The 50,609-nt window shown below is 30.5% G+C and carries 45 protein-coding genes, 8 tRNA genes and 1 pseudogene (1 of these 54 only partly in view); 17 read left to right on the plus strand and 37 right to left on the minus strand.

Features of this window, described 5'->3' with window-relative positions; translation table 11 throughout:
* Positions 1-57: the beginning of a chemotaxis protein CheB gene (locus ELQ07_RS03210; RefSeq protein ID WP_002855874.1), read on the minus strand. 498 nt of this gene lie to the left of the window's left edge; 57 of the gene's 555 nt are visible here — the first part of the coding sequence; the start codon lies at positions 55-57; the stop codon falls past the left edge of the window.
* A 164-nt stretch (positions 58-221) separates the two neighbouring features.
* On the opposite strand from ELQ07_RS03210, the gene rpiB reads away from it, so the two are divergent.
* From rpiB to ychF, 6 genes are read left to right on the plus strand one after another with little or no spacing between them, the layout of a single operon-like run.
* Entirely contained in the window at positions 222-659 is a 438-nt protein-coding gene (gene rpiB / locus ELQ07_RS03215; protein WP_134224726.1) for a ribose 5-phosphate isomerase B, read from the plus strand.
* Positions 659-991, plus strand: coding sequence for a membrane protein (locus ELQ07_RS03220; protein WP_002853247.1), 333 nt, complete (start codon positions 659-661; stop codon positions 989-991). The genes rpiB and ELQ07_RS03220 overlap by 1 nt, the downstream gene beginning before the upstream one ends.
* On the plus strand, positions 988-1,536 hold the full coding sequence (gene apt / locus ELQ07_RS03225; protein WP_134224727.1) for an adenine phosphoribosyltransferase: 549 nt from the start codon (positions 988-990) through the stop codon (positions 1,534-1,536). The genes ELQ07_RS03220 and apt overlap by 4 nt, the downstream gene beginning before the upstream one ends.
* 18 nt (positions 1,537-1,554) lie before the next feature.
* Positions 1,555-2,151 carry a DedA family protein gene (locus ELQ07_RS03230; protein ID WP_070317145.1) on the plus strand — a complete coding sequence of 199 codons (597 nt, stop codon included), beginning with the start codon at positions 1,555-1,557 and terminating at the stop codon, positions 2,149-2,151.
* Positions 2,148-3,599: a leucyl aminopeptidase gene (locus ELQ07_RS03235; protein WP_070317144.1), complete on the plus strand. Its 1,452-nt coding sequence runs from the start codon at positions 2,148-2,150 to the stop codon at positions 3,597-3,599. Before ELQ07_RS03230 ends, ELQ07_RS03235 begins: the two co-directional genes overlap by 4 nt.
* Positions 3,596-4,699, plus strand: a complete 1,104-nt coding sequence (ychF, locus tag ELQ07_RS03240; RefSeq protein ID WP_022552294.1) for a redox-regulated ATPase YchF — start codon at positions 3,596-3,598, stop codon at positions 4,697-4,699. Before ELQ07_RS03235 ends, ychF begins: the two co-directional genes overlap by 4 nt.
* A 21-nt stretch (positions 4,700-4,720) precedes the next feature.
* On the opposite strand, the gene argH is transcribed toward ychF, so the two are convergent.
* From argH to ELQ07_RS03265, 5 genes are read right to left on the minus strand one after another with little or no spacing between them, the layout of a single operon-like run.
* Positions 4,721-6,103: an argininosuccinate lyase gene (gene argH, locus ELQ07_RS03245; RefSeq protein WP_134224728.1), complete on the minus strand. Its 1,383-nt coding sequence runs from the start codon at positions 6,101-6,103 to the stop codon at positions 4,721-4,723.
* A 9-nt stretch (positions 6,104-6,112) separates the two neighbouring features.
* Positions 6,113-7,687, minus strand: a complete 1,575-nt coding sequence (pckA, locus tag ELQ07_RS03250; protein WP_134224729.1) for a phosphoenolpyruvate carboxykinase (ATP) — start codon at positions 7,685-7,687, stop codon at positions 6,113-6,115.
* 12 nt (positions 7,688-7,699) lie between these two features.
* A complete protein-coding gene (locus ELQ07_RS03255; RefSeq protein ID WP_070317142.1) occupies positions 7,700-9,499 on the minus strand; it encodes a biotin/lipoyl-containing protein in 1,800 nt (599 codons plus the stop codon).
* 31 nt (positions 9,500-9,530) lie between these two features.
* A complete protein-coding gene (locus ELQ07_RS03260) occupies positions 9,531-10,871 on the minus strand; it encodes a sodium-dependent transporter (RefSeq protein ID WP_002853706.1) in 1,341 nt (446 codons plus the stop codon).
* Between the two features lie 12 nt (positions 10,872-10,883).
* Positions 10,884-12,218, minus strand: a complete 1,335-nt coding sequence (locus tag ELQ07_RS03265) for a sodium-dependent transporter (RefSeq protein WP_134224730.1) — start codon at positions 12,216-12,218, stop codon at positions 10,884-10,886.
* Positions 12,219-12,450: 232 nt separating this feature from the next.
* Between ELQ07_RS03265 and ELQ07_RS03270 the strand changes: the two genes are divergently transcribed.
* The 5 genes from ELQ07_RS03270 to ELQ07_RS03295 all read left to right on the plus strand — a co-directional run bounded on the left by ELQ07_RS03270 (position 12,451) and on the right by ELQ07_RS03295 (position 15,045).
* Entirely contained in the window at positions 12,451-12,789 is a 339-nt protein-coding gene (locus ELQ07_RS03270; protein WP_002853683.1) for a F0F1 ATP synthase subunit C, read from the plus strand.
* 35 nt (positions 12,790-12,824) lie between these two features.
* Positions 12,825-12,910, plus strand: a tRNA-Leu gene (locus ELQ07_RS03275).
* Positions 12,911-13,987: 1,077 nt separating this feature from the next.
* Positions 13,988-14,215: a type II toxin-antitoxin system HicA family toxin gene (locus ELQ07_RS03285; protein WP_002854037.1), complete on the plus strand. Its 228-nt coding sequence runs from the start codon at positions 13,988-13,990 to the stop codon at positions 14,213-14,215.
* Between the two features lie 3 nt (positions 14,216-14,218).
* Positions 14,219-14,578 carry a type II toxin-antitoxin system HicB family antitoxin gene (locus ELQ07_RS03290; protein ID WP_134224732.1) on the plus strand — a complete coding sequence of 120 codons (360 nt, stop codon included), beginning with the start codon at positions 14,219-14,221 and terminating at the stop codon, positions 14,576-14,578.
* A 146-nt stretch (positions 14,579-14,724) separates the two neighbouring features.
* Positions 14,725-15,045, plus strand: a complete 321-nt coding sequence (locus ELQ07_RS03295; RefSeq protein ID WP_134224733.1) for a hypothetical protein — start codon at positions 14,725-14,727, stop codon at positions 15,043-15,045.
* A 26-nt stretch (positions 15,046-15,071) separates the two neighbouring features.
* On the opposite strand, the gene ELQ07_RS03300 is transcribed toward ELQ07_RS03295, so the two are convergent.
* The gene (locus ELQ07_RS03300; protein ID WP_134224734.1) at positions 15,072-17,780 is read right to left on the minus strand and encodes a conjugal transfer protein TraG N-terminal domain-containing protein; all 2,709 of its coding nucleotides are present in this window, start codon (positions 17,778-17,780) and stop codon (positions 15,072-15,074) included.
* A gap of 525 nt (positions 17,781-18,305) precedes the next feature.
* Positions 18,306-18,521, minus strand: a complete 216-nt coding sequence (gene traN / locus ELQ07_RS08320; protein WP_052785419.1) for a conjugal transfer protein TraN — start codon at positions 18,519-18,521, stop codon at positions 18,306-18,308.
* Between the two features lie 569 nt (positions 18,522-19,090).
* On the opposite strand from traN, the pseudogene ELQ07_RS03310 reads away from it, so the two are divergent.
* Positions 19,091-20,001: pseudogene (locus ELQ07_RS03310) on the plus strand (AEC family transporter).
* 7 nt (positions 20,002-20,008) lie between these two features.
* Here the strand turns inward: ELQ07_RS03310 and ELQ07_RS03315 are convergent.
* From ELQ07_RS03315 to secA, 12 genes are all read right to left on the minus strand, one after another.
* Positions 20,009-23,521, minus strand: coding sequence for an acyl-[ACP]--phospholipid O-acyltransferase (locus tag ELQ07_RS03315; protein ID WP_134224736.1), 3,513 nt, complete (start codon positions 23,519-23,521; stop codon positions 20,009-20,011).
* Positions 23,522-23,565: 44 nt separating this feature from the next.
* Positions 23,566-23,946, minus strand: a complete 381-nt coding sequence (locus ELQ07_RS03320) for a hypothetical protein (protein ID WP_002853267.1) — start codon at positions 23,944-23,946, stop codon at positions 23,566-23,568.
* A 66-nt stretch (positions 23,947-24,012) separates the two neighbouring features.
* Positions 24,013-24,089, minus strand: a tRNA-Asp gene (locus ELQ07_RS03325).
* A 51-nt stretch (positions 24,090-24,140) separates the two neighbouring features.
* Positions 24,141-24,216: transfer RNA gene (locus tag ELQ07_RS03330), tRNA-Val, on the minus strand.
* 6 nt (positions 24,217-24,222) lie between these two features.
* Positions 24,223-24,298 (minus strand) — tRNA-Arg (locus ELQ07_RS03335).
* A 19-nt stretch (positions 24,299-24,317) separates the two neighbouring features.
* A tRNA-Lys gene (locus ELQ07_RS03340) sits at positions 24,318-24,393 on the minus strand.
* A 4-nt stretch (positions 24,394-24,397) separates the two neighbouring features.
* Positions 24,398-24,474 (minus strand) — tRNA-Asp (locus ELQ07_RS03345).
* A gap of 51 nt (positions 24,475-24,525) precedes the next feature.
* A tRNA-Val gene (locus tag ELQ07_RS03350) sits at positions 24,526-24,601 on the minus strand.
* A 7-nt stretch (positions 24,602-24,608) separates the two neighbouring features.
* Positions 24,609-24,684: transfer RNA gene (locus tag ELQ07_RS03355), tRNA-Lys, on the minus strand.
* Between the two features lie 61 nt (positions 24,685-24,745).
* Entirely contained in the window at positions 24,746-25,531 is a 786-nt protein-coding gene (locus tag ELQ07_RS03360) for an amino acid ABC transporter permease (RefSeq protein WP_052785416.1), read from the minus strand.
* A 22-nt stretch (positions 25,532-25,553) separates the two neighbouring features.
* Positions 25,554-26,759, minus strand: coding sequence for an ABC transporter permease (locus ELQ07_RS03365; RefSeq protein ID WP_052785415.1), 1,206 nt, complete (start codon positions 26,757-26,759; stop codon positions 25,554-25,556).
* Positions 26,756-29,344: a preprotein translocase subunit SecA gene (secA, locus tag ELQ07_RS03370; RefSeq protein ID WP_002934403.1), complete on the minus strand. Its 2,589-nt coding sequence runs from the start codon at positions 29,342-29,344 to the stop codon at positions 26,756-26,758. Before secA ends, ELQ07_RS03365 begins: the two co-directional genes overlap by 4 nt.
* 100 nt (positions 29,345-29,444) lie before the next feature.
* On the opposite strand from secA, the gene lolA reads away from it, so the two are divergent.
* Positions 29,445-29,954, plus strand: a complete 510-nt coding sequence (lolA, locus tag ELQ07_RS03375; protein ID WP_070316486.1) for a LolA-like outer membrane lipoprotein chaperone — start codon at positions 29,445-29,447, stop codon at positions 29,952-29,954.
* Here the strand turns inward: lolA and ELQ07_RS03380 are convergent.
* Positions 29,951-30,685: a hypothetical protein gene (locus tag ELQ07_RS03380; RefSeq protein WP_070316487.1), complete on the minus strand. Its 735-nt coding sequence runs from the start codon at positions 30,683-30,685 to the stop codon at positions 29,951-29,953. The two genes, lolA and ELQ07_RS03380, sit on opposite strands and share 4 nt — an antisense overlap.
* A gap of 9 nt (positions 30,686-30,694) precedes the next feature.
* Positions 30,695-32,038: an ATP-dependent DNA helicase Pif1 gene (gene pif1 / locus ELQ07_RS03385; RefSeq protein ID WP_070316488.1), complete on the minus strand. Its 1,344-nt coding sequence runs from the start codon at positions 32,036-32,038 to the stop codon at positions 30,695-30,697.
* 48 nt (positions 32,039-32,086) lie between these two features.
* Here pif1 and ELQ07_RS03390 point away from each other — a divergent pair, with 48 nt between their 5' ends.
* Positions 32,087-33,433, plus strand: coding sequence for an SH3 domain-containing C40 family peptidase (locus ELQ07_RS03390; protein ID WP_070316489.1), 1,347 nt, complete (start codon positions 32,087-32,089; stop codon positions 33,431-33,433).
* Between the two features lie 11 nt (positions 33,434-33,444).
* Here the strand turns inward: ELQ07_RS03390 and ELQ07_RS03395 are convergent, their stop codons facing one another.
* The 14 genes from ELQ07_RS03395 to rpmH all read right to left on the minus strand — a co-directional run bounded on the left by ELQ07_RS03395 (position 33,445) and on the right by rpmH (position 47,428).
* Entirely contained in the window at positions 33,445-34,317 is an 873-nt protein-coding gene (locus ELQ07_RS03395; protein WP_070316490.1) for an N-carbamoylputrescine amidohydrolase, read from the minus strand.
* Positions 34,314-35,201, minus strand: a complete 888-nt coding sequence (locus ELQ07_RS03400) for a cation diffusion facilitator family transporter (RefSeq protein WP_002853697.1) — start codon at positions 35,199-35,201, stop codon at positions 34,314-34,316. The genes ELQ07_RS03395 and ELQ07_RS03400 overlap by 4 nt, the downstream gene beginning before the upstream one ends.
* Positions 35,198-36,175: an agmatine deiminase family protein gene (locus ELQ07_RS03405; RefSeq protein ID WP_070316491.1), complete on the minus strand. Its 978-nt coding sequence runs from the start codon at positions 36,173-36,175 to the stop codon at positions 35,198-35,200. Before ELQ07_RS03405 ends, ELQ07_RS03400 begins: the two co-directional genes overlap by 4 nt.
* A 98-nt stretch (positions 36,176-36,273) precedes the next feature.
* Positions 36,274-36,708: an META domain-containing protein gene (locus ELQ07_RS03410; RefSeq protein WP_038817414.1), complete on the minus strand. Its 435-nt coding sequence runs from the start codon at positions 36,706-36,708 to the stop codon at positions 36,274-36,276.
* Between the two features lie 9 nt (positions 36,709-36,717).
* The gene (locus ELQ07_RS03415; RefSeq protein ID WP_070316492.1) at positions 36,718-38,310 is read right to left on the minus strand and encodes a methyl-accepting chemotaxis protein; all 1,593 of its coding nucleotides are present in this window, start codon (positions 38,308-38,310) and stop codon (positions 36,718-36,720) included.
* A 98-nt stretch (positions 38,311-38,408) separates the two neighbouring features.
* Positions 38,409-39,941, minus strand: coding sequence for a bifunctional phosphoribosylaminoimidazolecarboxamide formyltransferase/IMP cyclohydrolase (gene purH / locus ELQ07_RS03420; RefSeq protein WP_070316493.1), 1,533 nt, complete (start codon positions 39,939-39,941; stop codon positions 38,409-38,411).
* Positions 39,942-39,943: 2 nt separating this feature from the next.
* Positions 39,944-40,714 carry a DnaJ family molecular chaperone gene (locus ELQ07_RS03425; RefSeq protein ID WP_002934420.1) on the minus strand — a complete coding sequence of 257 codons (771 nt, stop codon included), beginning with the start codon at positions 40,712-40,714 and terminating at the stop codon, positions 39,944-39,946.
* Positions 40,711-42,897, minus strand: coding sequence for a phosphoribosylformylglycinamidine synthase subunit PurL (gene purL / locus ELQ07_RS03430; protein WP_002934422.1), 2,187 nt, complete (start codon positions 42,895-42,897; stop codon positions 40,711-40,713). Before purL ends, ELQ07_RS03425 begins: the two co-directional genes overlap by 4 nt.
* A 10-nt stretch (positions 42,898-42,907) precedes the next feature.
* A complete protein-coding gene (mnmE, locus tag ELQ07_RS03435) occupies positions 42,908-44,236 on the minus strand; it encodes a tRNA uridine-5-carboxymethylaminomethyl(34) synthesis GTPase MnmE (RefSeq protein ID WP_002866894.1) in 1,329 nt (442 codons plus the stop codon).
* The gene (locus ELQ07_RS03440; protein WP_070316494.1) at positions 44,229-45,047 is read right to left on the minus strand and encodes a Jag N-terminal domain-containing protein; all 819 of its coding nucleotides are present in this window, start codon (positions 45,045-45,047) and stop codon (positions 44,229-44,231) included. The genes mnmE and ELQ07_RS03440 overlap by 8 nt, the downstream gene beginning before the upstream one ends.
* Positions 45,044-46,636, minus strand: coding sequence for a membrane protein insertase YidC (gene yidC / locus ELQ07_RS03445; RefSeq protein ID WP_134224737.1), 1,593 nt, complete (start codon positions 46,634-46,636; stop codon positions 45,044-45,046). Before yidC ends, ELQ07_RS03440 begins: the two co-directional genes overlap by 4 nt.
* A complete protein-coding gene (gene yidD / locus ELQ07_RS03450; RefSeq protein ID WP_002865962.1) occupies positions 46,633-46,974 on the minus strand; it encodes a membrane protein insertion efficiency factor YidD in 342 nt (113 codons plus the stop codon). Before yidD ends, yidC begins: the two co-directional genes overlap by 4 nt.
* Positions 46,971-47,297 carry a ribonuclease P protein component gene (rnpA, locus tag ELQ07_RS03455; RefSeq protein WP_002934425.1) on the minus strand — a complete coding sequence of 109 codons (327 nt, stop codon included), beginning with the start codon at positions 47,295-47,297 and terminating at the stop codon, positions 46,971-46,973. The genes yidD and rnpA overlap by 4 nt, the downstream gene beginning before the upstream one ends.
* Positions 47,294-47,428, minus strand: a complete 135-nt coding sequence (rpmH, locus tag ELQ07_RS03460; protein WP_002776864.1) for a 50S ribosomal protein L34 — start codon at positions 47,426-47,428, stop codon at positions 47,294-47,296. The genes rnpA and rpmH overlap by 4 nt, the downstream gene beginning before the upstream one ends.
* A gap of 130 nt (positions 47,429-47,558) precedes the next feature.
* On the opposite strand from rpmH, the gene ELQ07_RS03465 reads away from it, so the two are divergent.
* From ELQ07_RS03465 to ELQ07_RS03470, 3 genes are read left to right on the plus strand one after another with little or no spacing between them, the layout of a single operon-like run.
* Entirely contained in the window at positions 47,559-48,038 is a 480-nt protein-coding gene (locus ELQ07_RS03465; RefSeq protein WP_070300811.1) for a GNAT family N-acetyltransferase, read from the plus strand.
* The gene (locus tag ELQ07_RS08250; RefSeq protein ID WP_070300812.1) at positions 48,035-48,643 is read left to right on the plus strand and encodes a uracil-DNA glycosylase family protein; all 609 of its coding nucleotides are present in this window, start codon (positions 48,035-48,037) and stop codon (positions 48,641-48,643) included. The genes ELQ07_RS03465 and ELQ07_RS08250 overlap by 4 nt, the downstream gene beginning before the upstream one ends.
* Complete coding sequence (locus ELQ07_RS03470) at positions 48,640-49,830, plus strand: hypothetical protein (protein WP_208359322.1); 1,191 nt, start codon at positions 48,640-48,642, stop codon at positions 49,828-49,830. Before ELQ07_RS08250 ends, ELQ07_RS03470 begins: the two co-directional genes overlap by 4 nt.
* Here ELQ07_RS03470 and ELQ07_RS03475 read toward each other — a convergent pair.
* Positions 49,822-50,196: a thioesterase family protein gene (locus tag ELQ07_RS03475; RefSeq protein ID WP_070300814.1), complete on the minus strand. Its 375-nt coding sequence runs from the start codon at positions 50,194-50,196 to the stop codon at positions 49,822-49,824. The genes ELQ07_RS03470 and ELQ07_RS03475 overlap by 9 nt on opposite strands.
* Positions 50,197-50,609: the final 413 nt, after the last annotated feature.

A 50,609-nucleotide genomic window follows, 5' to 3' on the forward strand; every position in this document is an offset into this window, starting at 1 on the left:
AAGAAATTTAAGCTGATTAGGACCACCTGTTGAAGATCCTATAAGTATGAGCTTCATTTTCTTCTCCCCTTAATTTATTGAAATTTTATTTTTCTTGTCACATAATTCTAACATATATAAAGAAAAATAAAGCTTATTTTAAAAAAAGAAAAGCTGTTTTTATGATTTAATATGATAAGATTAGGTTTTTATCTTATTTTATATAGTAATGTAGGAAACCAATGCTTAGGGAAAAAATTTATATTGCTAGTGATCATGCTGGTTTTGAATTAAAAGAAAAAATTTGCGTATTTTTGAAAGAAAAAAATATAATTTTTAACGATTTAGGAACAAACACTTGCGTAAGCTGCGATTATCCTGATTATGCACATTTACTTGCCGAAAAAATAGACAAACGAAGCTTTGGCATTCTTATTTGTGGAAGCGGAATTGGAATTTCTATTGCAGCAAATCGTCATAAAAACATTCGTTGTGCATTATGCCATGAAAGCTTAAGTGCAGAACTTGCAAGAAGACATAATGATGCCAATGTTTTGGCATTAGGCGGAAGATTAATCGGGATTGAATTGGCTATAGATATTATAGAAAAATTCATTCAAACTCCTTTTGAAGAAGGGAGACATATGCAAAGAATCCAAAAAATTGAGGTAAAAATATAATGTTTACAAACTGGCTTGTTTTAACTATATTGATTTGTGCAACTATCTATCTGATTGTAATGTTGTTTTACTATAAAACTTTACTTAATAAAGAAAAAACATCAAAAGATTTTATCAAAAACAATCTTGATGATACTGAGATTGTTATTAGAAAACTACAAATCCAACTTCAAAGAAGTCTTGGAAATATAGATATACTCACAGAAGAACTTAATAAAATCAAAGCAGACCTTACATCTTTAAGAACTAGAAATTCTCAATATCGTTTAGAAAATGACAAACTAAGACAAAGAATTAAAGAATTAGAAGCAAAAATCGAGGCATTATTATGATAAAACTAACACAAGAAGAACAAAAATACCTGCTTGATAGCATTAGAATTATTCCTGATTTTCCAAAAAAAGGAATTATTTTTAGAGATATTACCACTCTACTAAATAACAAAGAGACTTTAAATTTTCTACTTAAACATTTAAAAGAACGCTACAAAGATTACAATCTAGACTTCATAGCAGGAACAGAAAGCAGAGGATTTATCTTTGCATCTATGATTTGTGCAAAACTTAATCTTCCTTTTGTGCCTATTAGAAAACCTGGGAAACTCCCTTTTGAAACCTTTAGCTGCGAATACGATCTTGAATATGGCAGCGATAAAGTAGAACTTCATAAAGATGCATTTAAAAATATTCAAAATGCAAGAGTTTTACTTGTAGATGATTTAATAGCAACTGGCGGAACAGCTATAGCTTCGTATAAACTCATTCAAAAAGCTGGAGCAAAATGCGTTGAAGCTTGTTTTTTAATGAATCTTAAAGATTTAAATGGAGCAAATAAACTTGAAAAACTTACTTCAGTTTATAGTGTTTTAGAAATTTAAAACTATAGAAAGGTACAAATGGAAGAATTTTTAAAAAATTTACTTTACCAATACAAAGATCTAGCTTATATTATTATTTTTTTATGGTGTATTTTAGAAGGGGAGTTGGCTTTAATTTTAGCAGGTATTTTTGCCCATCAAGGACATGTAAATCTAGGTTTTATTATATTTATAGCAGGACTTGGTGGTTTTGTAGGTGATCAAATTTATTTCTATATAGGAAGATATAATAAACGCTACATACAAAAAAAATTAAAAACTCAAAGGCGTAAATTTGCAGTAGCACACTTACTTTTACAACGTTTTGGTTGGCCTATTATTTTTATACAACGCTATATGTATGGCTTTAGAACCATTATACCTATGAGTATAGGAGTCACACGTTATAGCGCAAAAAAATTTGCTATCATCAATCTTTTTAGCGCTTGGGTTTGGGCATCAATCACTATACTTCTAGCTTGGTATTTTGGAGAACAAATTTGGAAGATGGTGACCTGGGCTGAAGAACATTGGTATTATGCAGCCATTATTATTATAGCTTTTTTATCCCTTTTATTATTTGGTTTTAAACAAATGGAAAAAGCTATACTTAAAGATAAAAGGAAAAAACCATGAAATTTGAATTAAACGATAAAAAACTAGATGCTATAAAAGCAGACTTTGAACTTGTTTTTATACAGGATAAAAATTTAAAAAATTTTAACAAAGAAAAAGATTTTTTTAAACTTAATAATTACAAAGGCGAAGGTGTTTTATTGGACTTAAACAATAAAAAGCTTTATTTAGAGCTTAAAAGTCTTGCTTATGAGGATATAAGATTAAGTCTTTACACAGCATATAAAACTCTTGAGAAACTTAATATTAAAAGCGTAAAACTTCCTAGCATAATAGGAGATTGTGTAGTTAGAAGTTTTGCATCTTTAGTTGAAGGCGTACTTTTTGGAGCTTATAAATTTGACAAATATAAAAGTGAGAAAAAAACAAGTACTTTAGAAAGATTTATTATTTCAAGCGAAGAATTAAATGGTAAGAAATTTAATAAAGATGAAGCTAAGATAGGTTTAGAGCGTGGAGAAATTTTAGCTAATGCCACAAATTTTACTAAAAATATAGTCAATGAAATTCCTGAAATTTACACCCCTTTGAAAATGGCAGAAGATGCACAAAATTTAGCTAAAGAAAATAAAAACATCACTTGTAAAATTTATGATGAAAAATTTTTAGCCAAAGAAAAAATGAATGCCTTTTTAGCAGTAAATCGTGCCTCGGTACACCCACCACGCCTCATTCATCTAAGCTATAAAGCCAAAAATGCAAAAAAACGTGTTGTATTTGTTGGAAAAGGCTTAACTTACGATAGCGGTGGATTAAGCTTAAAACCAGCTGATTTTATGCTTACAATGAAAGCTGATAAAAGCGGTGCAGCAGCAGCAATGGGAATCATAAAAGCCGTAGCTGAACTTGCTTTAGATTTAGAAGTGCATTGTATTTTAGGTGCAACTGAAAATATGATAGGCGGCAATGCTTATAAGCCCGATGATGTGTTAATCAGTCGTGAAGGTGTAAGCATAGAGGTAAGAAATACAGATGCAGAAGGACGCTTGGTTTTAGCTGATTGTCTTTCTTTTGCACAAGATTTAAAACCTGATTTACTTATCGATATGGCAACTCTTACTGGAGCTTGTGTTGTAGGACTTGGTGAATTTACAAGCGCTATTATGGGAAATAATGAAGAATTGCAAAATGATTTTTATCTAAGCTCTAAAAAAAGTGGAGAATATACTACAATCTTACACTTCAACCCTCACTTAAAAGAACTTATAAAATCAAATATTGCCGATGTTAGCAACACTGCCTCTAGTCGCTACGGAGGTGCAATTACCGCAGGGTTATTTTTAGATAAATTTATTCGTAAAGAATATAAAGACAAATGGCTACATCTTGATATAGCAGGACCTGCTTATACAGAAAAATCTTGGGGATATTCTAGTTTTGGCGCAAGTGGAGCTGGAGTTAGAATGTGTGTTAATTATTTAATTCAAATTTTAAGGAAAGCTAAATGAGTTTAAGTGTAGGTATAGTAGGACTTCCAAATGTTGGCAAATCAACGACTTTTAATGCTTTAACTAAAGCACAAAATGCCCAAAGCGCAAACTATCCTTTCTGCACCATAGAGCCTAATAAAGCCATGGTTGAAGTTCCTGATTTAAGACTTAATGAACTTGCCAAAATCGTAAAACCTGAAAAAATTATGCATTCTTTAATAGAATTTGTAGATATCGCTGGACTTGTTAAAGGTGCAAGTAAAGGCGAAGGCTTGGGAAATAAATTTCTTTCAAATATACGCGAAACTGAGGTTATTTTACACATAGTGCGTTGTTTTGATGAAGAAAATATCACCCATGTTGAAGGTGGAGTTGATCCTTTACGTGATGTAGAAATTATCAATACAGAGCTTATTTTAGCAGATATTGAACAACTGAGTAAAAAAATAGAAAAACTCACCAAAGAAGCCAAAGCCAATCAAAAGGGTGCTAAAGAAAGTCTCGAACTTGCAAATTCCTTACTTGATCATTTAAACAAAGGCTTAGCTGCAAGTTCTTACCCTGAAAAAGAAAGTGAAATTTATCAAGCCTTAATCAAAGAATTAAGACTGCTTTCTGCTAAAGAAGTGATTTATGGTGCAAATGTTGATGAAAATGGTATTAGTGAAGATAATGATTATGTAAAAGCTTTAAAAGAATATGCTAAAAAAAATGATCATGAAGTTATCAAGCTTTGTGCAAAAATCGAAGAAGAATTAGTAGGATTAAGTGATGAAGAAAGTCATGAATTTTTAAGTTCTCTAGGAGTTAACGAAAGCGGTCTTGATCAAATCATACGCACTGCTTTTGCTAAGCTTGGACTGATCAGTTATTTTACCGCTGGTGTAGTTGAAGTGCGTTCTTGGACAATCAAAAAAGGTTGGAAAGCACCAAAAGCAGCAAGTGTAATTCACAATGACTTTGAAAAAGGTTTCATAAAAGCTGAAGTTATTTCCTATGAAGATTATATCCAATACAAAGGCGAAAATGGCGCCAAAGAAGCAGGAAAGCTACGCCTTGAAGGAAAAGACTATATCGTTTTAGATGGCGATGTAATGCATTTTAGATTCAATGTTTAGGCAAAATAGCCTAAACAATATTTATAAATTTTGAATAAAACCTTCCAAAATTTGAATTTGCTTTTCTACGCTTGCAATAGAACTTGAGCCTTCACTTTGCTTAGAATTTAAAGAAAATTCAAAATTTAAAAGTTCCATAGCTTTTTCATCAAATACAGGATCTATTTTTGAAAGATCTTTAATTTCACTTATATCAATGCCTTGTGCTTCAGCTTGTGCAACAACATTTCCCACTATAAAATGTGCTTTTCTAAAAGGAATATTTTTTTCACGCACCAAATAATCTGCCAAATCGGTAGCCAACAAATGACCTTTTTTACAAGCATTAAGCATATTTTCTTTATTAATTCGTATTTCTTTTAACATTGCATTTAAGATGATTAAGCTATCTTTAGCCGTTTTTACACTATCAAAAAGTCCTTCTTTATCTTCTTGCATATCTTTATTATAAGCTAAAGGTAAAGCTTTCATTATAGTTAAAAGAGAAATCAAATTTCCATAAACACGCCCTGTTTTTCCACGTATAAGCTCACAAACATCGGGGTTTTTTTTCTGAGGCATAATAGAACTTCCCGTTGAAAAACTATCACTTATAGTTATAAAAGAAAACTCCGAACTTGAGAATAAAATCATTTCTTCACAAAGTCTTGAAGTGTGTGTAAAAATAACTGCTATATCATAAAGTAAATCAAGAGCAAAATCCCTATCACTCACTCCATCCATAGCATTTGGCATAATATCTTTAAATCCTAAAATTTTAGCACTCAACTCACGATTGGTTTTATAGCTTGTTCCTGCACATGCACAAGATCCAAGTGGCAAAAAGTCTGCAAGTTCTAGGCTATTTTGCAAACGCTTAACATCTCGCATTAACATAAAAGCATAAGCTAAAATATAAAAAGAAAAACTCACAGGCTGAGCGTGTTGTAAATGTGTAAAACCTGGCATAATGGTTTTTTTGTGCGCTTTAGCATGTTCGAGCATAGTTTGAATCAATTCTTTTAAAAGTTTTAAAAGTTCTATGTGAGATTTTTTGACAAAAAGTTTAAAATCAGTAGCCACTTGGTCATTTCTACTTCTTGCAGTATGAAGTCTTCCACCAATTTCACTGCCTATAATCTCGCTTAAACGCTTTTCTATAGCCATATGTATATCTTCATCTTTAATATCAAAAACAAATTTACCTTGCTCTATTTCACTTTTAACTTTTTTTAAGCCTTTTATAATAGCATCTAATTCTTCTTTTTTTAAAATACCACAACTTTCAAGCATTGTAGCATGCGCTATAGATCCTTGTATATCTTCATTAAACAAAGTTTTATCTACATTTAAACTCGCATTAAATTCTTTTAAAAGCTCATCGCTTGCACCGCTAAAGCGTCCTGACCACATTTCATTTTTCATTTAAATACCTTAAATTTTTGGTCCAAATTTGCTAAATTCAATACCTTCTTTGACATCTTCATAACGTTTGAAATTTTGCACAAACATATGTGCTAGCTTATCTCTTGTTTCAGCATAGGCATTTTTATCCAACCAAGTATTTATAGGATTTAAAAGCGTGCTTTCTACACCTTCTAAAGCTTTTGGAATAGCTAAATTAAACACTTCAAAATTTTCAAATTCGCATTTTACAATACTTCCATCTAAAATAGCATTAATGCAAGCTCTAGTAGCCTTAATGCTCATTCTTTTACCTACACCGTAACTTCCACCGCTCCAACCCGTATTAACAAGATAAACACTAACTTCATGTTTTTCAATCTTTTCACCAAGCAATCTCGCATAAACCGTTGGATGCAAAGGCATAAAAGGTTCTCCAAAGCAAGCTGAAAAAGTTGCTTGAGGCTCTGTTATACCACGCTCAGTTCCAGCTACTTTTGCTGTATAACCGCTTAAAAAATAATACATAGCCTGCTCTTTACTTAATTTACTCACCGGAGGTAAAATTCCAAAAGCATCTGCACTTAAAAATATAATATTTTTTGGATGCCCTGCTTTTAAGCTAGGCTCATGATTTTCAATATGCTCTATAGGATAAGAAACTCTCGTATTTTCTGTTTTTGAAGCATCGGCATAATCAACACTCTTATCAGCTCTTAAAACTACATTTTCTAAAAGTGCATTTCTTTTAATAGCTCCATAAATTTCAGGCTCATGCTCAGGATCAAGATTGATTGTTTTTGCATAACAACCGCCCTCAAAATTAAATACACCTTCATCATCCCAGCCATGCTCATCATCACCTATGAGTCTTCTTTTTGGATCGGTTGAAAGCGTAGTTTTTCCTGTACCGCTAAGTCCAAAGAAAAGTGCGACATCGTCTTTTTCTCCGACATTTGCGCTACAATGCATAGAAAGTTTATTTTCTAGTGGCAGCCAATAATTCATCATAGAAAAAATACCTTTTTTCATTTCTCCACCATACCAAGTTCCACCAATAACCGCTATATTTTCTTCAACATTAAAGATCACAAAAACCTCTGAATTTAAACCATCTTGTTTGTAATCTTCATTGATACATTTGCAAGCATTATAAACAATAAAATCTGCTTTAAAATTCTCAAGTTCCTCTTGACTTGGGCGAATAAACATATTTTTAACAAAATGCGCTTGCCATGCAATTTCAGTAACAAATCTTACTGCTTTGCGACTTTGCAAAGAAGCACCGCAAAAAGCATCTTGAACATAAATTTTCTTTCCGCTTAATTCTTGCTTTGCTTTAGTTAAAAGTTTATCAAATAATTCTTTTGTAATAGGCTGATTTACCTTTCCCCAAGCTATATATTTACTAGATGGATCTTGTTTTACAAAATATTTATCTTTAGGACTTCTACCTGTAAAAATCCCTGTATCCACACAAAAAGTATCATTATCCGTGCTTAAACCTTCATTATTTGCTTTTTCATGAGCATTTAATTCATCATAACTTAAATTATGAAAAATTTCCTTTATGTTATCTAAACCTAAATTATCAAATTTTTTCATTTTTCCCTCACTTTAATTCTTGTAAATAGCTAATACTTCACCTTCATTAACAGTATCGCCTATTTTAATACAAAGCTCTGAAATAATTCCATCTTTTGGGGCATTAACCTCAATCTCCATTTTCATTGCTTCTAAAACCATGATAGCTTGACCTGATTTTACTTCTTCACCTTCGTTAACATAAATTTTAAAAACATTACCCGAGATACCTGCTAAAACTTCATTTTCAGCATCTACAGAACTTGTTGAATTTGAAGAAATAATATTTTTATTTTCTTCTACTTTTTTTACACTTTTAACATTAACATCTTTATCAAAACCATAACTTACTTCTACATGATATTTGTTACCATTTACAGCTACGGTAAATTTGTTTTCATCTACACTCATAGGTTTTGGCATACTAGCTAATTTGCGTACATTTATCTTTGCCTCTCCTTTTAAAAATGCTATACCTTTTTCTTTACAAGCTGCTGCAATAAATATATTTTCTTCACTCGTTTCTATACCCTCTTTTTCAAGTAAGGTTTTGGTATAAGCTATACTTTTACTCTCATCTTTATCAGCTATATTTATAGCAAGCTCTGTAGTAGGTTCTAAATTAAGTTGTTTTGAAGCAAGTTCAACAATATTTGCATCGGGTGTAACAGGAGTTTTTCCAAAATAACCAAGCACCATTTTTCCATAACCTTCTGCGATTTTTTTCCAAGGCCCAAACATAACATTATTAAATGCTTGTTGAAAATAAAATTGAGAAACTGGAGTAACCGAAGTACCAAATCCACCTTTTTCTACAACTTCTCTCATAGCATGAATGACCTGTGGAAATTTATCTAAAATATTATTATCCCTCATCATTTGTGTATTTGCCGTTAAAGCTCCTCCTGGCATAGGAGAAAAAGGAATAAGTGGATTTACCATAGTAGCTTCAGGGGGTAAAAAATACTCTTTTAAACAATCTTTTAAAACTTCTTCGTATTTTAGAATTTTTTCTTCTTCAAGTCCACCTAAATCATAATCTTTACCTTTTAAGGCATGCATCATGGTTAAAATATCAGGCTGAGAAGTTCCACCACTTACAGGAGCTGCAGCCAAATCGATACCATCAACACCTGCTTCAAGTGCTGCAAGATAGCAGGCTATACTCACCCCTGCGGTTTCATGCGTATGAAGTCTAATATGTGCATCTTGAGGTAAAATTTTTCTAGCCATTTTAATGGTTTCATAAATTTTATTTGGATTAGAAGTTCCACTTGCATCTTTAAAACAAATGCTGTGAAAAGGAATTTCTGCTGCTAAAATTTCTTTCAAAATTTTTTCATAAAAAGGCACATCATGAGCACCTTTGCAATTTGGCGGTAGATCCATTAAGGTAATAGTGATTTCATGTTTTAATCCATGTTTTGCTATACATTCGCCACTAAATTTTAAATTATTTATATCATTAAGAGCATCAAAATTTCTTATCGTTGTGGTACCGTGTTTTGCAAAAAGTTTTGCATGCAAATCAATAAGCTCACTACTTCCAGTATCTAAAGTAACAGTATTAACCCCTCTTGCTAAAGTTTGAAGATTGGCATCTTTTCCTACAATAGCTCTAAATCTATCCATCATGGTAAAAGCATCTTCTTTAAGATAAAAATACAAGCTTTGAAATCTAGCACCACCACCAAATTCAAAATGAGTAATACCCGCTTCTTTTGCTGCTTCTACTGCAGGAAAAAAATCATCCATTAAAACCCTAGCTCCATAAACAGACTGAAAACCATCCCTAAAGCTTGTATCCATTACATCGATGAATTTTTTAGCCATTATTTTTCCTTAAAAAAATATTTTTTCATTATTATACAAAAATTTGATAACACATTACCAAAATTATTGCTATAGGCGATATAAAACGAATAAAAAACAACCAAATTAAGAAAATTTTTCGACTTATAAATTTAGAAAAAATTTTATAAATTTGTTTTTTATTCATAAAAAAACCTACAAATATAGAGCATACTATAGCACCAAGTGGAAGTAAAAAATTTGAAGTTAATTTATCTAATAAAGTAAAAAAATCTTTGCCAAAAAAACTAAACATAGAAAAAAAATTTAAATTTAATGACAAGATACAACAAATTCCAAAAACAAAAACAAATAAACCTATTAAAAATAGAGCTTTAACACGAGAAATTTGATAGTTATTAATCATATAAAAAGTTAAAGGCTCTATCATTGAAACAGCTGAAGTAATACCAGCAAAAAAAAGTGCTAAGAAAAAACAAAATGCAAAAATATAGCCTAAAGCTCCAAGTTGATTAAATAAACTCATCAAGGATACAAAAACAATTCCTGCTCCTTGAGTATGCGGATCGGCTCCAAATTCAAAGATAAAAGTAAAAACAATAAGCCCCATGATAAAAGAAATCAATAAGTTAATCAAAACAATATACACTGAACTTTTTATAAAATTTGTTTTTTTATCCAAGGCTGATGAATATGTAACTATACAACCTATTCCCAAGCATAAGGTAAAAAATGCAAGCCCTAAAGCTTCGGCAATAGAGCTAAATTTAAAATGTGAAAAATCAGGATAAAATAAATAAGAAAAAGCATTTGCAAAACCTTGCTTAAATCCCATGCAATAAAACAACATAAAAACAAGCATTAAAAATAAGCTAGGCATTATAACAACGTTTAATTTTTCAATCCCTTTGATTAAACCTTTAGATACTATTAATAAAGTAAGAAAAAAAGATAAAGTGAAGAAAAAAACAGAACTTGTCAAATTTGTAGTAATTAAATTCTGAAAATTACTTGCTGCTTCATCTAAGGTTTTAGGAAGATAATAAAGACTAACTACAGTATATTTTAAAACCCATCCCATAATAACTAGATAAAAAGAGAGAACAAAAATACCACCTAACATAAAAACGCCGCCATATCGCCATCTATTGCCATATTTTATGGCAAGATTTGAATAAGCATTTGCAAGATCACTTTTACTTAAACGTCCCATAGCCACTTCAGCCAAAAAAATACTAAATCCTATGGTTAAAGTAAAAAACAAATATAAAAGCACAAAAACAAAACCACCATTTTCTGCACTTAAAGTTGGAAATTTCCAAGCGTTACCTAAACCAACGGCTCCACCAGCAACAGCCAATACAAAACCGATTTTTGAAAAATATGTTCTCATTATTTTTCAAACTCACTTTAAAAAAGCGGCTATCATAACTATAACAACAGCCAAAGGGGAAATAAATCTCAAAAACACATACCAAAGTTCAAAAAATATACCCCTCATATAAGGTTTAAATAAAATTTTTAAAGCTTCTTTTTTCATCACAAATCCCACAAAAATAGCTGCCAAAATTCCACCTAAAGGCATAATAACCTTGCTTGAAACACTATCAAGCAAATCAAAAAAACTCATTCCAAAAAATCCAAACTGAGTACTTTTTAAAGAAGATAAAATACACAACATTCCTAAAATATAAACAACAATTCCTATTAAAATCAAAGCTTTTTTACGGCTCATACCAAAAGTATTAATAAGGTAAAAAGCAAAAGGCTCTATCATTGAAACAGCTGAAGTAATACCAGCAAAGATTAAAGAAATAAAAAATGCTGCTCCAAAAATACAACCAATCACTCCAATTTTTTCAAATAAAGTAGCCAAGGAAATAAAAACAAGTCCTGGTCCTTGCTGATTAGGATTGTAACCAAATTCAAAGATAAAAGTGAAAACAACCAAACCCATTAATAGACCAACTAAAAGATTGATAAAAATAATATTTAAAGTACTGGTAATAAAATTAGTTTTATCAGGCAGACTAGCAGAATAAGTAATAATCGTTCCAACACCCAAAGAAAGGCTAAAAAAGGCGAGTCCTAAAGCTTCAAGAACATTTGAAGTGTTGATTTTGGAAAAATCAGGTACAAAAAGAAATTTAACCGCCATCATAAAACCATCTTTACTAATAGCATAAACAAGCATTAAAATAAGTAAAATAAACAATGAAGGCATCATCCAAACATTTAACTTTTCAATCCCATTCTTAACACCTTTAGAAACAATATAAAAAACACATAAAAAAACCAAAGTAAAATAAATAAACTGACTTAAAAAATCCTCGCTTGTAAAAAATCCAAACTGCGCTTTACTTGCTTCTAGATCCATAGGCAAATTTCCAGTGATACTTAAAAACACATATTTAACTATCCAACCAATCACCAAGGTATAAAAAGAAACTATTAAAATCGCCCCTACCATAGTAAAACCAACATAAGACCAAGCTTTTTTATTTGAAGGTGCTAACTTTTCATAGGCATTAACCGGATCTTTTTCACTAATTTTTCCTATGCTAAGCTCAGCTAAAAATATCACAAAACCTACACCCAAAGTAAGAATTATATAAAGCAAGATAAAAGCAGATCCACCACTTTGACCTACTAGTGTTGGAAATTTCCAAGCATTACCCAAGCCCACCGCTGAACCTGCTACCGCTAAAATGAAACCTATTTTTGAAAATTTAGAACTCAATGTTACAACCTTAACTTAAAAATTATTTTAAAATATTATTAAAGCAAAAAAACTTTTAAGCTTTATTGAAAACAATCAAATTTAAATCAAAAATGTGAATTTTTGTAAATTTCAATAAAAATAAAGATACTTTTGGTTATAATTCGGCTTTATTTTTAAGTCTTAAGTAGGGATACGCAAGCCGAACTGATTTAAAAATTGAAAAATATTTTTTTATAGAAAGGTTAAGATAATGAAAAAAGTTCTTTTTTTGTTATTAGCATGTGCAGCAGTAGCTTTTGCAGCTGAAACTAATGCTCCAGTAGAGCAAGAAGCTATTAATGTATGGATTAAAGCATTTTCAGTTCTTGCAGCAGGCTTAGGTCTTGGTGTTGCAGCACTTGGTGGTGCTATCGGTATGGGTAATACTGCAGCGGCAACAATTGCAGGAACAGCTAGAAACCCTGGTCTTGGGCCAAAATTAATGACAACTATGTTTATCGCTTTAGCGATGATTGAAGCACAAGTTATCTATGCTCTTGTTATCGCGCTAATAGCACTTTATGCAAATCCTTTTATAGTTTTACAATAAAACTTATCAAAGCCCTTTTTTGGGCTTTTTTCTATGCGGTTATGGTGGAATTGGTAGACACGCCATCTTGAGGGGGTGGTGCGCTCCGCGTGTGCGAGTTCAAATCTCGCTAACCGCACCATTTATACTGCTAACTACATAAATTAACATAAATATAAAACTTAAACAATATCTATAAAATAGGACTTTAAAACTATCTAAAATCTAAATTAAATTTTTCCGTTAAAATCCATTTTAAAAATTTTTCCCTAACTTTTCTCCTAACTTTTTATTTTTTGTTTTAAAAAGTTAGGAGAAATTAGCTTAAGGAGTTTATTTTAAATGCTTACACAAAAAGACATAATAAAAAAGATAAAAACTATTTTTATAAGAAGTTTTTTGTATTTGATTATAAAGATATCCAAAAATAAGAAAATTAACAAGAGACTAAAAGTATTAAGGTGCATTAATTTGCGGAAAGGAAATTCTATCACACAAATAATCAATAAGATGATAAAATATTTATTCAAAAATACTATAATTAAAGCATATTAGGCATGGCTACTCTTTCGGTTGCAAGAAAGAGACATGATGAGTAAGATCATTGAATTTTTAGTTCTTGTCTTAGAATTAATTAAGGAGATAATCAAGCTCATTTGATATAACCATGTGAAAATTTTATAAAAACCACGCTTAGTCTAAGCTTAATACATTTATACTAAAAAACATTTAACCGAAAGAGACGTGGCTTTCGATTATGAGAAATTCATAGCAAAAATACTTTTACAAAAAAATAGAAAAGATTGGCAAAAAATTAGAAAAGCAAAAAACAAGATTCACTATAATAAAAAATCCGCCTTGAGTTTTCACTCTTGGCGGAAATTTATCAATCAAGACTAACTATGAAACGACATAGTAAGCGTTTTGTGAGATTATACCTAAATTTTAGGTTTTTTAAGCTTAAAGTTGAAGTATTTTTCTAACAAAACCGCAGGGGCAGAAAAGCCCCTTGCCTTTGTTAGTACATGAAACTACAAATTCTTATTCATTTTTCCAAGTCAAATAAAAAAGAAATCCGTTTCAAAACGCAGCTCAATAATCTCAGTCTTAATACTTTCAATTAAACATACAAAGACAACAAGATTAAAAGAATTGCGATCGGTTTATAAGTGATACTTAATAAAAAGTGTGTATAATACATACTCATAAGGATATTATAGTGAGTAAAAAAGATAAAATTATTAAAGATTTAAAAAATAATCCTAACAATGTGCGCTTTGAAACGCTTAAGATTTTATTAGAAAGCGAAGGTTATGAATGTTTTAATAAAGGCGGATCACATTATCAATTCAGAAAAGAAGAATGTGATCTTATTACTATTCCATTTAAACGCCCTATAAAGGCTATATATGTCAAAATGGTTTTAAAAGCTATAACAGGAGAATGAATTATGAAAGACTTAGATTACTATCTTAATCTACCTTATGAAATTATTATAAAAAAACTTGATGAAAAAGATGGCGGAGGATATTTTGCAAGATATAAAGATTTCCCTTATATTATAGGAGATGGTGAAAATGAAATAGAAGCCTTAAAAGATCTCAAAGAAGCATTTAAAGGAGCATTAGAAGTTATGCTTGAAAAAGGTGATTATATTAAAGAACCTATTGATAATGAAGCAAAAATTAGAATTAATATTACCTTGCCTAAAAGCTTAGTAGAGGCAATAGATACAATAAGCGATAATAGAAGCAAATTCTTAGCCGATCTTGCAAATAGTGCTATAAAGTCTTATAAAATTAGCACTTAAAAATTGACATAGTTAAATAAAAAAAGAAATCAGTTTCAAACCACTAAAAAATAGGCATTTTATAGCAAAAATACTTGCAAAAATTTATTAAAATATGGTATAATTTTATTAAAAATATGAATAAGTTATAATTGAAAGGAATAAAGATGGATAAAGCGCACTTAATTGCTTATTTAGTAAGTCTTGCGTTTATTGTAACCGGTTTAATAGTTTGTTGTATTTTATACTTATTCAAAGATAAAATAAATAAGATAACACCTGAAAATATAGAGAATATAAATTCAAATATTAAAGATTTTATTGAAAAAAATATTTGTGGTAGTTCATCAACAATAGATCGCTCATTTACGACAAATTTTGGCGACTACTCATCTATATCAGGCAATGCTAGCTCATCAACAAATTATTTTATAGATCCAACATATAGCTATATGCCAGAAAATATATACCATAATAATCAAGACTAAGCCTAGCTTTTTAACTAGGCTTATTTTCACATATTTCTATTTTGGTTACCAAAATCTATCACTTTGTTAATGTCAGCTTTTCCATCTTTAATATCTTTTTGTATGCCAGCATAATCAATCTTATTATTTCTTTCTTCTATAGCAGTTCCTGCTTTATACTCAGCTGCATTTGCTGCTTTTTGAATTTCACCTGCTAATCCTTCTGATTTAACATCATTAAACGCATTTCTTGTTGCCATAAACCCTTTTTGTCTTGAATTTAAATCATCTATGGCTTTATTATGATCAGTCATAGTGCCTTTTGGATCATAATAATTATGTTTTGTTTGCTCGTGTAATCCATTTGAATTGACATTAGAATCCACTCCTGCATAGTGTGATAATCCTTGCATATCTCCCCTTGCAGCCATATTTTCAACAGCATTCACAGCAGAAGCCACATTTTCTTTACTAACTACGCCACCATAATTTTCATTGATATAGCCTTGAACGATAGATGAGCCACCATCATAACCCACTGAATTATTAAGCGTTTTAGCTTCATTATAGCCATCCATAGAACTTTTAATGCTAGCAGAATTTGTAACATTTCCTGTTTTAAGAAGGTTATTAAATGAAGCACTTGCATCTCTATTTTTGCCAATTTCATTAGAAATACTTTCGCTGAATGTTTTATTAAATGTTTCTCTTTGATCTTTACTTAGATTTTGATACCAAGCTTCAGTTTCCATTGATGAAGTAGATACTCCACCTACACCAAAACCAATATTTCCTCTCATTACATCATCATAAGCTTGTTTTACATCCACACCTGTTGCTTTAAAATAAGCATCAGCTAAAGCATGTTGTGATGCTTTGGTGATAGTATTTCTATCGTTTTCTGATAAGGCTAAGCTATCTCCTTTTCCGCTAGCAACTTCTAAAGCTCTTTGAGATAGGTTAGAATTTTGAATCGCATCACTTAGAGCGTGTGCTCTAGTTTCTAAATTGCTTGCAGTCATACCAGCATTTAAACCTTTAATAGAAGCATTACATATAGAACCATTAGCATTGATTACAGTGGAACTTCCTGTCATATTATCTTTAACTAATTCACCACCATGTTGCATATCTCTTGTTCCCATAAAACTTCTACCACCTACACCAAACGAAGATTGAAGAGTATTATAACCTGCACCCACAGCCCAAACTTCATCTCCTCTAGGAGCAGCAATGCTAGTTTGTGTAGATAAGGCTTGCTGATTTGCAAAGCTTCCAGCAGCTCTTGAAGCACCTGTTAGAGCTTGAGATAATCCAGAAGCAAAAGTTACAAATCCTTGTTCGCTTGCTTTAGCTATAGCATAAGCTAAAACAGGAGTACTCATTACAAGGTAATTCATGAAATTTGATCTATTTGCTACTTCTTTAAAGATAAGCATGTTATCTCCTAAGCTTAAAGCTGCTTTTCCCCTTGTTATTACTTGTGCAACATTCATAAGATTAAAATCATTTATAAAATTAATAATACAAAGTATAGGAGTCCAAAGCACTATCCAAATACATAGAGTAAAAAACATCTTAATATGTGTGTAAGAGCCAAACACAATAGAAAGCAAAGCAACAAGCCAAGACAAACCTATGATGATAGCTGTTAAATAAGCTTTAGCTAAAGGCAAATAAGTTTGTGCCAAGTGTCCTTGTGCTTGCATACTTGCGTAAAATTGCTGATCCGCATAAGCAGTATTTGCAGCCACAGAAGCAGGATTTAAACCTACTGATTTAGCGGTATTAATGATTGCATCTTGAGAAGCAAGCATTATCATGGATTGTTGCAAATAAGATCTAGCACTCACAGCTTGTTCGTTATAGATTTGTGCAGCACCTAAGAACTTTTGCTCATAATTTGCCATATCATTCGCCATACCAAGCAAAGCAGCATGAATTTTCATAGCTTCATCTGTATCTTTTTGAATCATTTCAACGATTTGAGGACTTGCATCAGAACAAGGCACAACACTTTGTTCTTCAATATTATTGTTATTTTTAAACAAAGGAGTGAGCTGAAAGCCATTGCCTATGTTTGTGAAAAGATCTTGCATTAAATTATCAGAGTTTTGAAAAAGATTTCTACCTTGTTGATTAAGCAAGATACCTACTGAAACGCAGTTTCTAAAGTAAAAATCAATATTTTTTTGTAAAGTTGCATCAATAGCCGAAAGCTTTACGCTTGGTAAAGTACTCATCACTTGAAGTGAAAAACCTAAACCTGCGTTAGAAAAATTTGTAGATTGTGGAGTTGAAAAATGTTTTTCCATAGCTTCTAGGATAACCTTCTCAAATTGTGTTATTAATGCAAAGCTTTTTCCTATGCCTATAGGAATTTGAGAAATGAGATAATCTTTACTAGTGACTTCATCATAAATCATAAAGCGGTGATTATTGTCATTTGGTGTTTTTAAAAACATGACCCACACTACAGCAAAAAGTACAAACATTTTTCCAAATTCAAACACAGGGTTTGTTTGTCCATCCATTGCTTTTTTAATACTAAAAAGTAATAATGAAATAGCTAAGGCTGCATTAACGATATAACTTGTTTCAGTGGTTATTCCTTTAACCGCTTGCATGATTTCATTCATTACATCGCCGTAACCCCAAGTATAAATTAGATTTCCATTAGCTATTTCAGTTGCACCAAATAAAAATGAAGGTGCAAAAAACAAAGTGCTAAGGAATAACAAGTAAAATCTTTTCATGGACTATATTAAAGAAGTTAAAGAGTTTGTTTGGTATAATTGCATTAAGGGTTTTGCCACAAGGCTGCAACCCTGTGGCATAATCACACCCTAGAAAAAAAAAGGGGGGGGGGTGAACTATATGACACGACTCATACTTATAATTATACTAATTTGTATAATTACTGTCAAGGCTTATTAGCCTTGCCCCTTTTCTTAAGGGGCGAAACTCCCTTGTGGCTTACCAAACAAACTTTTAACTAAGCTTCTCTCCTTTCTAATAATTTATTTTCTTTTTTTAATTTGCAGGTTTTTTCGTTACATTCTCGATATTGTTTTGAATCTTTTCTTGTATTTTCACAGAATCAGCTTGTATTTTTCCTGTGTCAAAACTTCCTACAATATCAGCAATGAATTCACTTAAATCAATTTCGCTAAAATCTAATTTTTGAAATTCTTCAGGAGTGAAGCCTTTGCATTGCGGACCTTCCGCACTACTCCACCCTTTTTCAAGCTAAGGGCATCCTTGTTCATTGAAAATTCTTCCTAATTTAGAATTGAAGCAACAAAAACTTTTCTTTTTTCAACGCAAATTTTAGTAAAACCTAAACTAACCTTTTTAGAACAATAAATTCCTACTTCATGACATTTTCCTGCATCGTTTAATTTAGCAAGCTTTTTCTCATCTTCTTTACAAGGTACAAATCCTAAAAATACATTATCCTTATCACAACATCCACCACCAAGTAAACCGCCAAACATATCCCAATTTTTACAACGATTATCTTGTCCATTGAATATTTATAGATACTGAACTATTTGAAACCTTATTATTAAGAAATACAAAATCAGTGCAAATGTGAAAAAACCGCTATACAACCTTAAAGAAATTGAAAAAAATAATTTCAAATTCAAATGATGCACAGTGAAAATAAGAAAAGCAATAAGATAAACTTTCAAAATAAATCTGTCTTATTGCGTGAATATTAAAAATAAAAATAACTAAAGTAGATGATCTCCGCCTAAATAAGTTTAAAAATATTCAAAAATTAAAAACAAAAGCTATATTAATTTATTGTTTTTATATCATTCTAAATACAATATATAGTATTTTAATTAAGATTAAACCGCACCATTATTTAAAATTATAATCATTCAACTTAAAATACCAACTATTCAAAATCAAATTTCAACTTACAATTTCTTAAAGTTACAAAAAATAAAAAATATTGGTTTTTTTAAAAAACTTAAAAAATATTAAGATTTTTTTTAAGTATAAAGAATATAATTCTATCCATTTTCAAAAACCATCCCTTAAAAAGGATTACTCAATGTTTGTTTTTATACCATTATTTACAATTTTTTTTTACTTGCAGGCGGATATTTTGCCAAAAGAATTGGCGTTTTAAAGCAAAAACAAGCTAGGACTTTTTTAGATTTTGCTATTATTTTTGCTTTACCTTGTTTGATTTTCGATAAAGCATATCATTTAAATTTTGATTTTTCATTGATTATTTTTATTTTTATTGGATTGTTTAGCTGTATACTAGCAGCTTTTTTTGCTATTCTTATTGGAAAAGTTTTTCATTTTTCTAAAGTAACTTTAGTCAGTATGTTTTTGCTTTCTTGTTTTGGAAATACTATATTTGTGGGTATGCCTATTGTTGCTGGTGTATTTAATGACCCACAATTTAGCGCTGAAGTTATATTTTATGATGCTTTAGCTACAACTTTACCTATATCGCTTTTTGGACCTTTTATACTTTCTTTGGGAAATGGAGAAAAAGTCAGTTTGCTTGCTAATGTTAAAAAAATTCTTAGCTTTCCACCTTTTTTAGCTTTACTTTTTGGTTTTTTGTGTAAATTGATTACTTTACCTGAATTTATTTTCTCTCCTATTCGTTTATTTGGTGCTTCTGCGACCCCTGTTGCACTTTTTGCTATAGGTTTAGGACTTGGTTTTATGGCAATTAAAACCTCTTACAAACCTACAATAGTTGTTATCTTTGCTAAAATGATTTTAGCTCCTTTATTTTTTGTATTTTGTTTGAAAATATTTAATTTAGAATTAAAAGATTCTACCATCGTTGCTATTATAGAAAGCGCAGCTCCTACTATGACTTTAGCAGGAGCTATGGTAATGAAAGCAAAACTAGATAGCAATTTAGCCGTAAGTGCTGTAGCTTTCGGAGTTCTTTTTGCTTTTGTTTCTATGCCAATTTTAATTTGGGCTTTGTTATAAGCTCAAATTATATGGCTAAATTTTTAGCTAATTCTTTAACTTTCTTAAGATCAATTTTTCCTGAACCTAGGAGGGGAATTTTTTCTATTTGAAAATAATATTTAGGTTTAAAAAGTGTAGGTATATTAGAATTTTTTATAGCCTCACATACTCTTTCAAAAATTTCATTATTACATTCTATGAGTAAAACAATTTGTTCTCCTTTTTTCTCATCTTCTAAAGATGTGGCACAAAATTTAACCACTTCAGTGTCTATGAATTTGGCAATTTCTTCTTCTATTGCACCTAAAGAAATCATCTCTCCACCAATTTTTGCAAAGCGAGAATAACGATCGATAATATATAAAAAACCATCTTCATCTAAATGTCCCTTATCTCCCGTGTTGTACCATCTTATGCCATCAATTTCTTTAATAACTTCATCGGTTTTTTCTTTGTCATTAAGATAGCCTACCATAACTTGATGACCGCCTATAAGTATGAGTCCATCTTCATTTGTTTTTAAATTTTCATAATTATTTGGATCAACAATACGTACCGCAGTTCCAGGTAGAGGCATTCCCACACTTCCTTCTTTATTGGCACGATGTATAAGCCAATAATCCGCATCAAAACGATTTGGTAAATTTACACTCGCTACAGGTGTAGTTTCCGTAGCTCCATAACCTTCAAAAACGCTTTTTTTAAACTTCATTTCAAAAGCAGTTCTTACTTCATTTTTTAGTTTTTCAGCACCTGATACAACTATTCTTAAGCTTTCAAACATTAAAGCATCAAGTTTTTTATTTCTTGCATAAATTCCTAAAAAGGTTGAAGTTCCACACATAATAGTGATATTATTTTTAGCAACAGCTTTGGCAACCCCTAAGGCATCAGTTGGATCTGCAAAAGTGATACTTTTAATACCTTCAAGCAAAGGCAAAAATGTAGTTACGGTAAGTCCAAAAGCATGAAAAGGTGGTAAAGACGAGAGAATAACATCATTGTTTCTTGTGCAAAGTACATCAGAAATTTGTGCTATATTGCTTAAAATATTACGGTTATTTAGCATAACACCTTTTGGAGACCCCTCGCTTCCACTGCTAAATAAAATAGCTGCGATGGCAAGATTGTTTTTTGAAGGAGTGAAGATACTTTTGAGTATAAAACTAGGCATTATACTAACTGCTAACATCATGCTAAAAATTTTAGTTTTTTGCATTTTAAAATCTTCTATAATATCTTCAAAATAAATTAAATGTATATTTGTATCGAAATTTAGGTTTATGCCTTTATTTGCTAATTTTTCTAAAAAAGTTTTAGAAGTATAAATTTGTGAAATTTGCGCATTTTTTATAGCTGCTTTTAGAGCTTTTTCTCCAGCCGTGAAATTAAGATTTACTGCAATTTTTTCTGCGATTAAAACAGATAGATTGGTTAAAGAACTTGCAAAAGAAGCAGGTAGTAAAATTCCTATAGCTTCCTCTTTAGGAGCGTAACTTCCACGCTGAGGGTTAATGTTTAATTCTTTGGATTTTCTTTTAATAAAAAAATTAAGAAATAAACTAAGAGTCAACATTTTTCTATAAGAAATATCTCCAGCTAGTGTATCGATAATAGCTATTTGATTTAGATTTTTTTTAGCTGTATCTATCCAAGCTCTTGCTATAGTATGCATAGCTTCGCATTGTGATTTCCAAGCCATAAAAGAAAGTTCAAAAACTTTAGCTTTAACTTCATCTTTTTTAGAATGCAAAGGCATAGCTTTACCAAAAGCTATAGCAATTTTTCTTTTATTTAAAGTGCGGTTTCTTGCTGAAAATTCTTCATCGCTTCTTGAAAAAGCACTACCCCAAAGTCCTCTTATATAAAAAGGAATAATTTTTCCATCATCTTCGCTTAAATATTCACAAGCTAATTCAAATCCTGCTTTAAATTCATTTAATTGTCCATGTCGTGAAAGTGTACCTTCAGGAAATAAGCAAACTAAATTACCTTCTTTGATATGCTTTGCTATCAGTTCTAAACTCGTCTTACTTCCTGTACTTGATACAGGAATAATACCAAATTTATCAAGAAAAATTTTAATATACCATTTAGAATAAATACTTCTTTCCATAACAAAATAAATTTTTCTTGGAATTGCCATTTGTACAACAGCCCAATCAATAAAAGAAATATGATTACCTAAAAGCAAAGCTCCACCTTTTTCTGGTATATTTTCAAAACCTTCTACAAGCAAGCGGTATCGTTGCAAAAAAGCTATGCTTAAAAGTATACGCACTAAAGAAAAGGGAAGTTTTAAAAGTATATAAAAACTTCCTATAAAGGTTACTAAAGTAATAAAATAAAACAAATAAACCACATTGATTTCAAATTTTGCAAATAAAGTTGCTAAGAGTAAAAATCCTAACATGGCAATATTTTGAAAAAAATTATTTCCTGCAAGAATTTGTCCCAATTCATTTTCTTTGGCATGAAATTGGATTAAAGTATTTAAAGGAATGATAAAAAGAGCTCCACAAAATCCAAAAAAGAAAAATAAAAAACTATAACTTAATAAACTTACAAAATAAGGCATTAAAAAAGCCATTAAAAACATACCCAATGCACCAAGTGGAATAAGTCCAAGTTCTATATAATTTTTTGAAAATTTACCAGCTACTAAAGAGCCTAAAATCACTCCTATACCAGAAAAAGCGAGTGAAATTTGCACATAAAAAGTATTTTCTATAAAAAGTTCATTTTTAGCAAAGACAGGAAAGCTAACAAGATAAAGTTGAGATATAGCCCAAAAAAATGAAATTCCTATTATGCAAAGCCAAATAGTTTTATTTTTAAAAACAAGCTTAAGATTATTTATTAGAAGTTTTCCACGGATATAATCTTTTTTATTAAAAACTAAATCTTTATTTGTTTGTTTGAGCTTAGGTAAACGCCACACAAAAAATACTTCGATACAAGAAAATAAAATTAGCACAATTCCTAAAGGTGCTACTTCTTTTAAAATTTCATCTGTTTGATTATATGCAGAACTATAAAGACTTTCAAAACTTAAAGAAAACAAAGCCATTCCTGCTAAGATTGCCATAATGCTTACTGCATTAATTACACCATTACCCATAGCAAGAAAGTCTTTTCCTACGAGTTCTTTAATAAAACCGTATTTACTTGGTGAATAAAGTGCTGCTTGCACTCCCATTATAAAAGTAAAAATAAAAGCCATCCAAAAAGCACCGCTATAGTAACAAATGCAAATTATTAAAGTGAGTATAACATTACAAATTGCTGAAATTTTCATTACAATATTTTTTGGATATTTATCCGCTAAAAAACCCGAAGGAGAAAGCATAAGAATAAAAGGAAGTAAAATCAAAGCATTAACTATAGCATTTAAAAATAACTGCTCACTTCCTTCATAGGCCTTATAAATAGTATTTTGAATAATAATTTTATGTCCTAAATCTACAAAAGCATTGATGAATGCTATAAGTAAAAAAGGAATTAATCCGTAAATTTTCAAAAAAGATTTTTTTTGCATTATTTAAACCTCGTCAATTAGCACTTATTTTATAAAAGAATTTATCAGTTTTTAGGAAAATTATCTATATTATCTTTTAAAATAATTCCATCGATTTTTAATTTATAAAATTTTTTAAAATTCTCTAATTTATCAACAATCATTAAAACCCTACTATCAAAAACATAAAATTCTGCAACCTTGCTAGCAAATTTTGCAAGTTTTTTATCATTACAAAGCAAAAACTTAGCTCCTAAAGCATTGGCTAAAAATATCTCGTCTTTATTTTGAACTAAAATAGCAAATTCAAAATCATTTTGACTTAAATAAGAAATCAATTTTTCATCATAAACAATACAATAAACTTTATTATCTTTAACTTCTTCAACACTTTCAATAAAAGAAAAATCTAAATTTTTTAATAATTTATGTCCAATAATAAGCATTTTTTTCCTTAGTTCTATTTTTTATTATTTTGCAAATTATACTTATAAAATTGTTACCAAGCAAGATGGCGCAGCGGACGGGGCTCGAACCCGCGACCTCCGCCGTGACAGGGCGGCATTCTAACCAGCTGAACTACCGCTGCATCCAAAGTAAAGAAGTAGAGATTATAAAACCTATTTATGATTTTATAAAATGGTGGTCACTATAAGACTCGAACTTATGACATCCACCTTGTAAGGGTGGCGCTCTACCAACTGAGCTAAGCGACCTATGATTGGCGACCCCTAGAGGATTTGAACCTCTGTTTCCACACAGAGAGAGTGTTGTCCTGGGCCACTAGACGAAAGGGTCATAACCCTAACAATAAAAATGGTGTCCCGTGTTGGATTCGAACCAACGGCCCCCTCCTTAAAAGGGAGATGCTCTACCGGCTGAGCTAACGAGACAAGATGGCGCAGCGGACGGGGCTCGAACCCGCGACCTCCGCCGTGACAGGGCGGCATTCTAACCAGCTGAACTACCGCTGCATCCAAAGTAAAGAAGTAGAGATTATAAAACCTATTTATGATTTTATAAAATGGTGGTCACTATAAGACTCGAACTTATGACATCCACCTTGTAAGGGTGGCGCTCTACCAACTGAGCTAAGCGACCTTTATAATGGTGTCCCGTGTTGGATTCGAACCAACGGCCCCCTCCTTAAAAGGGAGATGCTCTACCGGCTGAGCTAACGAGACATTTTCTGAAATAAAAATGTGATTATGCCAAAATTAGCTCTATTTGTCAAGCTTTTTTAAATCATTTTTGGCATTTTCTCTCCAAATAACGAGAAAATATACTTATAGGTAAAGTCAAAACAAGATATGTAATAGCCAAAATTACATAAGCTTCAAGAGTAGCAAAAGTATAAGAATTTATCTCTTGTGCACTTTGGGTTAATTCATTTACAGCAATAACGCTTAATAATGAACTATCTTTAATTAAATTTGCAAATTGTCCACTCAGAGGTGCTAAAATATTTTTTAAAGCTTGGGGAAAAATTACATACGCAAAAACCTGCATCTCTTTTAACCCTAAAGCCCTAGCGCTCTCAAGCTGAGATATAGAAATACTTAAAATTCCAGCTCTAAATATTTCAGCTAAGTAAGCAGCAGAAAAACATGATAAAATAATAACTCCAGCCACATATCGATTATCAAGTCCTAAATTATTTGCAACGATATAATATATCAATAATACCTGCACTAGTAAAGGGGTTCCTCTGATAAGCTCTATGTAAAATGTAGATAAAAATCTTAAAAAAACAATTGAACTTAAAGAAAAAGCACAAAAAACTCCACCCAAAATTATACTCAGTAATAAAGAAAAAAAACTGATTATTAAAGTATTTAAAAAACCTTGAAGAAATTTTTCTTTATAGGTCGCAATTGCACTAAAATCAAAATGATAAGCACTTATACTAAAACTACAATAACAAAACAATATTAAAAATAAAATCAAAAGAATTAAATTAGTGATTATTTTTGACTTTGATAGAGGTTTTAAAGGTTTAAAATTCTTATTTTTTTGAGTAAACAAAGACAATAAAAATCTCCAAAATTACAATTTATTCATTTCTTAAAGTATCTAAAATATTAATTTGAGTTGCTTTTTTTGCAGGATAAAAAGACGATAAAGCTATGATTATTAAAGCACCCACAATGGTTAAAGAAAAATCCATTAAAGACAAATCAAGTGGTAATTTACTGGTTCCATAAACATCAGCAGGTAAAGTTACAATATCAAAATTTCCTAAAAGCCATAAAGCAAAAAATGCAAGCACCACACCCACTATCATACCGCCGCCACCAATAAGCATACCTAAGGCAAAAAAACTCTTTTTTACCTCATTTTTGCTTGCACCTAGAGCAAGTAAAAGTGCTATTTCACTGCGACGATTCATTGCTATCATCAATAAAGAACTTACTATATTTAAACTTGCAACCAAAATAATAAGCATCAACACTATAAAAAGCGCTCTTTTCTCAAGCTCTAAGGCTGAAAAGAAATTTTTATTTTGTTCCCACCAACCTACTACAGCATAATCGTCTTTTAAATAAGATTTAATTTTTTCAACATCCTTAAAAGCATTATCACTATATACATGAACTCCATCATAATTTGGATTTTTAGGCGTTCCAAGTACTTTTTTCAATGCATCAACATCTGTATACATATAAGCTTTATCATAAAATGCAAGCCCTGAAGTAAAACGCGCTTTAACATCAAAACGTTTAGTTTGCGGTACTAAAGAAAATCCACTAGGATTAAGATTTGAAAAAATAAGTGAAAGTTTGTCATTTTTATGCAAACCAAATTCATCAGTAAGTGCTGATCCTACAAGTATATCAAAACCACTTAAATTCTCATCCCTTAAAGCTTTAGCAACCACTTCGTTTATTTTTTTTTCATCATTAAAATTAACGCCAAAAAGCACACCACCTTCAAAACGATTATCTCCCTTTACAACAACTTGAGTGCTTATATAAGGGCTAAATAACAAATTTGGAAATGTTTTTCTTAACTCATCTATAAATTCATCATTTACAGGAGCGTAAAATTTAGGCAAAATAGTAATAGGATAATTCATCACAAAAAAGCGTTTTTCAAATTCTTTATCAAAACCATTCATAATTGCCATAGCTACAAGCAAAACGCAAAGTCCTACACAAACTCCTAAAAAGGCCAAAAGTATAGAAAGATTGATAAAGGGTTGTTCTTTATCAAATCTTAAATATTTAAAAAGTAAATATTTTAAAACGCTTTTATTCAAGCTAAAATTCCTTGCTTAGGACCACTTTTTCCATGGCATTCTTTAAATTTTTTTCCACTTCCGCAAGGACAAGGAGCATTGCGTGGAACTTTTTTAAACTCAGCTTCGCCAAGATTATCTTCGCTTGCGCCCATTTCTACTGAGCTTTGAAGTAGCTTTTCATTTTCTTCATTGGCTTTATTTTCTAAATTTTGCACCTCTTCTTGATTAAATTGCACACTAAAAAGTAGTTTAATACTATCAAATTTAATACGATTAACCAACTCCAAGAAAAGATTATAACTTTCTTTCTTATATTCCACAAGAGGATCTTTTTGATTGTATCCACGAAGCCCTATTCCTGTTTTTAAAATATCCATTTGATACAAATGCTCTCTCCAAGCATTATCCAAAACTTGCAAATATAAAATACGCTCTATATTACGCAATTCTTTAATCTCAAGTCTTGACATCTTTTCGTTATAAGAATTTTCAAGAATTTGACTTAGCTTATCTTGCATTTCAATGACGCTTAAATTCTCAAAATCTTTTTCACTAATCTGAGTTGAACATTCATATAAAATTTTTGCTTTCAAATTTTCAAAATTTACATTAGAACCGCTTTCATCAAGTATATAATCATTCATTACATTTGCACTATATTCAGCGATATTTTGAGAAATTTTAGCTCTAATATCATAGTTTTCATCTAAAAGCTCATTGCGATAACGATAAATAGTTTTTCTTTGTTCATTTGCTACATCATCGTATTCTAACAAATGCTTTCTGCTTTCAAAATGTAAGCTTTCTACTTTTTTTTGCGCATTTTCAACCGCTCTTGTAACGATTCTTGACTCTATGCTTTCGCCCTCTTCTATACCCAAGCGATCCATGATACTTTTGATACGATCCCCGCCAAAAATTCTTAAAAGATTATCTTCTAAACTTAGATAAAAACGACTTATTCCAGGATCGCCCTGCCTTCCTGCACGACCACGAAGTTGATTATCAATACGGCGGCTTTCGTGTCTTTCTGTACCGATGATATAAAGCCCACCCAAAGCCCTAATCTCATCATCGATTTTTATATCCACACCACGACCTGCCATATTTGTAGCGATAGTTACAGCACCTTTTTTACCTGCATCTTGGATAATCAAAGCTTCTTGCTCGTGATTTTTAGCATTTAAAACATGATGAGGGATTTTCTCTTTTACAAGCATATTGTGAAAAACTTCACTGCGCTCTATACTTGCGGTTCCTACAAGTACAGGCTGACCTTTAGCATTGGCTTTTTTAATCTCTTCGATTACGGCTTTAAATTTTTCATTTTGAGTTTTATAGATAAGATCATCTTTATCTTGTCTTTTAATAGGAATATTTGTTGGTATAGAAATAACATCTAAACTATAAATTTGAGAAAATTCAGTCGCTTCTGTTTGTGCAGTTCCTGTCATACCTGCAAGTTTATTGTACATTCTAAAATAATTTTGAAAAGTAATATCTGCTAAAGTTTGGCTTTCTTCTTGAATTTTTACATTTTCTTTGGCTTCTAAAGCTTGATGTAACCCTTCGCTAAAACGACGCCCTTCACTTAAACGCCCTGTAAATTCATCAACGATAATAACTTCATTATTTCTTAAAACATAATGCACATCTTTTTCAAAAAGATTATGCGCCTTTAAAGCTTGATCAAGCTGATGTGCTAAGATAGCATTATCAAGACTGTATAAATTTTCTACACCAAAAAGTTTTTCAGCCTTAGCAATACCTGCTTCCGTGATTAAAATATTACGATTTTTCTCATCTACTACAAAATCACCCTCAGGTTTTGCAGGGGGTAAAACTGCTTCGCCTTTTTGCATTTGCTTGGCTACTTCATTGGCTTTAATATAACCATCTAAAGTGCGATTTGTAGGACCGCTGATGATAAGCGGAGTTCTTGCCTCATCAATTAAAATACTATCTACTTCATCTACAATAACAAAATTATGCTCTCTTTGAACTTTTTCAACTTTTGAAAATTTCATATTATCACGCAAATAATCAAAACCAAACTCATTATTGGTTCCATAAGTAATATCGCAATCATAAGCTTGCTTGTGCTCTATGTCGCTGTTTTGAGAAGAAAGAATCACGCCTACACTAAAACCTAAAAAGTTATAAATCGCACTCATTTGCTCAGCGTCTCTTTTGGCTAGATAATCATTTACTGTAACGACATGTACGCCTTTTCCACTCATGGCATTTAAAACAACAGGCAAGGTCGCTACAAGGGTTTTACCCTCCCCTGTTTTCATTTCTGCAATTTTTCCATCGTGCAAAACCATACCACCGATTAACTGCACATCAAAATGACGCATATTTAAAGTTCTCTTACCTGTCTCTCTGACTATAGCAAAAACATCATTTAAGATATCATTTTCGTTTTTTTCTCCGCTTAAAATTTGCTCTTTAAATTTTGCAAATTCGGCTTTTAATTCATCATCGCTTAAATTTTGATATTTGCCTTCTAAAGCATTGATTTGTGCTACGCGCTTGAAGTATTTTTTAACTTCACGATCATTTTTTGTTCCAAAAACGGCTTTTAAGGTATTTAAAAACATTTTTAAACCTTTATAAATTTTTCAAACGATCATTATAACGATTATTTAATTAAAATTAGCTAGAATGATATAAAAAATATAATTTTTTTAAGGAAAATAAATGAAAAAAACATTCTTGATATTTTTTATTTTTATAGGACAACTTTTTGCCCTTGATCTTAATTTTAATACCTTTTCAAGCAATTTTACCCAAATAGTAAAATCCAAAAACTCTACACTTTCTTATTCTGGACATTTTATACTGAGTAAAGATCAAGCATATTGGAGTTATGATACTCCTAGTAAAAAAGAGATTTATATCAACAAAAATCAAGTAACCATAGTAGAGCACGATCTAGAACAAGTCATTTTCTCTCATCTTGATAGTATTCCAAATCTTAATGAAATTTTCAAAAAAGCAAGCCTTATAGACAAAGATAAACTTGTAGCAAAATATGATAATATAAATTATACAATTAAACTCAATCAAGAGCAAATTCAAAGCATATCCTATAAAGATGAATTTGAAAATGATGTTATAATCAATCTAAACAATCAAATTAAAAATCCAAAAATCAACTCCGATATTTTCAAGGTAAAAATTCCGCAAAATTATGATATAGTTCGCTAATTTTGCGTTGAATTTTCATCAAGCTTTATATCATAGCCTGTTTGTGGCAAATGATAAGGCTTGCTTGCATTATTTTCTTTGAATATTTGTGGAGGATTGGCGATTAAATCTCTTTTAATTTTTTCTTCTATATCTGGAGTCATTTTAGGTGTATTTAAATTATCCATATTGATTTCTCCATTGTCATTTTTATTTTCTTCATCTGAATCTTTGAAAAGCTGTTCAACTTGCTTGGCTTCTAAATTTGGAACACTAGAAGTTGGGATCTTTTCAACACCAGGAACTTGAGTTTTAGGAACTTCTAAGTTTTTAAGTGCTTTTTTTACCTCGCTGCCCATACCTTTCTCTTTAGCCTCAGTGCTTTCTAAAAAGCGTTTAAACTCCTCTAAATCAAATTTTTCCACTCCGCTTAAAGATATGATATATATATCATCTAATTTAATCTTATACTTCTTATCTAAAAATTTTTCTAAAGTTTTTTTAAAATTATTTTTTCCAATTTCTGTAAAAATATCTTCATAAAAAAACCCTGAAATTACTGTATTTACAGCATCAATTAACTTATTTTCATTTTCTTTTAAATTATTCCCATCAAATTCCAAAGAAATTTCAACTTTTTTAAGAACATTTGCTCCACTTTTAGAATACAAATCTGTTCTTATTTTATCTATTTCAAGATTTTGAGCATTTAAACTCAAAACCAAAAAAACACTTAAAAATATTTTTTTCATTTAATGCCTTTAAATGATTTGTTCTTGTATTTCGAGATCTAAAAAATTATGTTTTTTATAAAATTCAATCACATTAGAATCTATTTTTAAAATATTAGCAAAATAAAATCCAAAATTTATCTTTTTTGTAGAATAAATTTTTAAAGTATTTGGGTTTGTAGCGCGAGAAAGAGCGACATAAAGCTGTCCATTTTCAAAAATATGATCAATATCACACACTAATTTTTCAATACTCATACCTTGCGATTTGTGTATAGTGATAGCATAAGCTAATTTAATAGGAAACTGTGTAACACTTGCAAGAATATTAACAACAAAATCTTTACCTGATTGTTCAAGTTCTTCCATGAAAAAAGTATAAGGTTCAAGTAAAATTTTCATCCCATTATTTTTAATAATACTAATATAAATTTTCTCCTCTTCATAAAGAATATCTTCTATAATGCCTTGCTCACCATTATAATAATTCTTATCCCAATTATTTACACAAAAAATAATACGAGCACCTATTTTAATATTTAATTCTTCCAATATATTTAAGCTTCCAACCCAAGAATCAAGTTCTTCATCTTTTATTCTCTTATCTTCTTTTTTAACCTGAGCCTTAAAGCATACAAGTGGGGTCTCAAGTTTGCTTAATTTTTCTTGATTGATATTGTTTACTTTTTTATTGATACCACAAAGTAAAGTATAATCATCTTCTAAATTTTCTAATTCTTTATAATCAATTTGCAAAGATTCAAAAAAGCTTAAAATTTTTTCATCTAAAAAACCTTGTCTAATCAAAGATAAATAGTTATAAAATTCTATATTTTGTGTTCTTTTAGGTTGAGAAAGTTTAATATTCTTAAAATTTAAATCCTGCCAAAAAAATGAAGAAAAAGCATAATAAGAATGATTAAATAAAGTTTCTTTTTTTTCTTTAATTACGGGAGGCAGTTGAAAAAAATCTCCTACAACTAAAATTTTTCCATTAAATTGAGAATTTTTAAGTCTAAAGCCTATCATTTCAAAAACACTTGCGCTAACCATGGAAATTTCATCGATAATAATAAGCTCAATCGTTTTTAAAAGCTCTTTAAGTTTTGTTAATTTTTCTTTTTGTTTTTGATTGCGATCCAATGCGCTTAATTTCATCATATCATCACAATACCCTAAACAAAAAAAGCTGTGTAAGGTAACGCCGCCTATATTAAACGCCGATAGAGCACTAGAACCAAGAGCTATGGCTAATTTTTTTTGTTTTCTATAAGATTTGATAAGCTCATTTGTCAAAAAGCTTTTACCAACTCCAGCACCGCCACTTAAAAAAACATTATCATAAGCTAAAATTTTTTCTAGTTTATCAAGCATTATATTTCCTTGGCTTTAATTATAACTATTTTTTCTAAAAGGTTGATTATGAAATCTTGTTTATATTTTACTTTTATAGTGCTATTTTTAACAGCTTGTTCAACAAAAAATTTAACTTCACTCCATCATGAAAATTTAGAACAAAAAAATAAAAATCAACATTATGCAAAACTTGAATACGAACAAAATGTAAGCATTTTGCCACAATTTACTTACGATATTAATTTTGATGCAAAACGATATAAAAAATATTTCTTTAATCCTTGGCATGATTCATTTAAAAATTACAAAGGACAAAATATTTTTTGGTCCTTTCCCTTATATTTAAATTCAAAAAATACTTATTATTTTTTCAATAAACAAATTATTCCACTTTCATGGTTTAAAAACGTTACAAATAACGCAAATATCCAAGAATTTGGCAAACTTAATCAAAAAGCTTTAATTATCCAAAATACAATCATTAAAAATCTTCCAACCCAAAGAACTATCTTAAAAAATCCTTTTTTTGAAAATGAAGGAATTCCTTTTGACTATGCAAGCGATGGCATTTTAAATGCTGGAACCCCTGTCTTAATTTCACATTTTAGCAAAGATAAGCGTTATGCTTTTGTTTTAGGTGAAGCTGGATTTGGATTTGTTGAAAGTAAAAATTTGGAATTTTTCTCAAACGATAGAGCGAAAATCTATGAAAATCTCAACTTTATCACACCACTAAAAGAAAAATTTCCTATCTATAGCGAGGATGGTAAATTTTTCTTTGAAAGTAGAATTGGTGCTATTTATCCTTACTACAAAGAAGATAAAAACTATTTTTATGGAAAAATAGGTTCTAAAAAATATAAAATTTCTAAAAAAGATGTATCTAAATTTCCTTTACAATTCAATGATAAAAATTTAAAAAATCAACTTTCACAAGTTTTAAATTTGCCTTATGGCTGGGGCGGTTATAATTTTGAAAGAGATTGTTCTTTACTAACTCGTGATATCTTTTCAGCTTTTGGACTTTATCTACCAAGAAATTCAGCTGCACAAAAAAATTCTTTTAATCATTTTGATATAAGCACTCTTAGTAATTCTCAAAAAAAAGATTTTTTAAACCGCTTTGGGAAAGCTTATCTTAGTTTACTTTATTTACCTGGACATATTATGCTTTATGCAGGACAAATTACAGATAATAATATTGCCATACATAATATATGGGGCTTAAGAAAAGATGCAACCCAAAGACTTCTCATAAGTTCTAGTGTCATCACTTCTTTAGAAATAGGAAAAAATGAAATTTTAGAAGATAATTTGCTTTTATCAAGACTTAAAGAAATAAGTTTTATAAATTTAAACGAACAAGAAAAAGAGCAAATAAAAAGCTATCTTGAAAATATACAAAACAAGTAAGATTTATTGATTTAATCAATAAATCTTTTAGTTAAATCTGCAAAATATTCTATGCGTCTATCTCGCAAAAAAGGCCACCAACGACGTACATTTTCACTTCTTTTTTTATCTATTTCTATGATTTTTACACATTCGTTTTGAGAATCTAAAAGACAAAGTTCTTCACCTTGAGGGCCAAAAACAAAAGAATTTCCCCAAAATCTAATGCCCTCTTCTACCCCACTTACATCTTTTTCAAAACCTACCCTATTGATAGCTACTACATATAAGCCATTAGCTATAGCATGTCCTTTTTGTACGCCAAGCCAAGCATTGAGTTGTCTTTGTTTTTCTTCATCTTTATCCTTATCAAACCAACCAATTGCCGTGGGATAAATAAGAATCTCAGCTCCTTTTAAAGCCATAATTCTTGCTGCTTCAGGATACCACTGATCCCAACAAATAAGCACTCCAAGCTTGCCTAAACTTGTATTTATAGGTTCAAAACCCAAATCTCCAGGAGTAAAATAAAATTTTTCATAAAAACAAGGATCATCGGGTATGTGCATTTTGCGATATTTGCCTGCTATAGAACCATCTTTTTCAAAAACCACTGCAGTATTATGATAAAGTCCGGCGCTTCGTTTTTCAAATAATGAAGTAATAAGCACTATTTGATTTTTTCTAGCTATATTTGCCCAAAATTTCACATCTTTTTCATAATCATTAGCATAATCAAAAAAATCCACATTTTCACTTTGACAAAAATACTCACTTTGATGAAGTTCTCCCAAACAAACAAGCTCAGCTCCTTGTTTAGAGGCTTCTTCTATAAATTCGCAAGTTTTTTTTATAGTTTGTTCTTTATTTGAATGAAATTTTTGTTGTATTAAAGCAATTTTCATTGTCTTTGCCTTTCTTGTTCTGCATCATCATAAGGATCTAAATGAATTTGTATATCCCATTTTTCATTTTCAAACATCTTACGCACACCTTCTTCTATTTCATCTGAAATTTTATGCGCATTTAAAAGCGAAATTATAGGGCAAAAAACCAAATGTACGCTTAAATAATTACAACTTGGAGTTTTACGCGTCTTTAATTCATGATAGGAAATTATTTCAGGATTATTAGAAATCAAAGTACAAATTTTATCCACTTGTTCCTTAGGTAAAGCCTCATCCATTAAAAAAGCTAAAGCTTTTTTAATGATTTTAAAAGCAGAAAATGCCGTATAAAGACTGATCACTATTCCAAAAATAGCATCAATAATATGTAAATTTGTAAAATAAATCAAAACCAAAGCCCCTAAAGTACAAGCATTGGTTAGACAATCTGTTTTGTAATGCAAAGCATCACTTTCTATAATCAAACTTTTGGTTTTTTTAGCTACATAATTTAAAAAAAGTACAAGAAAAAAAGTCATAATTAAAGCAAAAATCATCACATAGATACTTGAATTTAAATCTTTAATTTCTTCTTTATAATAAATCTTTAAAATACTCTCATAAAAAATAAAAATCCCCACGCCAACTATAAAAACACCTTCTAACAAACCCATTAAAGCTTCAATTTTAGAAAAACCAAAATTATAATTTTCATTCGCCTTTTGTGAGCTTTTTTTAAGAGCTAAAAAATTAAAAGCAGAAATAGCAAAATCCATTAAAGAATCAATCGCACTTGAAAGCACCGCAACAGAACCACTTGTTAAGCCTACTATAAATTTAACCAAGGCTAAAACAATAGCACATAAACTTGCTACAAGAGTTGCTTTTTTTTGCAAACTCATCTTAAACCTTTGAAACGATTTTGACAAGAACAATGCAAAGAACCGTTTTGTCGTAAAAACACTCTTGCATCTACTCCTATAATTTTATGACTAGGTAAAGCTTTAGAAAGTCTTTTAGCTATGATTTCATCATTTTTATCCTTATAAAAAGGCACAATTAAAGCATTATTTACAAAAACAAAATTCGCATAAGTTGCGCCCAATCTTCTTCCTTTATAGTATAAAGGCTTAGGTATAGGAAGTTCTACTAAATCAAAGCCTGTTTTTTTAAGCTCTTCTTTCATTTTTTGCAAAGGCAAATAATGCTCATCCTCTTCATCTTCACAAATACAATGTGCTATGGTATTTTTATCTATAAATCTTGCTAAGGTATCGATATGATGATCCGTATCATCACCTTTTATGAAACCATTTTCTAACCAAATAATTTGTTTTAAACCAAAAATTTCTTTTAATTTTATATCAATTTGGGTTTTGTTTAGATGAGAATTTCTATTTTCATTTAAAAGACAATGAGAGCTTGTAAGCATCACACCCTCTCCATTAAAGTCAATACTTCCTCCTTCTAAAATAAAATCAACCTTTTTAAGCTCCTCTTTAAATTTTTCTTTAAAAAGCTTAGAATTTACAGCATTATCAAGCTCACTTTGAAATTTATTTCCCCAAGCATTAAAAGTAAAATCAAGAGCCTTTAAATGACCATTTTCTACTATATCTATAGCTCCAAAATCGCGTATCCAAGTATCATTGGTATCACATTTAAAATACTCTACATTTTTTATATCTTTAAAATTTTCAAAATCACTCTGTTTAGGAGCTATAAGTAAAACTTTTTGAAATTCACTCACTGCTTTTACAAATTCTTTATAACTTTGTAAAATTTCCTCTAAGTAGGGATTCCAATCGCTTTTTTCATGAGGTAAAGAAAGCATGAGGTATTCTTGCTCACTCCATTCAGGAATTGATTTTATCATTTAACTACCTTTTTTGATAATAAAATTATAATTGTATCATTTTTTAGACTTTTGTCAAATTTAAGAAGATTACCTCGATATTTCGAGGCTTTAGGGTATTATTTAAAAAAGATTTTCATTTCATCATTGCTTAAAACAAGTTTTCCATTTTCATTTGAAATTTTAAAAGTTCCTTTGAAATTTGAAAGGAAAGAATTTTCAAAATCCATTACATCCATTGGGTGACAAAGCATTTGAGTTGAAGCGACGCGATCACCTTCGATTTGTAAAGTATCCGCCTTAGTTTGGTAAGAACCAAAAAAACGATTGCATCCTGAATAACCATAAAATTTATTATTTTCAAAACTGATATTTGGACTTTCCTCTGCGTTTTTTGGATCAAAAGTTTTACCATTAACTATAATTTTTTCTATTTTGAAAAGCTGATTTTGCGCAAGTTCATTATTACCTTTAGAAGTAGATGAAGTAACAGAAGTACTAGCACAACCTGCAAAAAAAGTTGCAGCTAAAGCAATTTGAAGCGTTTTTTTCATTTTATTCCTTTAAATTTGAAATTGGTTAAGTTCGCTTTCGAGATTATGACACACTATTTTTAACTCATCTGCAACTTGAAGTAGAATTTTAGAAATTTCTTCATTCTTTTCACTTACTTCAACATTTTCTTGCATACGAGAAAGTAAATTTTGTATATTCTCTTGGGAAATTTTTATTTTTTCAGTACATTGAGTTACCAAAGCCCTAGCATCTTCGTTACATAATTTAACCTCATTAGCATCATTAACCAATAAAGTGGTGTCATCATTTAAAGCTTGTACACTTTGAGCATTTTTCTTTAATTCTGCGCTAACCTCATTAATACTTTGCAAAAGCTCTTTTGTAATTTGAGCTACATTTCCCAAAAATTCTTCACTGTTCTGAGCCAACTGCCTAACATCCTCAGCAATTACAGAAAAACCTCGTCCAAAGACACCAGCCCTAGCTGCTTCTATGCCAGCATTTAGGGATAGTAAATTGGTTTTATCTGCGATCTCATCCATCATTTGAGTTGCTTTTTGTATATTGCCTGCTTGATTGACCATGTTTTCAACTTTTTTAGCCAATTCATTTTCATTTTGGGATACTGTTGATACTTTATTAGCAACATTAAACAAAGATTTAAGCATTTGTTCTAATAATAAAAAGGATTTTTCATTGGCACTATTTGCCTTATTTGACAAACTAGCAAGTTCTCCAAGTTCATTGCCAACATTTGCACCAAGTTTAAAACTTTGATCTATTTGCTTATGACTTTGTGAACTGATATCACTTAAAGAAATAGCATTTGAATTTAAAAGATTGCTTTGTTTTTCTACATTTTTTGAATTATGACTTGCACCGCTAACTGCCTTGTGAGTTTTTTCGATAAATTGATTGATATATCCACAAGCTAAAGCAATTTCATCTTGACCTTTAACTGAAATACGAGCTTTTAAATTGCCACTTCCTTGAGCTAATTCTTTAGCATGATTTAAAAGCTCTAAAACAGGCTTTCCAACAACAACTTTAAGCATTAAAAGAACCACACAAAGGGTAAAAATCAAAGCAATAGTAAATATTATAATATAAGATTGACTGGTTTTACTTATATCTTTTTGAACACCTTCTAAAGAATGCGATATATCCATAACCCCTATCACACTCCCTACATTAGCATTTGCATGACAAGCAACACAACTTTCATCTGCAATCAAAGGGCGTATCAATCTTAAATGCACAACACCATTTACATTTTCTTCTAAAGCTTGAATTTTAGGATTTGAAAATTGTTCTATAATACACTTATCATTTGAAATTTGAGGGGCTTTCATCTCAAAAAGATCTATAGTATCTTTTGAAGGATAAATTTTAATATCACTAATACCCTCTATACTTTTTGCATCTTCAATGGCTTCTTTAATTTTTTCAGGATCTCCTAAATTCATAGCCATTCTCATTGTTTGAAAAACAGAAGTACTTACGGTATCTAAATTTGCCCTGCTCATTTTATTGGCAGTATTTGTAAAATCCAAATTTAAAATCACTTGCATTACAATAAAACTTATAAGCAACACCACAAAAATTGCAGCAGAAACCTTAAATCCTATAGTTTTAAACATCATAGTTTCCTAAAAATAAAATTTTTCGGAAATATTTTACACATAATTTATTTAATTTTTATTGAATTATGTGTAAAAAACATAACATTCCATTAAACTTAATGTAAGAAATGTCTTACTCCTGTAAAATAAAGCGCCATACCATACTCATCGGCTGCTTTTACCACTTCATCATCTCTTATACTTCCGCCTGGTTCTACTATAGCCTTAACCCCTACTTTACTTGCTTCATCTATGCTATCTCTAAAAGGAAAAAAGGCTTCACTTGCCAAAACGCAACCTTGCAAATCAAGCCCCATTTCTTTAGCTTTAGCGATTGCTGCCTTTGCTGCATCGATTCTACTTGTCATACCCATACCTATAGCCACCATAGCACCATTTTTTACATAAACAACATTGTTTGATTTGGTAAATGCTGCTATTTTCATAGCGATTTCAAGATCTTTTAATTCTTCCTTGTTTGCCTCTCTTTGACTCATAAGCTTGGCATTTTTAAGTTCATCTTCGCCCACTTCATCGCTATTTTGATACACAAAACCCCCATCAATATGTTTAAAATCATATTTATCAAAACTGCGGATTAAAAACGGACTTTCTTGAGTGAAAATTTTAATGCGTTTTTTACCTTCAAACACAGCTAAAGCTTTTTCGTCTACATTGGCTGCGATGATTACTTCTACATAAATTTCATTGATTTTATTTGCTAAAGCCTCATCAAGAGTTCCATTGATTGCAACCACTCCCCCATAAGCACTGACACTATCGCATTTTAAAGCATGCATATAGCTTTGTACTAAATTTTCTTTTATAGCAAAACCGCAAGGATTTCCATGTTTTACTATAGCAATAGCTGGAGCTTTATCAAAACTACTAGCTAAGTTTAAAGCTGCGTTAATATCGGTTAGATTATTAAAACTTGCTTCGCCTTTAAGGGCTTTGAAATTTGCACTAAAAAAGGCATCAAACTCATATAAAGCCCCTTTTTGATGTGGATTTTCTCCATATTTTGTATCAAATACTTTTTGTCCTACTATAAATTTACTCGCTCCAAAACCTCCGTTAAAGCGTTCATTCATATAATTTGCAATATAAGCATCATAATTTGCCGTATGCTCATAAGCTTTTATCATCAAATTTAAACGAAAATTCTCATCATTTTGACCTTTTTTTAAAGTCTCAATCACTTTTTCATAATCAAGCGGATCGCAAAGTACCATCACATCTTTATAGTTCTTTGCTGCACTTCTTATCATCGCAGGTCCGCCTATGTCGATATTTTCTATAATTTCATCAAAATCATCGCTCATGATGGTAGTTTTTTTAAAAGGATATAAATTTACACAAACTAGATCAATGCCTAAAATTTCATTTTCTTTTGCTTGTTTGATATGATTTTCATCGCTTCTTTTATGCAAAATCCCACCGTGAATCTTAGGGTGTAAAGTCTTCACACGCCCTTCAAAAAGCTCAGGACTCTTTGTAAAATCACTCACTTCTATAACTTTTATTCCATTTTCTTTTAAAAGCTTAAAAGTCCCCCCAGTTGAAAGAATCTCAAAACCTAAATTTTCAAGATCTTTGCCAAATTCTACTATGCCTTCTTTATCACTCACACTAAGTAATGCTCTCATTTTTACCTTTCTAAATGTTTTTTAACTTTTTCATAAGCTTCGTTGATTTTTTGAAATTTCTCTACGCCGATTTTAAGCTCTTCTTCGTTGACATTGTTTGCGTTTAAAATATCAGGATGGTATTTTTTTGCTAAATTGCGGTATTGTTTTTTTACCGCATTTAAATCCGCATTATTTGGAAGTTCTAAAATAGCAAAAGCTTCATCAAGACTTAATTCTTTTTTAGTACTTTTTAAATTTGAAAGACTTGCTATAAAAGCGTCTAGTTCGCTTTTTGCTATATCAAAGGCTTTAGCGATTTGCTCTAAAATTTCACGCTTTTTAGCATTAAAATCTGCATCGATTAAAGCCATAAAAACAAGCACACGCAAGACATTAAAACGCTCATTTTTAGGTAAAGGCACTTCTTTTAAAAAATCTTTTGCCACATAAAAAGCATCGCTTAAATTTTCTTTATGTTCGTTAAAACTTGCTTTTAAAAAAGCTCTTTCTTTTTCATCTTTAGCATTTGCATCTAAAAGATCTTTGATCATTTCAGCTTCATTTTCACTTACTCTGCCATCGCTTTTTGCAATTTTTGCCAAAAGTGCGATAATATAGTAATTCATACGCCTTTTAAACTCATCCATTCTTTCTTCCATAACCCCACGAGCAAAACCCTTAGCAAAGCCTTTGGCTCCTTTTGTAGCTGAGTTTAAAAAATCCTGTTTTCCCCAAGTTTTATAATACCAGTAAAACACCAAAACAACGAGTATAATTAAAACTAAAGTCATTGGATTTGCTCTTTAAAACTTTCAAAATAAAGCTTATCAAGTTCAGCCTTGCTTAACTCAATGCTATCAAGTTTAAAATGTTTTTGGCTTGTACTCACACCTAATTTATAAGCTTTTACTCCAAATTCTTTAGCTAAATTTAAAAAAGCTTCTTCATTTTCTTTGCTAAGTCCTACTATAGCACGACTTGCACTCTCATCAAAAATCATTTTTTCATCATCAAAATCACTTGTTAAATTTGCACCTACACTAGAAATAGCAAACATTTTTGCCAAAGTCATAGCAATACCCCCTATTCCTACGCTATTGGCACACTCAAGTAAAGAATTTTGATTGGCTTTATAAAGTAAATCCCAAAGTGCAAGTTCAGCTTTATAATCAAGCTCTTTAAGACTTCCTGATACTTTTTTATCTTGGATTTTCATTACCATAGATCCGCCAAATTCTCCTAAACTTTCACCTAAAAGATAAACGCTTAAATTTTCTTTTTCAAAACTAGCTTTTAAGGTTTTATTTGCATCTTCTAAAACCCCTACGCTTACTATAGTAGGACTTGGATAAATACTTACGCCTTCAGTTTCATTATAAAGTGAAACATTGCCACTTACTACTGGGGTATTTAACTCTTTACAAGCTTCTTTAATACCTTCGCAACCTTGTGCAAATTGCCACATCACTTCAGGATTTTGCGGATTTCCATAATTTAAACAATCACTTATTGCCAAAGGCTTAGCTCCTGTGCAAGCAACTTTTCTTCCTGCAGAAGCTACTGCTAAAGCTGCTCCTATTTTAGGATTTACATAATTTAAGCGTGAATTACATTCTATAGCCATAGCCACACTTGCACCATTTTCTTTGATACGAATAGCACTAGCACCTAATTTTCCATCAGCTTTTATGGTATTGGTTTGCACGCTTGAATCAAATTGATCATAAATAAAAGCTTTATTATTAATATTTTCATTTTGAAGCATTTGTATAAAAAGCTCTTGAACGCTTGATTTTAACTCAAATTTATAGTCTTTAATTTCACTTAAATACCTTGGCTCACTTATAGGACGGCTTAAAATCGGCGCTTTTTCACTTAAAGGCTCGATAGGAATAAGTCCTACAAGCTCATCATGCCAAAAAAGCTCCATTTTTCCTGTATTGGTAACTTCACCCATAACCACAGCATCTAAATCCCATTTTTTGAAAATTTCTATAACCTTATCTTCATAGCCTTTTTTCGCACAAATAAGCATTCTTTCTTGGGACTCGCTAAGCATTAACTCATAAGGGGTCATACCGCTTTCACGCATAGGAGTTTTATCTAAGTAAAGTTTCATGCCACTGCCACTTCTTCCTGCCATTTCAAAAGAACTTGAAGTAAGCCCTGCAGCACCCATATCTTGAATACCCACAATATAATCGGTTTTAAAAAGCTCTAAACAAGCCTCCATAAGAAGTTTTTCACTGAAGGGATCGCCAATTTGCACTGTAGGACGCAAAGATTTGCTTTCTTCATTGAAGCTATCACTTGCCATAACCGCTCCACCAAGTCCATCACGCCCTGTTTTTGAACCCACATAAATCACAGGATTTCCTACACCTTCAGCCTTAGCATAAAAGATATCTTCACTTTTACAAATCCCTAAAGCAAAGGCATTAACTAAGATATTTCCATTAAAACACTCATCAAAAGCACATTCTCCACCTATAGTTGGCACACCCATGCAATTTCCATAATGAGAAATTCCATTTACCACACCTTTAACAAGGTATTTTTGATGTTTGCCGCATTTTTCATCATGAATATCGCCAAATTTTAAAGAATTTAGCCCCGCAACCACTCTTGCACCCATAGTAAAAACATCACGCAAAATTCCCCCTACTCCTGTAGCCGCACCTGCAAAAGGTTCGATAAAGCTAGGATGATTGTGACTTTCTACTTTAAAAACTGCTGCCATACCTTGCCCGATATCAATAACCCCTGCGTTTTCACCTGGACCTTGAATCACCCAAGGTGCTTTAGTTGGAAAACCATTAAGATATTTTTTGCTGGATTTATAAGAACAATGCTCACTCCACATCGCAGAAATAACCCCAAGTTCTAACAGATTTGGTTCTCGTCCTAAAATTTCTAAAATTTGTGCATATTCTTCATCGCTGATTTTATGTGCTTTTATGGTTTCTTTATCCATTTTTATCCTTTCATTTTCCTAAACAAAAATTACCAAACATTTCGTCTAAAATTTCATCTCTTTGAAAATCTTTGGTAAATCTTGCAAGTTCATTAATAGCTAAATTAAGTTCAAAAGCAAAAAGTTCTAAAGAACTTTCCTCTAAAAGCCCTTTAGCTCTAAAAATCGCTTCACTTGAAATTTTACAAGCATTAATAAGATCTAAAGAACTTACCATAATACCTTCGCTATCAAAAGAATTAAGATAATTTTGCAATTCTTCTTTTAACAAAGTGATGTCTTTTTGAGCACTAAGCTTGATAAAATTTTTATTTTGAGTATTTTTGAAAACATTTTCTAAATCACTTTTATTTAAAATCCAAAAGATTTTTTTATCAGTATTTGCCAATAAGTCAAAAATTTTCTCATCTTCTTTATCTTGCACTCTTGAAGCATCAAAGACTGCCAAAATAATATCTGCATCTTCTAAACTTTTTTTACTTAAAGCTACGCCGATTTGTTCTATAGCATCTTTACTTTCCCTAATACCCGCTGTATCTATAATGCGTAATAAATGCGTTCCTAATTTAAAGCTCTCTTCTATAGTATCACGAGTGGTGCCTGCTATATCTGAAACAATAGCTCTTTCATAAGAAAGCAAGGCATTTAAAAGCGAAGATTTGCCTACATTTGGCTTACCTACAATAGCGATTTTAAAACCTTCTATGAGTCCTTTTTTGCTTTGAGAAAGTGTATAAATTTCTTTTAAAATTTTAGAATTTTCTTCACACATAGTAGAAATTTGTTCTAATAAATCAGAAGGTAAATCATCATCAGCATAATCAATGCTAGTTTCTACAAAAGCCAAGGTTTTAACCAAATCTGTGCGAATTTTTTCTAAAAGTTCTCCTAAGTTTCCTTGCATGTTGCGTGCTATAATTTTAGCTGCAAGTGCAGATTTTGAAAGTATGAGATCTTGTATATTTAAAGCTTTTAAAGGAGTCATTTTGCCATTTAAACACGCTCTTTTGCTAAATTCCCCTGCTAAAGCAAGTCTTGCTCCTAAACTCACAAGTTCTTCGAGTAAAACTTCACTCACACTAAATCCTCCATGAGTTTGAAACTCTACTATATCTTCCCCTGTAAAACTATAAGGGGCTTTAAAATATATCATTATAGCTTCATCGATAATTTCATTATTTTGATTAAAAAGTTTTGTAAAAGTAGCATGGCGGGGGGTGAGTTTGGTTTTGTGGCTAAGCTTTAAGGCAAATTCTAAAGCCCTTTCACCGCTTAATCTTACAATAGAAATCGAACCCACACCATGAGCTGTGGCAATAGCCGCTATAGTATCACTCATCTTTTTTGAAAAAGTCGTTTATTACAACAAATCTTTGATCATTATTTTGCTTAATTCCTACATACTTATCTGGAAATTCAGCTCTTAACTGCTCTAAAGCGATTTTTATCAAAACCCCATCTAAAGGTTTGGTTTGTCCGCGTCCATGAATTTTAATTTTTTCAATCACGCTTTGTAAATAAAGCTGCATACCTTGAATTTGATTTTCTAAAAATTGAGCGATCTCAAGGCGTACTAAAAGATTATATTTTAAATTGATCCAATTATGCAAAAGATAAGAAATAGCCTTGTAACGATGTGCTTCTTTGCCTATCATCAAAGCAGCATCTTCCCCATCCAATCGAATCAAAACACAATCTTCATTATACATTTTAAGTTCACTAAGCTCTATTTTAAACTGGGAGCTTTCTAAAAGTTTTGCAAGCTGAATACGAATCTCATCTAAAATATCCTGAGTATTACGCACTCCTTTGCTTTCTCGATGAAAACTATCAAAAATTTCATCACTTTTTACTGTGTATTTTTCTTTTTGACTTTTATTTTTTTCATTTTTTATTTCAATCTTGTTTTCTTGTTTTGGCTCATGTGTTTCTGGTTTGTGATTTTTTGAACTTGTAAATTCTTTTTTAGGATTTTTTTTCAAAATCCTTTTTTTTGCTTTAGCCTCTATAATTGCCTTTTTTCTTCCAAATCCAAAAAAACCTTTTCTTGGATGCTGAATAATCTCATATTCTAAGTCCATAACAGAACATTCTAAACTTCTTGAAGCTTCTGTTAAGGCACTTTGAAGATCAATGGCTTCGATTTTCATTTTTCATGCTCCACTTGTTTTTTGTGATGTTCTTTAGCAAATATTTTATTGATAACCCATTGTTGAACCAAAGAACAAAGGTTATTTACAAACCAATAAAGCGTAAGTCCTGCTGGGAAAGTGATAAAGAAAAAAGTAAAAATCACTGGTAAAAATTTCATAATCTTAGCTTGCATAGGATCTTGCATAGTCATAGGTGTAATAAGCTGTTGTAAAAACATCGTTGCACCCATTAAAATAGGCAAAATAAAATAAGGATCCATTACCGATAAATCATCTATCCAAAACGCCCAAGGAGCTGCTTTTAGCTCAATAGCATTAAGCAAAACGCGATAAATAGCAAAGAAAATAGGAATTTGTAAAAGTATAGGCAAACAACCGCTCATAGGATTTGCACCATGTTTTTTATAAAGCTCCATCATGTGCATATTCATTTTTTGTGGATCGCCTTTGTAACGCTCTCTAATATCTTTCATTTTAGGAGCAAGATCTTTAAGTTTATTCATAGAAATCATAGACTTATAAGTTAGCGGGAATAAAATAATACGCACAATTAAAGTCATCACAACGATAGCCCAACCCCAATTTCCTATATACTGATGCAAGAAATTCAAAAACTCAAACATAGGCTTAGCAATAAAAGTAAACCAACCATATTCAACAACTGCTTCAAGGCGTGGATCTATACTTCTTAAAATCACATGTTCTTTAGAACCTATATAACCCCCTGCTTTAAATTCATTATCACTATAAGCAAAAACTATAGGGTTTTTATTAGCATCCTTGCTGATTGCCACATTTAAAGGTTTATCAAAATTATAAAAGAAAGTTGCATAGTATCTATCAAAAGCCGAAGTCATTACGACATTATTAGCACTTTCATCCTTTTCTACATCTCCATCTTTATAAGTTTCGATGGTTTCTTTATTATCCATTACCAAAGCACCATGAACTGTATAACTATCTACGGCAATATTTGGACGATATCCTGGACTTATAAAATAATTTGCATTCTTGCTGAGTTTAACTTCTATCTCATAATTTCCTTTTGGATAAAAAGTAATATCTTTTTCGATTTTCAATCCAGAAAGATTTTGAGTGAGTTTTAAAACTTGACTTCCATTTTCATCAACAAAAAGATTGCTAGAGTTAGCAACATAAGGAATTTTAAAAGCCTCTGAGTTAATACTTGGATCACTAAAACGCATTTCTAAAGGATAAGGACTATTTTCCTTGCTAACAAGATTTATAAATTCTCCTTTCTCATTTTGGTATTTTTTATCTTTCAAATAAAAAGCAGAAATTCTACCAAAAGAGTCAATTTGTGCTTCAAAATGCTTGCTTTGAACCTTAGATATCACACTATCTTGCGAAACTAAAGCTGCACTTGGAGTATTTGTGGTGGTATTTTGTATATTAGGAGTGTTATTTATGCTTGTGTTTTGTTGATTTTGTTGTGTAATGTTTTGTTCTATTTTTAAAGGTTGCTTTGGAATGAAAAAATAATCATAAACAACAAAAAATAAAAAAGAAATCACAACAGCTAAAAGTATACGCTTTTGCTGAAAAATATTATTTGAATTATTCACTGATTTGTCCTTTTAAAGATGATTTTTATAAGATAAAAACTTTTATTTTTATAAGGTATATATAAAAAACAAAGTTGTTTTTTTGCTAAAAATATAGGCTTAAAACATAAATTCATAGGATAAAAATTTTTAGAAACTCTAGGATAATCAAAACCCCCTTTAAAAAAAGGGTTACATCTTAAAATTCTAAAAAAAGTAGAAAAAAAAGCTAGAAAAAAATTCTTTTTTTGAAACTGCCAAAGCGCATACTCAGAACAACTAGGATAATACCTACAAGCAGCGGGTTTTAAAGGGCTTAAAAATTTCTGATAAAAACGGAGTATTTTTAGGCATATCATTTGAAACATTCTAGTTTTTTCAATCCCCATTTTAGATTTTTTTCTAACCTAGAAAAAGAAAGTTCAGTGATTTCATTTTTAGCTACAAAAATATATTTGCCATCTTGAAGATATCTTTCAAACTTAGCAAACAAAGCCCTTAAAATTCGTTTTGAACGATTTCTAATCACTGCTTTTCCAACTTTTTTACTAGCAACAACTGCTATTTTTTTTTCATAACTATTCAGATAAAAAATGATCACACCTTCGCAATGCCATTTTTTACCTACTTTATATACAGATGAAAATTCCTCGTTTGTGCTAAATTTATCAAAATTTTTCACACAGCAAGTCTTTTTCTACCTTTAGCACGTCTTGCATTGATCACCTTGCGACCATTTTTAGTTTTCATACGAACACGGAAACCGTGAGTGCGTTTTCTTGGGGTGCCATGCGGCTGATAAGTTCTTTTCATTTGATTTTTCCTTAAAAAATTATAAAATAAACTTGTATTTTATCTTAATCTTACTTATAAATTGCTTTTGATTAAGAGTAATTTTTAAATTCTTTTGATAAATTTTGAAATTATTTTTAAAAGGTTAAAAATGTCAGAATTTAAAATTATTGATTTAAGACAAGAAGATTTAGATATTTTACAAGAAATGATCATAGAATTTGCAAAATACGAAGATATGTTAGATTTTCTTCAATGCACGAAAGAAAAACTAGAACATTCTTTACTAAAAAATAAATTTGCTCGTGCTTTTTTGTTAAAAGAAAATGAAAAAACTATAGGTTATATGATTTATTTTTATACTTTTTCGTCTTTTTGGGGCAGCGGTGGAATTTATCTTGAAGATATTTATATACGAGAAGATTTTCGTAAAAAAGGTTATGGAAAAACTGTTTTTAAATTTTTAGGAGAAATTTGCAAAAAAGAAAATTTAAAAAGACTCGACTGGGTTTGCTTAAATGATAATATTTTAGGTATTAATTTTTATGAAAGTTTAAACGCTAAACATCTTAAACAATGGAGAAATTATCGTCTAAGTGGAGAAAATTTAGAAAAATTGTGTGATTTATGATAAGAAGTCTTTATTATTTAAAAGCTATGGGATTTAAGTTTGTTGATACACATATGAACCACTTTGAACAAGTACAAAATTTTCAAGAATTAAAACAACTTGTTTCATCTTGCACCTTATGCCAATTTTCCAAAACAAGAAAATTTAGTCTTATGGAACCTAAGATAAAAAATGCCAAATTGCTAATTCTTGATGTTTTTGGGCAAAAGAGTGAAAATGAAAGTGGAATTTTACTTAATTCAAAAAAAGGTGAAAAATTAAAACACTATATTTATCAAATTTTAGGGCTTTGCGATGAAGATTTTTATTTTTCTTATTTATTTAAATGTTTTTGTAATGGAAAATTTGATGATTTTTCGCTACAATCTTGCTTGCCATTTTTCTGGAACGAACTAAAACTGATTCAACCTGCTTTTTTGCTTTGTCTAGGAGAATACACATTTAAAAGCTTGGGATTTAAAGATTATCACATTTTAAAAGGTGAAGTTTTTGCTTATAAAAATTTTTTCATAATGCCAAGTTATGATTTAGATTTTATAGAAAAAAATCCAAGTTATGAAAAAAATTTCATACAAGATTTAAAAAAAATTAAAGGATTTTTATGAAAAAAATATTTTTAATATTTTTCTTATCTTGCTTTTTGCTTAATGCAAAAGAGCAAAAATTAGTCGATGTAAAACCTGTTGAAAATTTTTATCCTAAATTAAGCGTTCAAGAATGCAACACAAACTGTCTTTTTGATCTTTTAGAATCAAGATTGTATCTCAGTTTTTTAAGTGAATTTGTAGATCAAAACGATCAATTTTTATCTAATGTTTATGTAAAATTATTAAATTCCATTACTGATTTTGAAAAAAATGTTCAAAAAATTACTTCTGTTAAACTTGCGATAATTATCCCAGAAAAAACCATAAAAAGCTACTCAAATACTATAATAAATTCAAGCATAGCCTATCTTTTAAGACAAAGAGCTGAAATCAAAGTAAAAGTTTTTTTAACCGGTACAGAAGATAATGATAAAATTCGAGCCGCACTTGATGCAGCACAAGCTCAAGGATATCAGTATGCCATAGCTGGATTTACTCTAAAAGGTGCTAATGAGTTGAAAAATTACTCAGGAAATATGAAAATTTTCATACCGACTATCCATAAAAACAACATACAAATTTCAAATCAAAATATTATTTTTGGAAGTATTGACTATGATGCTCAAATTGCCACACTTTTAAGCAAATCAAATGCTAATATCGCAATATTTAGCGATGGTTCTGCCTTATCAAGCAATCTAAATTCAAGAATTCTTGCTCAAAATAATAATGCTAGAATATATACCATAGAAGGCGAGAAGCTTGATTTTAGCAGGCTTTTAAGATCACAAGGAGGAGTTAATAATGCCTCAATATTTTTTAACACTCCATTGATCAAAACAGCTCTAGCAAGTTCTCAACTAAGAATTTATAACATTCATCCTTATGTGCTTTTATCCACTCAAATCAACTATAATCCAACATTTTTAAGTTTAACACAACAAGGAGATAGAGAAAATTTCATCATTGCTAATTCTATCAATAACCACGATGATAACTTAGTCTATCTTAATGAAATTTTTAATCAAAGTATAGATTATAACTGGATTGCTTATGCTTCTAGCATAGGAGTTGATTACTTTTATACCGAATTCCTAAATAAAAAAAGCGAAAGTTTATTTAATGAGAAAATCAAAAATTCTCAAGTTGATTACAAAGTGCGGCTTATGCAAGGCACACAAGCAAGCTTTGAAGAATTAAAATAATTCTTCAAAGAGCTTTTTTAACTGCATATTCATTCTAGCTGGTTTTTCGTTTTTAATAAAAGCTAAAGTTAATTCCATTTTAAAAAGCAAAATTTCATCTTTATAAATTTCTTGTAAAATTTCCACAGAAGCATTTTTGACTTCTAAAATTTTTGTTTTAATCTCTATCATATCTCCAAGTTTTGCAGGTTTTAAGAAATTGCAATTTGCTTTTGTAAGCAAAAAATGACCCTTAGACGCATCAAAAATATCTACTTTTTTATTGAAAAAAATTTCACTTCTTGCTCTCTCGCAAAATTTTAAATAATTACTATGATACACCACTCCACCCGCATCAGTATCTTCATAATACACACGCATTTTCATCGCTTTACCTTAAAAAATATTTTATATTTAAAAAACATTAGATTATACAACGGAAATTCTTTGATATCGCTTTTTAGCTTATATTAAAATTTCCGTCCAATCTTAATTTAATGAAGCTTTTTAACAATATTAAATATATTATAAAAATAAAATTAAAAAATAACTTTTTATTATTAATATTATTTAAATATTTTATTTATAATTAATATATTTAAGAATATTATAATTATAATTACCCTTACTTTTAATAATATTTACAAATAATGTTAAATAGTTAAAATATAATAATCAATATTCAAGGACATCTATGCCAGCTATTAAGCTTTTTAACTTCACGGGGGGGGGTATAGAGAATTTTGGTTTAGACTTTCTATTGTCACTTTCTTAAGTGTCAATGCTTTTGCAACCACTTA

Origin of the sequence: Campylobacter sp. US55 (assembly GCF_004378955.1) — a bacterium.
In the GTDB taxonomy this organism is placed as follows: domain Bacteria; phylum Campylobacterota; class Campylobacteria; order Campylobacterales; family Campylobacteraceae; genus Campylobacter_D; species Campylobacter_D jejuni.

What these genes read in the sequence shown, in the direction of transcription:
- ELQ07_RS03260 (WP_002853706.1), bottom strand. Translation starts at nt 10,871, where the DNA reads ATGAGAACATATTTTTCAAAAATCGGTTTTGTATTGGCTGTTGCTGGT.
- apt (WP_134224727.1), top strand. Translation starts at nt 988, where the DNA reads ATGATAAAACTAACACAAGAAGAACAAAAATACCTGCTTGATAGCATT.
- ELQ07_RS03235 (WP_070317144.1), top strand. Translation starts at nt 2,148, where the DNA reads ATGAAATTTGAATTAAACGATAAAAAACTAGATGCTATAAAAGCAGAC.
- ELQ07_RS03470 (WP_208359322.1), top strand. Translation starts at nt 48,640, where the DNA reads ATGAAAAAAATATTTTTAATATTTTTCTTATCTTGCTTTTTGCTTAAT.
- ELQ07_RS03440 (WP_070316494.1), bottom strand. Translation starts at nt 45,047, where the DNA reads ATGAAAATCGAAGCCATTGATCTTCAAAGTGCCTTAACAGAAGCTTCA.
- ELQ07_RS03405 (WP_070316491.1), bottom strand. Translation starts at nt 36,175, where the DNA reads ATGATAAAATCAATTCCTGAATGGAGTGAGCAAGAATACCTCATGCTT.
- ELQ07_RS03270 (WP_002853683.1), top strand. Translation starts at nt 12,451, where the DNA reads ATGAAAAAAGTTCTTTTTTTGTTATTAGCATGTGCAGCAGTAGCTTTT.
- traN (WP_052785419.1), bottom strand. Translation starts at nt 18,521, where the DNA reads ATGTTTGGCGGTTTACTTGGTGGTGGATGTTGTGATAAGGATAATGTA.
- yidD (WP_002865962.1), bottom strand. Translation starts at nt 46,974, where the DNA reads ATGATATGCCTAAAAATACTCCGTTTTTATCAGAAATTTTTAAGCCCT.
- secA (WP_002934403.1), bottom strand. Translation starts at nt 29,344, where the DNA reads ATGTTTTTAAATACCTTAAAAGCCGTTTTTGGAACAAAAAATGATCGT.
- purL (WP_002934422.1), bottom strand. Translation starts at nt 42,897, where the DNA reads ATGGATAAAGAAACCATAAAAGCACATAAAATCAGCGATGAAGAATAT.
- ELQ07_RS03425 (WP_002934420.1), bottom strand. Translation starts at nt 40,714, where the DNA reads ATGACTTTAGTTTTAATTATACTCGTTGTTTTGGTGTTTTACTGGTAT.
- pckA (WP_134224729.1), bottom strand. Translation starts at nt 7,687, where the DNA reads ATGAAAAAATTTGATAATTTAGGTTTAGATAACATAAAGGAAATTTTT.
- ELQ07_RS03295 (WP_134224733.1), top strand. Translation starts at nt 14,725, where the DNA reads ATGGATAAAGCGCACTTAATTGCTTATTTAGTAAGTCTTGCGTTTATT.
- ELQ07_RS03255 (WP_070317142.1), bottom strand. Translation starts at nt 9,499, where the DNA reads ATGGCTAAAAAATTCATCGATGTAATGGATACAAGCTTTAGGGATGGT.
- ELQ07_RS03465 (WP_070300811.1), top strand. Translation starts at nt 47,559, where the DNA reads ATGTCAGAATTTAAAATTATTGATTTAAGACAAGAAGATTTAGATATT.
- mnmE (WP_002866894.1), bottom strand. Translation starts at nt 44,236, where the DNA reads ATGAGTGATACTATAGCGGCTATTGCCACAGCTCATGGTGTGGGTTCG.
- argH (WP_134224728.1), bottom strand. Translation starts at nt 6,103, where the DNA reads ATGAAAAATGAAATGTGGTCAGGACGCTTTAGCGGTGCAAGCGATGAG.
- ELQ07_RS03230 (WP_070317145.1), top strand. Translation starts at nt 1,555, where the DNA reads ATGGAAGAATTTTTAAAAAATTTACTTTACCAATACAAAGATCTAGCT.
- lolA (WP_070316486.1), top strand. Translation starts at nt 29,445, where the DNA reads ATGAAAAAAACATTCTTGATATTTTTTATTTTTATAGGACAACTTTTT.
- ychF (WP_022552294.1), top strand. Translation starts at nt 3,596, where the DNA reads ATGAGTTTAAGTGTAGGTATAGTAGGACTTCCAAATGTTGGCAAATCA.
- pif1 (WP_070316488.1), bottom strand. Translation starts at nt 32,038, where the DNA reads ATGCTTGATAAACTAGAAAAAATTTTAGCTTATGATAATGTTTTTTTA.
- ELQ07_RS03415 (WP_070316492.1), bottom strand. Translation starts at nt 38,310, where the DNA reads ATGTTTAAAACTATAGGATTTAAGGTTTCTGCTGCAATTTTTGTGGTG.
- purH (WP_070316493.1), bottom strand. Translation starts at nt 39,941, where the DNA reads ATGAGAGCATTACTTAGTGTGAGTGATAAAGAAGGCATAGTAGAATTT.
- ELQ07_RS08250 (WP_070300812.1), top strand. Translation starts at nt 48,035, where the DNA reads ATGATAAGAAGTCTTTATTATTTAAAAGCTATGGGATTTAAGTTTGTT.
- rpmH (WP_002776864.1), bottom strand. Translation starts at nt 47,428, where the DNA reads ATGAAAAGAACTTATCAGCCGCATGGCACCCCAAGAAAACGCACTCAC.
- ELQ07_RS03380 (WP_070316487.1), bottom strand. Translation starts at nt 30,685, where the DNA reads ATGAAAAAAATATTTTTAAGTGTTTTTTTGGTTTTGAGTTTAAATGCT.
- ELQ07_RS03300 (WP_134224734.1), bottom strand. Translation starts at nt 17,780, where the DNA reads ATGAAAAGATTTTACTTGTTATTCCTTAGCACTTTGTTTTTTGCACCT.
- ELQ07_RS03395 (WP_070316490.1), bottom strand. Translation starts at nt 34,317, where the DNA reads ATGAAAATTGCTTTAATACAACAAAAATTTCATTCAAATAAAGAACAA.
- ELQ07_RS03390 (WP_070316489.1), top strand. Translation starts at nt 32,087, where the DNA reads ATGAAATCTTGTTTATATTTTACTTTTATAGTGCTATTTTTAACAGCT.
- ELQ07_RS03315 (WP_134224736.1), bottom strand. Translation starts at nt 23,521, where the DNA reads ATGCAAAAAAAATCTTTTTTGAAAATTTACGGATTAATTCCTTTTTTA.
- ELQ07_RS03220 (WP_002853247.1), top strand. Translation starts at nt 659, where the DNA reads ATGTTTACAAACTGGCTTGTTTTAACTATATTGATTTGTGCAACTATC.
- ELQ07_RS03410 (WP_038817414.1), bottom strand. Translation starts at nt 36,708, where the DNA reads ATGAAAAAAACGCTTCAAATTGCTTTAGCTGCAACTTTTTTTGCAGGT.
- rpiB (WP_134224726.1), top strand. Translation starts at nt 222, where the DNA reads ATGCTTAGGGAAAAAATTTATATTGCTAGTGATCATGCTGGTTTTGAA.
- ELQ07_RS03400 (WP_002853697.1), bottom strand. Translation starts at nt 35,201, where the DNA reads ATGAGTTTGCAAAAAAAAGCAACTCTTGTAGCAAGTTTATGTGCTATT.
- ELQ07_RS03475 (WP_070300814.1), bottom strand. Translation starts at nt 50,196, where the DNA reads ATGAAAATGCGTGTGTATTATGAAGATACTGATGCGGGTGGAGTGGTG.
- ELQ07_RS03320 (WP_002853267.1), bottom strand. Translation starts at nt 23,946, where the DNA reads ATGCTTATTATTGGACATAAATTATTAAAAAATTTAGATTTTTCTTTT.
- ELQ07_RS03290 (WP_134224732.1), top strand. Translation starts at nt 14,219, where the DNA reads ATGAAAGACTTAGATTACTATCTTAATCTACCTTATGAAATTATTATA.